This is a genomic window from Paenibacillus sp. FSL R7-0297, assembly GCF_038009025.1.
Lineage (GTDB): Bacteria > Bacillota > Bacilli > Paenibacillales > Paenibacillaceae > Paenibacillus_AQ.
In genome coordinates this window covers 1,152,055-1,209,725 of the sequence record NZ_JBBPAQ010000001.1, presented here as the reverse complement: position 1 = coordinate 1,209,725, position 57,671 = coordinate 1,152,055, and the positions used below count along the sequence as shown (strand labels likewise).

The 57,671-nt window shown below is 45.5% G+C and carries 58 protein-coding genes (2 of these 58 only partly in view); 13 read left to right on the top strand and 45 right to left on the bottom strand.

Features of this window, described 5'->3' with window-relative positions:
* From MKZ24_RS05235 to MKZ24_RS05195, 9 genes are all read right to left on the bottom strand, one after another.
* A protein-coding gene (locus tag MKZ24_RS05235; protein ID WP_340781578.1) for a LytTR family transcriptional regulator DNA-binding domain-containing protein crosses the window boundary here: on the bottom strand, window positions 1-436 show its 5' portion. Its footprint begins 500 nt before the window's first position; 436 of the gene's 936 nt are visible here — the first part of the coding sequence; its start codon is at window positions 434-436; its stop codon lies off the left edge, out of view.
* Between the two features lie 100 nt (window positions 437-536).
* Complete coding sequence (locus tag MKZ24_RS05230; protein WP_042140528.1) at window positions 537-926, bottom strand: hypothetical protein; 390 nt, start codon at window positions 924-926, stop codon at window positions 537-539.
* A gap of 257 nt (window positions 927-1,183) precedes the next feature.
* Window positions 1,184-2,080 carry a DegV family protein gene (locus tag MKZ24_RS05225; RefSeq protein ID WP_042241046.1) on the bottom strand — a complete coding sequence of 299 codons (897 nt, stop codon included), beginning with the start codon at window positions 2,078-2,080 and terminating at the stop codon, window positions 1,184-1,186.
* A 372-nt stretch (window positions 2,081-2,452) separates the two neighbouring features.
* Window positions 2,453-2,875, bottom strand: a complete 423-nt coding sequence (locus tag MKZ24_RS05220) for a VOC family protein (RefSeq protein WP_340781574.1) — start codon at window positions 2,873-2,875, stop codon at window positions 2,453-2,455.
* Between the two features lie 76 nt (window positions 2,876-2,951).
* Entirely contained in the window at window positions 2,952-3,929 is a 978-nt protein-coding gene (locus tag MKZ24_RS05215; protein ID WP_340781572.1) for a sigma-70 family RNA polymerase sigma factor, read from the bottom strand.
* Between the two features lie 52 nt (window positions 3,930-3,981).
* Window positions 3,982-5,094: a sensor histidine kinase gene (locus MKZ24_RS05210; protein ID WP_042243824.1), complete on the bottom strand. Its 1,113-nt coding sequence runs from the start codon at window positions 5,092-5,094 to the stop codon at window positions 3,982-3,984.
* Window positions 5,084-5,767, bottom strand: a complete 684-nt coding sequence (locus tag MKZ24_RS05205) for a response regulator transcription factor (RefSeq protein ID WP_042241053.1) — start codon at window positions 5,765-5,767, stop codon at window positions 5,084-5,086. Before MKZ24_RS05205 ends, MKZ24_RS05210 begins: the two co-directional genes overlap by 11 nt.
* 35 nt (window positions 5,768-5,802) lie before the next feature.
* A complete protein-coding gene (locus MKZ24_RS05200; RefSeq protein WP_231637750.1) occupies window positions 5,803-6,360 on the bottom strand; it encodes a VanZ family protein in 558 nt (185 codons plus the stop codon).
* A gap of 84 nt (window positions 6,361-6,444) precedes the next feature.
* Complete coding sequence (locus MKZ24_RS05195; RefSeq protein ID WP_052416806.1) at window positions 6,445-7,317, bottom strand: hypothetical protein; 873 nt, start codon at window positions 7,315-7,317, stop codon at window positions 6,445-6,447.
* A 241-nt stretch (window positions 7,318-7,558) separates the two neighbouring features.
* Here MKZ24_RS05195 and MKZ24_RS05190 point away from each other — a divergent pair, with 241 nt between their 5' ends.
* Entirely contained in the window at window positions 7,559-8,176 is a 618-nt protein-coding gene (locus tag MKZ24_RS05190) for an NAD(P)-dependent oxidoreductase (protein ID WP_042241056.1), read from the top strand.
* 175 nt (window positions 8,177-8,351) lie between these two features.
* Here MKZ24_RS05190 and MKZ24_RS05185 read toward each other — a convergent pair whose 3' ends face one another.
* From MKZ24_RS05185 to MKZ24_RS05145, 9 genes are all read right to left on the bottom strand, one after another.
* A complete protein-coding gene (locus tag MKZ24_RS05185) occupies window positions 8,352-9,077 on the bottom strand; it encodes a Crp/Fnr family transcriptional regulator (RefSeq protein WP_340781567.1) in 726 nt (241 codons plus the stop codon).
* Window positions 9,049-10,935, bottom strand: a complete 1,887-nt coding sequence (locus tag MKZ24_RS05180; RefSeq protein WP_340781566.1) for a heavy metal translocating P-type ATPase — start codon at window positions 10,933-10,935, stop codon at window positions 9,049-9,051. The genes MKZ24_RS05185 and MKZ24_RS05180 overlap by 29 nt, the downstream gene beginning before the upstream one ends.
* 12 nt (window positions 10,936-10,947) lie before the next feature.
* Complete coding sequence (locus tag MKZ24_RS05175; RefSeq protein ID WP_340781565.1) at window positions 10,948-11,163, bottom strand: heavy-metal-associated domain-containing protein; 216 nt, start codon at window positions 11,161-11,163, stop codon at window positions 10,948-10,950.
* Between the two features lie 157 nt (window positions 11,164-11,320).
* Window positions 11,321-11,686: a GntR family transcriptional regulator gene (locus MKZ24_RS05170; RefSeq protein WP_340781564.1), complete on the bottom strand. Its 366-nt coding sequence runs from the start codon at window positions 11,684-11,686 to the stop codon at window positions 11,321-11,323.
* Window positions 11,683-12,339, bottom strand: a complete 657-nt coding sequence (locus tag MKZ24_RS05165) for an ABC-2 transporter permease (RefSeq protein ID WP_340781563.1) — start codon at window positions 12,337-12,339, stop codon at window positions 11,683-11,685. The genes MKZ24_RS05170 and MKZ24_RS05165 overlap by 4 nt, the downstream gene beginning before the upstream one ends.
* Entirely contained in the window at window positions 12,332-13,186 is an 855-nt protein-coding gene (locus MKZ24_RS05160; protein WP_340781562.1) for an ABC transporter ATP-binding protein, read from the bottom strand. The genes MKZ24_RS05165 and MKZ24_RS05160 overlap by 8 nt, the downstream gene beginning before the upstream one ends.
* Window positions 13,187-13,290: 104 nt before the next feature.
* Entirely contained in the window at window positions 13,291-14,547 is a 1,257-nt protein-coding gene (locus MKZ24_RS05155) for an acyltransferase family protein (protein ID WP_340781561.1), read from the bottom strand.
* A 146-nt stretch (window positions 14,548-14,693) separates the two neighbouring features.
* The gene (gene mqo / locus MKZ24_RS05150; protein WP_340781560.1) at window positions 14,694-16,217 is read right to left on the bottom strand and encodes a malate dehydrogenase (quinone); all 1,524 of its coding nucleotides are present in this window, start codon (window positions 16,215-16,217) and stop codon (window positions 14,694-14,696) included.
* A gap of 186 nt (window positions 16,218-16,403) precedes the next feature.
* A complete protein-coding gene (locus MKZ24_RS05145; protein ID WP_340781559.1) occupies window positions 16,404-17,549 on the bottom strand; it encodes a hypothetical protein in 1,146 nt (381 codons plus the stop codon).
* A 244-nt stretch (window positions 17,550-17,793) separates the two neighbouring features.
* Between MKZ24_RS05145 and MKZ24_RS05140 the strand changes: the two genes are divergently transcribed.
* Entirely contained in the window at window positions 17,794-18,138 is a 345-nt protein-coding gene (locus MKZ24_RS05140; RefSeq protein ID WP_042241079.1) for an AbrB/MazE/SpoVT family DNA-binding domain-containing protein, read from the top strand.
* Window positions 18,135-19,844: an ABC1 kinase family protein gene (locus MKZ24_RS05135; protein ID WP_052416808.1), complete on the top strand. Its 1,710-nt coding sequence runs from the start codon at window positions 18,135-18,137 to the stop codon at window positions 19,842-19,844. The genes MKZ24_RS05140 and MKZ24_RS05135 overlap by 4 nt, the downstream gene beginning before the upstream one ends.
* A 39-nt stretch (window positions 19,845-19,883) precedes the next feature.
* On the opposite strand, the gene MKZ24_RS05130 is transcribed toward MKZ24_RS05135, so the two are convergent.
* From MKZ24_RS05130 to MKZ24_RS05120, 3 genes are all read right to left on the bottom strand, one after another.
* A complete protein-coding gene (locus MKZ24_RS05130) occupies window positions 19,884-20,558 on the bottom strand; it encodes an ABC transporter ATP-binding protein (protein ID WP_042241082.1) in 675 nt (224 codons plus the stop codon).
* Complete coding sequence (locus MKZ24_RS05125) at window positions 20,558-21,679, bottom strand: ABC transporter permease (RefSeq protein ID WP_042241083.1); 1,122 nt, start codon at window positions 21,677-21,679, stop codon at window positions 20,558-20,560. Before MKZ24_RS05125 ends, MKZ24_RS05130 begins: the two co-directional genes overlap by 1 nt.
* Before the next feature lie 122 nt (window positions 21,680-21,801).
* Entirely contained in the window at window positions 21,802-22,368 is a 567-nt protein-coding gene (locus tag MKZ24_RS05120; protein WP_340781556.1) for a TetR/AcrR family transcriptional regulator, read from the bottom strand.
* A gap of 402 nt (window positions 22,369-22,770) precedes the next feature.
* Here MKZ24_RS05120 and MKZ24_RS05115 point away from each other — a divergent pair, with 402 nt between their 5' ends.
* A complete protein-coding gene (locus tag MKZ24_RS05115) occupies window positions 22,771-23,139 on the top strand; it encodes a VOC family protein (protein WP_340781554.1) in 369 nt (122 codons plus the stop codon).
* 76 nt (window positions 23,140-23,215) lie between these two features.
* Here MKZ24_RS05115 and MKZ24_RS05110 read toward each other — a convergent pair whose 3' ends face one another.
* A complete protein-coding gene (locus MKZ24_RS05110; protein ID WP_042241092.1) occupies window positions 23,216-23,722 on the bottom strand; it encodes an SRPBCC family protein in 507 nt (168 codons plus the stop codon).
* 201 nt (window positions 23,723-23,923) lie between these two features.
* On the opposite strand from MKZ24_RS05110, the gene MKZ24_RS05105 reads away from it, so the two are divergent.
* Entirely contained in the window at window positions 23,924-24,394 is a 471-nt protein-coding gene (locus MKZ24_RS05105; protein ID WP_042241095.1) for a pyridoxamine 5'-phosphate oxidase family protein, read from the top strand.
* 30 nt (window positions 24,395-24,424) lie between these two features.
* Here the strand turns inward: MKZ24_RS05105 and MKZ24_RS05100 are convergent, their stop codons facing one another.
* The 6 genes from MKZ24_RS05100 to MKZ24_RS05075 all read right to left on the bottom strand — a co-directional run bounded on the left by MKZ24_RS05100 (window position 24,425) and on the right by MKZ24_RS05075 (window position 30,850).
* Complete coding sequence (locus MKZ24_RS05100; protein WP_340781552.1) at window positions 24,425-25,093, bottom strand: cyanophycinase; 669 nt, start codon at window positions 25,091-25,093, stop codon at window positions 24,425-24,427.
* A 39-nt stretch (window positions 25,094-25,132) separates the two neighbouring features.
* Window positions 25,133-26,026, bottom strand: coding sequence for a DUF2785 domain-containing protein (locus tag MKZ24_RS05095; protein WP_340781551.1), 894 nt, complete (start codon window positions 26,024-26,026; stop codon window positions 25,133-25,135).
* A gap of 94 nt (window positions 26,027-26,120) precedes the next feature.
* Window positions 26,121-27,017 (bottom strand): helix-turn-helix transcriptional regulator, encoded by an 897-nt coding sequence (locus MKZ24_RS05090; RefSeq protein WP_340790057.1) that lies wholly within the window; start codon window positions 27,015-27,017, stop codon window positions 26,121-26,123.
* A gap of 877 nt (window positions 27,018-27,894) precedes the next feature.
* On the bottom strand, window positions 27,895-28,521 hold the full coding sequence (locus MKZ24_RS05085; protein ID WP_340781550.1) for a DUF2306 domain-containing protein: 627 nt from the start codon (window positions 28,519-28,521) through the stop codon (window positions 27,895-27,897).
* A gap of 225 nt (window positions 28,522-28,746) precedes the next feature.
* Window positions 28,747-29,706 (bottom strand): SDR family oxidoreductase, encoded by a 960-nt coding sequence (locus MKZ24_RS05080; RefSeq protein ID WP_340781549.1) that lies wholly within the window; start codon window positions 29,704-29,706, stop codon window positions 28,747-28,749.
* A 181-nt stretch (window positions 29,707-29,887) separates the two neighbouring features.
* Window positions 29,888-30,850, bottom strand: coding sequence for an AraC family transcriptional regulator (locus MKZ24_RS05075; RefSeq protein ID WP_042243839.1), 963 nt, complete (start codon window positions 30,848-30,850; stop codon window positions 29,888-29,890).
* Between the two features lie 171 nt (window positions 30,851-31,021).
* Here MKZ24_RS05075 and MKZ24_RS05070 point away from each other — a divergent pair, with 171 nt between their 5' ends.
* The 3 genes from MKZ24_RS05070 (at window position 31,022) to MKZ24_RS05060 (ending at window position 32,368) form a co-directional block, all read left to right on the top strand.
* Complete coding sequence (locus MKZ24_RS05070) at window positions 31,022-31,225, top strand: hypothetical protein (protein WP_340781548.1); 204 nt, start codon at window positions 31,022-31,024, stop codon at window positions 31,223-31,225.
* 370 nt (window positions 31,226-31,595) lie between these two features.
* On the top strand, window positions 31,596-32,024 hold the full coding sequence (locus tag MKZ24_RS05065; RefSeq protein WP_340790055.1) for a MarR family winged helix-turn-helix transcriptional regulator: 429 nt from the start codon (window positions 31,596-31,598) through the stop codon (window positions 32,022-32,024).
* Window positions 32,025-32,044: 20 nt separating this feature from the next.
* A complete protein-coding gene (locus MKZ24_RS05060) occupies window positions 32,045-32,368 on the top strand; it encodes a putative quinol monooxygenase (protein WP_042241108.1) in 324 nt (107 codons plus the stop codon).
* Window positions 32,369-32,418: 50 nt separating this feature from the next.
* On the opposite strand, the gene MKZ24_RS05055 is transcribed toward MKZ24_RS05060, so the two are convergent.
* Window positions 32,419-32,823 (bottom strand): VOC family protein, encoded by a 405-nt coding sequence (locus MKZ24_RS05055; protein ID WP_042241112.1) that lies wholly within the window; start codon window positions 32,821-32,823, stop codon window positions 32,419-32,421.
* Between the two features lie 179 nt (window positions 32,824-33,002).
* Here MKZ24_RS05055 and MKZ24_RS05050 point away from each other — a divergent pair, with 179 nt between their 5' ends.
* Entirely contained in the window at window positions 33,003-33,248 is a 246-nt protein-coding gene (locus MKZ24_RS05050) for an ATP-binding protein (RefSeq protein ID WP_042241115.1), read from the top strand.
* A 574-nt stretch (window positions 33,249-33,822) separates the two neighbouring features.
* On the opposite strand, the gene MKZ24_RS05045 is transcribed toward MKZ24_RS05050, so the two are convergent.
* Complete coding sequence (locus MKZ24_RS05045; RefSeq protein WP_042234001.1) at window positions 33,823-35,118, bottom strand: IS110 family transposase; 1,296 nt, start codon at window positions 35,116-35,118, stop codon at window positions 33,823-33,825.
* 146 nt (window positions 35,119-35,264) lie between these two features.
* A complete protein-coding gene (locus tag MKZ24_RS05040; protein WP_042241118.1) occupies window positions 35,265-36,209 on the bottom strand; it encodes an MBL fold metallo-hydrolase in 945 nt (314 codons plus the stop codon).
* A gap of 169 nt (window positions 36,210-36,378) precedes the next feature.
* Here MKZ24_RS05040 and MKZ24_RS05035 point away from each other — a divergent pair, with 169 nt between their 5' ends.
* A complete protein-coding gene (locus tag MKZ24_RS05035) occupies window positions 36,379-36,792 on the top strand; it encodes a MerR family transcriptional regulator (RefSeq protein ID WP_042241120.1) in 414 nt (137 codons plus the stop codon).
* Window positions 36,793-36,889: 97 nt separating this feature from the next.
* On the opposite strand, the gene MKZ24_RS05030 is transcribed toward MKZ24_RS05035, so the two are convergent.
* A complete protein-coding gene (locus MKZ24_RS05030; protein WP_042241123.1) occupies window positions 36,890-37,129 on the bottom strand; it encodes an SDR family NAD(P)-dependent oxidoreductase in 240 nt (79 codons plus the stop codon).
* Between the two features lie 19 nt (window positions 37,130-37,148).
* The gene (locus tag MKZ24_RS05025) at window positions 37,149-38,117 is read right to left on the bottom strand and encodes an NAD(P)H-binding protein (protein ID WP_042241126.1); all 969 of its coding nucleotides are present in this window, start codon (window positions 38,115-38,117) and stop codon (window positions 37,149-37,151) included.
* Between the two features lie 89 nt (window positions 38,118-38,206).
* On the opposite strand from MKZ24_RS05025, the gene MKZ24_RS05020 reads away from it, so the two are divergent.
* Window positions 38,207-38,611 (top strand): MerR family transcriptional regulator, encoded by a 405-nt coding sequence (locus MKZ24_RS05020; RefSeq protein WP_042241128.1) that lies wholly within the window; start codon window positions 38,207-38,209, stop codon window positions 38,609-38,611.
* Window positions 38,612-38,846: 235 nt separating this feature from the next.
* On the opposite strand, the gene MKZ24_RS05015 is transcribed toward MKZ24_RS05020, so the two are convergent.
* The 8 genes from MKZ24_RS05015 to MKZ24_RS04980 all read right to left on the bottom strand — a co-directional run bounded on the left by MKZ24_RS05015 (window position 38,847) and on the right by MKZ24_RS04980 (window position 48,610).
* A complete protein-coding gene (locus MKZ24_RS05015; RefSeq protein ID WP_340781537.1) occupies window positions 38,847-39,764 on the bottom strand; it encodes an NAD(P)-dependent alcohol dehydrogenase in 918 nt (305 codons plus the stop codon).
* A 32-nt stretch (window positions 39,765-39,796) separates the two neighbouring features.
* Window positions 39,797-40,015, bottom strand: a complete 219-nt coding sequence (locus tag MKZ24_RS05010) for a helix-turn-helix transcriptional regulator (RefSeq protein WP_042241132.1) — start codon at window positions 40,013-40,015, stop codon at window positions 39,797-39,799.
* Window position 40,016: 1 nt separating this feature from the next.
* Window positions 40,017-40,463 carry a hypothetical protein gene (locus MKZ24_RS05005; RefSeq protein WP_042241133.1) on the bottom strand — a complete coding sequence of 149 codons (447 nt, stop codon included), beginning with the start codon at window positions 40,461-40,463 and terminating at the stop codon, window positions 40,017-40,019.
* A gap of 383 nt (window positions 40,464-40,846) precedes the next feature.
* On the bottom strand, window positions 40,847-43,090 hold the full coding sequence (locus MKZ24_RS05000; RefSeq protein WP_340781534.1) for a U32 family peptidase: 2,244 nt from the start codon (window positions 43,088-43,090) through the stop codon (window positions 40,847-40,849).
* Between the two features lie 440 nt (window positions 43,091-43,530).
* Window positions 43,531-44,637, bottom strand: coding sequence for a Ger(x)C family spore germination protein (locus MKZ24_RS04995; RefSeq protein ID WP_042241140.1), 1,107 nt, complete (start codon window positions 44,635-44,637; stop codon window positions 43,531-43,533).
* Between the two features lie 2 nt (window positions 44,638-44,639).
* Window positions 44,640-45,755 (bottom strand): GerAB/ArcD/ProY family transporter, encoded by a 1,116-nt coding sequence (locus tag MKZ24_RS04990; protein ID WP_042241143.1) that lies wholly within the window; start codon window positions 45,753-45,755, stop codon window positions 44,640-44,642.
* Window positions 45,752-47,209 (bottom strand): spore germination protein, encoded by a 1,458-nt coding sequence (locus MKZ24_RS04985; RefSeq protein WP_340781532.1) that lies wholly within the window; start codon window positions 47,207-47,209, stop codon window positions 45,752-45,754. The genes MKZ24_RS04990 and MKZ24_RS04985 overlap by 4 nt, the downstream gene beginning before the upstream one ends.
* Before the next feature lie 498 nt (window positions 47,210-47,707).
* Complete coding sequence (locus MKZ24_RS04980) at window positions 47,708-48,610, bottom strand: LysR family transcriptional regulator (protein ID WP_340781531.1); 903 nt, start codon at window positions 48,608-48,610, stop codon at window positions 47,708-47,710.
* A gap of 141 nt (window positions 48,611-48,751) precedes the next feature.
* On the opposite strand from MKZ24_RS04980, the gene pyk reads away from it, so the two are divergent.
* A complete protein-coding gene (pyk, locus tag MKZ24_RS04975) occupies window positions 48,752-50,182 on the top strand; it encodes a pyruvate kinase (RefSeq protein ID WP_340781530.1) in 1,431 nt (476 codons plus the stop codon).
* Between the two features lie 212 nt (window positions 50,183-50,394).
* On the opposite strand, the gene MKZ24_RS04970 is transcribed toward pyk, so the two are convergent.
* The 4 genes from MKZ24_RS04970 to MKZ24_RS04955 form a co-directional block, all read right to left on the bottom strand.
* Entirely contained in the window at window positions 50,395-53,034 is a 2,640-nt protein-coding gene (locus MKZ24_RS04970) for a P-loop ATPase, Sll1717 family (RefSeq protein WP_340781529.1), read from the bottom strand.
* An 11-nt stretch (window positions 53,035-53,045) separates the two neighbouring features.
* Window positions 53,046-53,501 carry a hypothetical protein gene (locus tag MKZ24_RS04965; protein WP_340781527.1) on the bottom strand — a complete coding sequence of 152 codons (456 nt, stop codon included), beginning with the start codon at window positions 53,499-53,501 and terminating at the stop codon, window positions 53,046-53,048.
* Window positions 53,502-53,596: 95 nt separating this feature from the next.
* The gene (rlmH, locus tag MKZ24_RS04960) at window positions 53,597-54,076 is read right to left on the bottom strand and encodes a 23S rRNA (pseudouridine(1915)-N(3))-methyltransferase RlmH (RefSeq protein WP_340781526.1); all 480 of its coding nucleotides are present in this window, start codon (window positions 54,074-54,076) and stop codon (window positions 53,597-53,599) included.
* A 200-nt stretch (window positions 54,077-54,276) separates the two neighbouring features.
* Window positions 54,277-56,880, bottom strand: a complete 2,604-nt coding sequence (locus MKZ24_RS04955; protein WP_340781524.1) for an S-layer homology domain-containing protein — start codon at window positions 56,878-56,880, stop codon at window positions 54,277-54,279.
* A 207-nt stretch (window positions 56,881-57,087) separates the two neighbouring features.
* On the opposite strand from MKZ24_RS04955, the gene MKZ24_RS04950 reads away from it, so the two are divergent.
* Window positions 57,088-57,671, top strand: the beginning of a protein-coding gene (locus tag MKZ24_RS04950) for an AraC family transcriptional regulator (protein ID WP_340781523.1). 1,762 nt of this gene lie beyond the right edge of the window; the window shows 584 of its 2,346 coding nt (coding positions 1-584); its start codon is at window positions 57,088-57,090; the stop codon falls past the right edge of the window.

Here is a 57,671-nt window from a genome sequence, read left to right as displayed (position 1 = left end):
AGTCATCCAGAATCCGTTTGAATTGACGGCGGTCCTGTTCTTCCAGGTAAAAGTAGGGCTCCTCCAGGACAAGTGCAGGCTGATACGCAAAAAAGACACGCAGCAAGGTTACATACACCCTCTTGGACGGGCTGAGATCCTTGATTTTTACCTTCCGTTCTTCTTTTAATGCAAAATACTCCATGAGCGAAGCGGCATGCTCCTTCCTCTCCGACACATCAATTAAAAATGTGATTAGCTCCTCTACCGTTAAGCGCATGTACTCGCCCTGCTGCACCCGAAATAAATAAAACCCGGCATGCTCCGCTAATTGATTCATTACAAGCTGCTTCCGCTTCAAGTCCGTTATAATGCCAACCGGCTGGCCCGGTGTCATATTGAATTCGATCTCCGGCAGGTATAATTCCCCGCCTTCATACATGGGTTGAAATTGCATACCATCCTCCTGGTCATTACTGCTATAGATATATATGCCAATTATATAAGTACCGCAACAAAGAGAACAGCCCTTATGCTGTTCTCTTCCGCTGTCTGCCTCAGAAGCAGGTGAACGAGCTGACCCGGTTCAGATCAATGCCGAAGTATGTCCAGAAGAAACCGGTCCACCGGAACCCTGCAATTGAACTGCGCCCGACGAATATCGGGAAGAACCAGAATTGCTCGCCATTGTTCAGCCAAATGTATGTGTTGCGGAACAGGCAGCGTCTAATTCCTCCAGGGTCGATGGCGAATGTGGTAACCGGCATTTGCGGCACGAATTGCGGCGGAGGGGACGTCGGCGCCTGAACGCCTCCCGGTCCGCCTCCCGGAGGTCCCGGAGTCCCCGGAAATCCGCCGGGACCTCCACCTGGAAACCCAGGTCCTCCAGGTCCTCCCGGAATCCCCGGAAATCCGCCCCCGGTTCCCGGTGTTGGAAAAAATCCCATATGTGATCGCTCCTTTCAAGTGAGTAGGCATAATCATCATATGCATTCGCGGAGAGGGCGCTTGGGCGGATGCCCATTGTACATGCGCCTGACGTAAATTCAGACTTCACAAAGAATAACCCCACACAGTGGGGCTTAAGCTTCGATGATAATACAGGTGCTTTGCGGGGACCCCAAAATATATAAATTCTTATCTATCAAAAAGGAGCCGCACCCTCACCGGGTGCAGCTCTTTATCCGTCATTCAGTCTCCCTGCTTAACTCGTAGCCCCGAGCACAGGCTCCAGCACTTTATCCTGAACAGTAATACTGTTGATGGCTGAATGTTTGATCCATGAAAGTGCCAGTGTTCCTTCGCCCATATGAACGCCTACCACCGGAACAAAAGTCATGATTTCTGTATGCACTGAAGGCGACATTTCTTTGATGGCCGACTCCAGGCTCAGCGCCTCCTCCATATTGTTGGCATGCATAATGCAGATATCTTGGATCAGACGGATATCCTGGTGGAGTGTCTCCAGCAATTTCTGCTTCGTCTTCTTGAAGGTGCGAATTTTGTCCACGACAATAATTTTGCCTTCATCGAACTTCAGCAGCAGATGAATCCGCATCAGCTGGCCAAGCACGAGCTGAGAGCCGGAGAGCCGCCCGCTGCGGTGCAACTGGCTCAGACTCGCAGGGATTAGGTAAAAAGACATCTCTTCAATGATATTTTCAATTCTGCTCCTGATCTCCAGCGCAGAGTACCCTGCCTGCTGCCAGTGAACGCCGCGCATAATCATCTCACGGATCGGGTAAGCGCCCACTCTTGAATCAATGCCAATTACGGCAACTCCAGCGATCTCTGCCGCCTGCATCGAAGTATGGAACGTACCGCTAAGCTCAGAGGAACAATGTATTGCTATAATTTCGTCATACTCTTCCTTTAGGCGCTCGTATAATTCCACGAACTCACCGATCGGCGGCTGGGAGCTGCTAACCTTGCCATTCTGGCGCATTTTATCATAGAACTGATCAGCGCTGATTTCGATATTTTCTTTATAGCATTCATTATTGACAATTAGACGTAGTGGAACAATATAAACATGGTTATTCATGGCAAATTCAGAATCAATTGTGCTGGTGCTGTCGGTTACCCAGGCGATGGATTTCATAGTCACTACTCTCTTTCGTGAGGGATTGATTACGATCAGGAATCAGCAGCTTCAACTATCTGCATATTCGTAAATTATACAGGAAGCCAAGCACCCGCATAGCAATTAAGCGATAATCGCAGCACCTTTTTTCAACTTAATTCGACATAAATTCACATTATACATGATAGATATACCTATTAAAGAACAGACCGGGTATGGTATGTAGAGACGCCAAAAAAGGATATCAAGCAGAAACGGCTTCGCCGTCCTTATCAAGGACGGTACCGTTCCAGCGAGAAATAGAAGGATAATTTTTAGCGTGAAACATATAAATTCTTATATTTAAAAAAAGAGCTGCACCCTCATCCGGCGCAACTCTTTACCCGTAATTTAATCTTCAAGCTCCGTATATATTTGAAAGGTCACGCCGAATTTATCCGTTACATCACCAAACCCGGGGCTGAAGGGTTCTTCTTTAAACGGCATATTGACCTGGCCCTCCTGCCGCAAGGCTTCATAGATCCGCTTGGATTCTTCTACATCATTCGTTGTAATGCAGATAGTAACCCGTTTCCCGTTTCCAGCAGGCGAACCGCCTGGAGCATCGGATAACATAAGCTCCGTACCTCCAACCTTTAGCTTGGCATGTGCTACAAGACTCCTCAGATCGTCCGTGAATGTGCCCGGCAAGTCCGGCATGTCACCGTAAGTCATCATAGAGAGGATTTGTGCGCCGATGGCTTGTTCATAGAACGGAATGGCTTCCTTTACCCGGCCCTCCAAAGTAATGTAAGGGGTAAGTTTTACCGTCATAAGATTGTTCCTCCTTGAGTTTGGATTGAATCCGCATTTGTGATTCATTAGTATAGACGATCCGGCCGCCGCAAACTCATCGGTCTATGGAACAATTCTGCCTCGCGTCCAAATCTGCCGGCAATCCAAATCGCACAAATAACTCAGGATCAATGAAATGATGGATATGAGCGATCTTCCCCAGTTCCAGCTCTGGAATATGAATGCTCCACGGAACCAGCCGTCCATCCGGTCCGGAGGGTACATACTGGGCAAAAGCGGGGCTATCCCCGTTAGCCCGAACCGGTAGCAATCTGGAGCCCAAACAATGGCTGCGTGTAATAGTGTAGAAAGACGACAGATTAGAGCTGCCACGAACCCACATCGTAAATGGCGGCATCGACAAGCTGCCGTTCTCGCGGAATAAGGCCAACAATGCATCAATATCATACTGTTCGAAGGCTTCCATATAACTAGCAAGCACTTGTTGATCTGCCTGGGCATCTCCCCCTTGTAACTCCTCGGACCGGAGATTGGACCGGGCGATACCCGACCGGGCCCGTTGCACAGCACTGTTGACGGCTGCCGTGGTCATTCCCATCGCATGTGCTGCCTCGTTAGCCGACCACCGGAAGACATCAAGCAGGATCAGTACAGCGCGTTGCCGGGGCGGCAGTATCTGCAGGATCGCAATAAAAGATAACCGGACGGTTTCCCTGCTGACCACGATGTTGGCCGGGTCGGTAGCGTTATCGGGGGCCGGCCATATCCAGGAATCCCGGGGCAAGCTGTCACTGGGCTCCTTAATAATAGCCGCGGGTTCAGAGAGATCCATCGGAAGTGCCCGCCGCTTGGCATTCCTCAGCCTGTCCAAACAAATATTAGTGGCAATCCGGTACACCCAAGACTTACGGGAAGAATCCTGCCGGATCTTGTCCCAGCTCTGCCAGGCCCGGAGCAGGGTATCCTGCACTGCATCTTCCGCTTCAAAGATGGACCCCATCATCCGGTAACAATATCCGGTTAGTTCAGAACGCAGCTCCTCAAGCATATCTATTCCATGCTTTTGGCTCATATTACGTTTCCTCCTCTTGAAGATGCCTTCTCCATGACAGTAATTCAGAGTTTTATATTTTTTTCAATAAAGTAACGACAAAAGACGTCTTCCCCAGCGAGCTTTTGGCTTCAATCTCCCCGCCATGTAATGTAACGATACTTTTGGCAATTGCAAGTCCTAGGCCTGATCCGCCCGTGTATTCGGAACGTGACTTTTCTACTCTATAGAATCTCTCAAAAATATAGGGGAGATCCACACTGGGTATTGCTTTGCCGTAATTATTCACTTCAACTTGAACGGATTGGCTCGAATCTCTTACTATAAGGTCAATGTATCTTCCTTCTTTTCCATACCGTATGGCGTTTTGAATGAGATTTTCAAACACCCTGGCTATTTTATTGCCATCGCCTATGATGACAGGGTGATCAGCCGTTATAAATGTCCTCATGTGCATGTCCGCTTCCTGCATTTGAATCCTATGTTGTACAACTAATTGATTAATCATTTCTTCAATATTAATGGATTGATCATTTACAAGAGTTTCTTTATTTTGGACATAGGTATATTCAAACAGATCATTTAATACATGATGCAGGCGTTCAACCTTGGCATACACAATCTGTATATAAGCACGAAGCTCCACTTCGTCCCTGTATTCATCCTCATTGATAAGATTCAAGTATCCGATGATAGAGGTTAGAGGGGATCTAAGGTCATGGGCAACATTTGTCACCAAATCATTTTTGATCTGTTCTGATCTCCGCTCTTCCTCAATGGCCTTCCGGGCTTGAATTACAACATTATTAATATGGGTAGCAAGTTTATCTAACCCGTTCTCTGCCCGCTCTTCTATTTTATGATCAAAATTACCGTTCGCAATAAGCTCAACCTCACGTATCATACGGTTAAACTCAGTTGAAATATAGCGTCTCTTTTCCATCTTATAGAACAGGAACAGATAGAAACAGACAAACAACCCAAACATCAAAGGTACAAGTACACCCCTGAGAGAAGAAACGGCATTGAATATAAAAGCTACCGCACCTGACTGTTTCTGATAACTATAAAGTGAAGAATATAGAATAGCCGCTGTCAGCGTTGATGCTATTAGCGACAGCAGAACATAGAGAATGGCTCTCCAAACCGGGATTGTTTTCATTATAAAAAACGTATTATTTTTCAATTTTATAGCCAACTCCCCAGACCGTTTGAATCACCGTTTCTCCTGTTGCCGCAGCAATTTTATCTCTCAGGTTACTAATATGAACCATAACGGTTTTGTTCGATCCGGCCCCCGTTTCATTCCATACCTTTTCAAAAATTTCTTCTGATCCGAATACTCTTCCGCGATTCTTGGCCAGCAAATATAAAATATCAAATTCAATAGAGGTCAGCCTTATTTCCTGCCCCTGCGCATGAACCGTGTGACTTTGTTTATCAATGGTTAAGGAGTGAATATAGATACAATCCGGATCTTTCGCCGCCGGGTGATAATTAGCTCTGCGCAGCAGCGCCTTTACTCTCGCTGTTAATTCCAATGGATTAAAGGGCTTGATCATATAGTCATCCGCACCCGTCATCAAACCCATAATTTTATCCATATCCTCTGCCTTTGCACTTAACATCAAGACTGGAGTTTCCTGCTCTTTGCGAATTTCCCGGCATACTTCAAGTCCATTCATTTTGGGCATCATAATATCTAAGATCACGAGGTCAATAGAGTGGCGCTCCATGAATTGAAGGGCCTCAATTCCATCCTGCGCTGTATGAATATGATAGCCTTCATTGCGCAGATATACCCCGATTAACCCTGCAATCTCATGATCATCGTCTACAATAAGTATCTCGGTAGTCATATATTCTCCCCTCAAAACATGTCCGTTGTCTCCTGTTATAATCTTATCCTATTCAATAAGTTATTCCCATGGCTTCTCTGTAATAGTCTGATTATAACTATATACCCCACAAGTGCTCCAACAGTGTTGGCAATAAGATCATTGATATCTGTGCTCCTGCCATTACCCAAAGTAATTCTGATCACCATCTGAAGTATCTCAATAGATAAACTGAATAAGAAGCCGTAGTACGCTACGCTTTTTAAAGACTCAATCTTTTTATGGAGCAGTGGCAGATATACACCAAAGGGCATGAACATTATCACATTTAATACAAAGGTTTTGATATCTATTGTTAATAGCGGAATGAAATTAATCGTTTTGTACCAAGAAGTGTGATTGGCATATATGCCGATATTCACATCGATGGGGAAGAATACCAGGTCGATGACACAAAGTAAGTAAATACTAAATGTTATTAATATTAAATATTGGCCTGCATGAAGCGGCCTTTTTTTCCATAGTGCACTTACTGTCAGGTACAGCAGGAATAATACGAATAGGGGCACCAGAAAATATGTTGAATGGATTGTATACATAATAGATTGTTCCACATCTAATTCCTCCTCTAAGTTATTATCAAAGTTGGACAAGAACAATGGGACTGATGACAGCCCCATTGTATCCAGCCCGCATGCTTAGTTAGTAACCGGAGTGATCTGGCCATCGACTGATATACTAATGATCATCGCTGCATCCAGGAAGACCCTTTTGCCCTCTTTGTCCAGGTTATAATGCCATTCGAATCCCCGCTTTGAAGAGCTTGTGGAGCCTAAAGAAAGCTCGGTTTCCTTGCCGTCTGATGTTGTTATGCTAACTCTAGGGCTGTACTGTGGTAATTCATCACTATGCCCATCTGTACGTACCCCTTCAATACCAATGCCAATCGTTGAGATATGAACCGATTCAAGAGACATCTCTTCTTGTTGCTGTGACAGGGTGTGATCAATTCCGATATTGAAAGAGGTACCGCTCTCTTGTGCTGTAAAAGTATTATGGAATGGTCCTTCAGCAATAACTGCTTCTGTAGCGGTATTCACTACTGCATCCGCCTTAATCGTAACTTTCTTTCCTTTCAGACTGCTTGGTGTATCGACATCAAACATGGCGATGATCTTTTTACCATCCTCTGTCACACGTTGCTCTACCATGTAACTTGCATCCTTTGCCCACTTGAGTTCAAGTGCAGCCATAGCTGCATCCTGTGAGAAAACTGTACCGTCTTCCTTCTCAAAAGAAACGATAATAACCGCACTATTTCCACCAATAATGCTTTCTTCTACCGTTGTTTTAATCCCAGCCATTACTCTAGACTCGTTAATTAAAGTCGTAGATTGTCCCGGAATCCCGGCATTTCCATTGAAAAATTCTTTGAAAGCATCCTTATCGGATGAAGCCAGCGCTGAGGTCCCCATCGCCATTAATGATACAGTTGCTGCTATCGCTGTACCGGCTACCCACTTCTTCCTTGTATTCTTCGCCCTCTGACTACTCTTCTGATTGTTGTTCATTGTAAGTCCCTCCAATATGTTTTGTTGTGTTCCTGGTGAATGTACCTAGTATAATCAGCAGTTTCTAAGATCCTTTAAAGAACATTTAAAGATTTACTAAATTTTCTCGGGAACACCGGTATCCAAAATCGCTTTGGTATATATTCAGTGATATGATAATCAAATATATGGGTTCACTTCTGAGATCGTAATTTCCCCATGATTTGTTGTTGACCAAATATAAAATGAATGGAGTAGTATTATGAAAATTATTATTTTTGGAGCAACTGGCGGGGTAGGTCAATGCGTCGTGAAGCAAGCGTTAGAAAAAAACTTTGAGGTTACTGCATTTGTACGTACACCTTCAAAGTTACAAATACACCATGAGCATCTACATATTATCCAGGGAGATTGCTTCAATAAAGAGGCGGTTGCCCAAGCCATTGCAGGACATGAGGCAGTTGTATCCTGCTTAGGCTCTAGTCTAGGCATGAAAAAATCTACGGAGCTGCAGCAGATGACCAAAAATATAGTAGATGGGATGAGGGAGCATTCAATTACCCGCATCGTCTATACAGCTTCTGCAGGGATTCACAAAGAAGTTCCGGGGATTAGCGGGAAACTGGTCATGACCATGCTAAAGAATCCTCTTCTGGATCATCAAGGCGCTGTGGATTATATTGTGGCAAATAAACTTAACTATACAATCGCCAGGCCTATGGGATTAACGAATAAAGCTTTGACAGGAAACTATAAGGAAGCTTCAACAGGCGTACCGGAAAAGGCAAGAACGATTTCCCGTGCAGACGTAGCGGATTTTATCGTGAAGGTATTAGGGGATTCTACATACGACCGTACATCCATTGGTATATCTGATTAAGCGTAAGATTTCCGTCCATACCCGGCATCATAAGGTCAATGACACAAACGGACGATAACATTCCGCAGCCAGGAACCTTTCCCTTATTCGGGATACCGTTCACCTTGCACTATATAACGGTAAAATATAGAGGCACCCATAAATGGGTGCCTCATGTCTGAAACAGTGATCCAAGTTATAGGATCAGGTTAAGACTAGCCTGATCCACTATGATAATCTTTCGTTGACCTACAAGCTTAATCCATCCCTGTTCCTGGAACAAGGCAAGCTTGCGGCTTAGGCTCTCCTGCGTTGTCCCGATCATCACTGCTAGGTCTTTTTTACTTACGGGCAGTATTAACACGTTATTCTCCAGGCGGTCATTCTGCTGATCGTGCAGCATTTCCAGTAAAACCTTTGCGAGTCGTTGCTCAACATCATATAGGGTAAGCTGCTCCAGTTTATCTTCTGCCATTTCAATACGTTCTGTATACTTCTCAAGGAACTTAATCGCGATTTGGGGCGTTCTCAACATTAAATCACTGATAACTTTACCCTGAATCAGACAAATCTCTGTGGGTTCCAATGCTTCAGCGGTACTAGTTAATATGGTATGACTGAACAAAGACAATTCCCCTGTGAAATCCCCCGGGCTAAGAATGCGCACAATCTGCTCCTTACCTGCTGCAGAGAAGCGGGATATTTTCACACTGCCCCGGTGGACTATCCATAAATTCGCTGAGGAATGCCCGGGAGAGAAAATAACCTCACCCTTTGTATACTGTTTGCTGATAGAGGCGTCCATCACCTCAGCCTTCTCTTCAGGCGATAAGATCTCCAGAATAGGCACATTGTTGATACATAATGCCGGGGCCTGACCCGGAACATACGGCTTACTCACTGGATGATGATTGCAGTTCAATACGGCTCCCCCTATTCTTGGTAGTGTATCGAGTTAAACGCATCGCATTAAGAATGACTAACAACACACTCAATTCATGCACAAGCATACCCGAAGCCATGAATACATTGCTGGTTAACACACCGATTAACAGCGTCACGACGGTGGCTACAGCGAAGTAAATATTTTGCCGGATATTATTCATTGAAGCACGACTAAGGCCCAGCGCGTATGGAAGGTTCATTAGGCGATCTGACATAAGTACCATATCGGCAGTCTCCATCGCGGCATCGGTTCCTGAACCGCCCATAGCAATCCCTACATCGGCAACGGCCAGAGCAGGAGCATCATTCACACCATCACCAACCATAGCCACAATATATTCTTTTTGCAGATCCTGTACTATTCTAACCTTATCCTCAGGCAACAGCTCCGCATAATACTGATCTATTCCAAGTTCACCCGAGACAGCAGCAGCCGAGCGTTCATTATCACCGGTTAACATAACCACCTTGTGAACACCCGACCGTTTCAGTTGATGAATAAGTGCATAGGCATCCGTCCGTAAGACATCTGCAATAGAGATTACTCCTAATACCCGTTCATCATCAGCGGCAAAGACGACCGTCTGTGCTCTATTCTCCTCTTGAGCTACGTAGTCGGCTATTTCCTGATCATATTGAATGCTGTAGTCTGCCAATAACCTGCGATTTCCAATATATAGATTCGACCCTTCAACTGTAGCAGCTATCCCTTTGCCAGGCAACGCCTTGAACTGTTCTGCAGGAATAATCCTGGAAGCGGATCTCGACGCAGCTTCTGCAACAATAGCTCTAGCCAAATGATGCTCAGAGGCATATTCTGCACGGGCTATCCTCTGCAGGAGCTCATTCTCATTCAGGTGTATGGCGTTGATTCGCGTAACCTGTGGTTTACCGGCAGTGAGTGTGCCCGTTTTATCAAAGGCAACCACTTGAACGAATCCCGCCTTTTCTAACGTCTCGCCACCTTTAAACAGGATGCCGTTCCTCGCACCTTTACCAATTCCGGCTACGATGGAGACCGGAGCAGAAATGACCATGGCACCCGGACAAGCAATAACTAACAAAGTCAGTGTTAATTCAACATTTCCAGTACTGATATACACGATAATTGCCAATATAAAAATAGCAGGAGTGTAGTACCTGGCGAATCTCTCAATAAATTTCTGCGTGGGCGCTTTCGATTCCTGTGCTTCCTCAACCATACTTAGAATCCGGGCAAAGGTTGTGTCATCACCGACCTTCTCAGCAATAATCTCTAAATACCCATGCTCAATGACCGTTCCGCTGAACACTATTGCCCCTTTTTCTCTACTGACCGGAACAGATTCTCCTGTAATTGCTGCTTGATTGATCGTAGCTTTTCCCTTGAGAACTGTACCATCTGCCGGAATCTTCTCACCGGGACGGACCAGGACAATCTCTCCTTGGATCACCTCATCAGGAGATACCTGAACCTCTATCCCGTCGCGCATTACTGAAGCCATCGCAGGTGCCAAATCCATCAAGGCTTTCAATGAAGAACGGGTCTTCTCCATAATTCTCGCTTCAAGATAGGAACCGAAGATGAATAGGAAGGTAACGGCTGCCGCCTCCCAGTATTCCCGGATCATGATGGCGCCTATGACGGCGATCGTAACGAGTGCCTCAATCCCCAATATACGATAACGTAAAGCTTGAAAGGCATTCTTCATAATGGGATAGCCCGCAAGGAGCGCAGCTGTAATCATAAGAATATCAGAGGACAACTCCAGCACATTCCCTAATTTCATTACAAAAGATATAGTGATAAGCAGCCCGGTAATGCCTATAATTCTCTCCTTATTTTGTCTGGACATATGCACGGCCCCTTATTTAAAGCTTAGAATGGGAAATCCAAGATTAGTGATAACTTTACTCACACCCGCAGAATTGATAATAGTCTCATTGTGGCTCACCTTCACCTTGCTTGAAGTGAATAGAACCTTTACCCCGGATACGCCGTCTTTATGGGTTAAGGCTGTTTCGATTTTCTTAATGCAGCCGGGACAAGTAAGCTGCTCTAATTGAAAAGTTGTTGTTGTCATTGCAAAGCCCTCCTTAAAAAGTGAGTTGTCTTCTTGCTAATCACAGTATAGCTGGAATCTTGTTTTGTTAAATTGATCTGGATCAGATTTGAAATCATATCACAAGAAACAACGCCGCCAAGAGCTTAACCTTGGCAGCGTTATTTCTTGTGATATGTCAATAAATCTTCTTCAGCAGCCCCATCACCTCATCCAGGGTGAGGCCAAAGGACTTGTAGTAGGAGGTGTCGTTCTCCATTTGCTTCAGGACCATCTCGTTGCGTATCCGCAGCATCTCACCCCGCGAGAATTCGGCTACAAAGCATCCTTTACCTGTTACCGTGTTGATCAGACCGCTCCGCTCAAGCTCCTCCCAAGCCTTCTTAACGGTGATGACACTAACATGCAGCTCCAGGGCTGCCTGCCGGATGGGCGGCAGACAATAGCCGCTTTCCAGCTCGCCTTTTAGAATTTGTGCGCTAATCTGTTCGTATAACTGCTGATAAATCGGTTTCTCTGATGTATTTGAAATCGTTACATTCATAATATCTCCACTTTCAGGAATCTCTTTACGGCAATCTTATAGGCAATCAGGGTGAATGCTATGAAAATGACGACACCAGCGATCAGAATGGAAAGCTGCAGTGCCGTATTATCCATCCCTGATCCATAGAAAATGTCGTTAACCCAAGAACTTTGGATTCCGGCCCATTGGGCTACTCCGGCAAAAAGGATAGCGCCTGTAGTAGATGCGGTCGTTGCCGCTCCATACTTATACGCCGTCTTGTAATACATGGATATAAATAGGATGTTGAAGATCGCCAGCATGATGAAACATAAGCCCCAAAAACCCATATGCGGCGGATAGAAAATGTAAGTCAGATGAGGATACAAGCGGAACGTAAATATGCTGAAAATCATCGCGATGACAAGATGCATAAGCTCAAGAATAACAACAACGGTTATCCGGGATTTCACGATGTCTGTTTTGGTCACGGGCATCATCGTGCTGAACATCAGATCATTCTGACTCTTGAACCCGCCAAACACGTTCGGTACCGTTAAGAAGCAGAAATACAGCGGGACGATAAAGTAGACCCAACCGGGGATAAGCATTAAGCCGCCTAAAATAAAGGGTAATGCGAAGAACCAGGGGTTTACGCCTAACTTCAAATCCTTCATCACCAAATTATACATATACATTCTCCTTTTTCGCAAAGTAGATCATGATTTCATCAAGACTCGGCGTGGTTGCCCTCAGGCTGGAGGATGGATCAATGTCTTTGGTATGAATCAATCCGGTAAAGCCGAACGAGTTAATTTTGTAGGAAATCAACTGCTCCTTCACTTCGCTTAATTGGGCTTCGCTGCCGCTGAGCAAACGGTAAGACTCCTTTAATTCGTTTTTCTCGGAGCTGGCAACAATTTGCCCTTGTTCAATGAAGGTTATATAATCCGCACACCGTTCTAAGTCCGAGGTAATATGGGTAGAGAAAAGAATGCTGATCTCGCCGCCGATGATGAGCTCCTGAAAGATATCGAGCAGATCGTCTCTGGAGACCGGATCGAGTCCGCTGGTCGGCTCATCCAGGATGAGCAGCTTTGCGCCATGCGATAAAGCAAGGGCCAAGCTGTACTTTACCTTCATTCCCCGGGACAGCTCCGCTATTTTTTTGTTCTCATCCAGCTTGAACCGCTTGAGATAATTGTAGTACGTTTCATCATTCCAATTCTTATAGAACTTCTTGGTAATATCGGTCAGCGTCTTGATCTTGCTGCGTGTATAGAAATCGATATCACCGAATGCGCATCCGATTTCCTGCTTCAATTCGATCTCGTGATCAGCGATATTCTTGCCAAGAATGTATATCTCGCCGCTATCGACATGAACCATGTTCAAGACCGATTTGATCGTGGTCGTTTTACCGGCGCCATTGGCCCCGATGAACCCCATAATGTAGCCCTTCTCCAATTGAAAAGATACATCCTTGATCTGAAATTGAGGATATCTTTTATTTAAATTGCGAATATCTAGTGCCAGCATACCGTACCTCCTCAATAAATTGTGTATTCCGTGTATACACAATGTATCACGAGGCTTCGATAAAAGTCAACCGGTACACAGCACAGATCTGCCTGAGAGCCAGCTTATGCAGCTGTAACCGATGGTGTATCCTTCTGCTTGCGCCGGAAGAACGGCTTGCCTTTCGACCAGTTGATGAACGGGCGCTCTATGACATAATAGGAGATCACCGCCGCCGCATAAGAGATTGTGATAACAGTTACACTGATACCAAGCCAGCGCCACACGTCCCTAATCCCGGAATAGTGATAATCGGCTATGCCATACTTCTCGATTAGCGTGATGAACAAGTAATGCCAAATATACAGCCCGAACGAAATCTGCGCGGTAAACCGGAAAAAGCGGTTATCCAGTACACGACCTATGATCACGCTGAACGGTGCTGACAGCAGCACGATTCCGAACAAAATGGCATAAACCGGAAAGTAATAGGGCTGGTGCTGGAGGCTGAAGTCAAATTCACCCTGGTGGCGCATACGCCAGATTAGTAAACCGGCAAGACCCAGAGCGGCTGCTCCGGCTGCATCGAACACCCCAAGCTGGCGTAGCCTCTCCGCCTTAGCACCAAGCTGCATGAACGCGGTCGTAATACCAGCGGCCAGGATACCAATAGTGAAGTGGCCGAAGAACCCAACCGGATTGTAATTCGGCATCCAGTATTTCGCACCGCCAATCTGGCCATAATCCCAGCCCCGGCCCTGCCCGCTTGGCGTAAACCACTGATGGACGAGGGAGTTCACGGCAAGCACCAACCCAAACGCGGCCACCCAGAACAAGATCGCTTTGCCGAACGAACGCCGCTTGCCGAGCACAAACAATGCAGCCATAAACACAGGCATAAGCAAGTAGCTAAACACCTCGAAGCTGATCGACCAGAACGGCCCATTCAAGTCAGACGGGAAAAAGGTTGTATAGTGGAAGCCTGATGTAAACGTGAACCCCGTTAGGATTCGCCGCCATAGGAACTCTGTAGGAATCTCCAGCCTCCATACGAGCAACAGACAAACCAGGAATGATACATAGAAGCCGGGTATAATTCTTGCAGCGCGGCGTACAGCATACGTTCGGATAGACGGATACGGCTTATTTTCCAGGTAAGCGCTCCAAAAGGGGAACGACAGCAAAAATCCGCTTAACAGAAAAAACAAACTAACCCCGCTGTTCCCAAGCAAGAGAACCGACTGCACTTCTTGAAGCCAGGGCTTTTGTGCGGGCATCGCCAGCTTTTGTGACAGATGATGCAGGATGACGGACAGGCAGGCGATCGCACGAATGCCATCCGCTCCTGCTAACCGGGTACGGCCTAACTGAATCTTGGACATCAGCTACATTCCCTCTTTCCCTCAATAACTTGATTCCAGGCACTAACATATTTCCATAAATAATAGAAAAACCCTTCAACGCTTCGAGGGAATAATTCCGCGCACAAAAAAAGAACCTTCCGCACCGGGAAAGTTCTCACCTGCTCCTACGAATGCTTTACCTTAATCTGCTGCACAGGCTCCCCTGGTCCATGAGTCAGACCTAGCGACTCTGCTGCTAAAGTATTGATTTTGTTCAAGAGCTCTGTGTTGCCCTGCAGAGACAGGCCGTAGGAAGGGATCATTCGTTTGATCTTCGGCTCCCAATCCTCAATATGCTGCGGGAAGCATTTGCTGATGACCTCCAGCATGACAGAAACGGCGGTAGAGGCTCCAGGAGAAGCGCCCAGCAATGCGGCTATCGAGCCATCGGCACTGCTGATCACCTCCGTACCGAATTGAAGCGTACCTTTGCCGGCAGCCGTATCTTTAATAATCTGCACACGCTGGCCTGCCACCACCAGATCCCAATCCCCGCTTTTGGCGTTCGGGACAAATTCCCGCAAGGCTTCCATCCGCTGCTCTTTCGACAGCATGACTTGCCCGATCAAATATTTGGTTAATTGCATATTCTTGGCGCCTGCCGCCAGCATCGTGACGAGATTGCCCGGCTTAACGGAGGTGACCAGATCAAACATCGAGCCGTACTTCAGAAACTTGGGCGAGAAGCCGGCAAACGGTCCGAAGAACAACGATTCTTGCTTGTCGATCACCCTTGTATCCAGATGCGGAACAGACATTGGAGGCGCGCCAACCGCTGCTTTGCCGTATACCTTGGCATGATGCTGTGCCACAATCTCCGGCTTCCGGCACACCATAAACAATCCGCTTACCGGGAATCCGCCAATCCCTCTGCCCTCCGGGACACCGGATTTCTGCAGCAGATGCAGGCTTCCTCCCCCGCCCCCGATGAAGACGAATTTCGCCGTATGCCGCTCAGCAGCGCCGTTGCCGGCATTCCGCACCTTAAGCTCCCAGGAGCCATCCTTCGTGCGCTTAAGGTCCTCAACCTGATGGTTGAACCGGATATCGACGTTGTTGCTCTGCAAGTGGCCGAACAGGATGCGTGTCAGCGCGCCGAAGTTAACATCCGTTCCCGACTCCATCCGGGTAGCCGCCACCGGCTGGCCTAGTGTCCGGTTCTTCATCATAAGCGGAATCCATTTCATCAGCTGCACCGGATCAGCGGAGAATTCCATGCCTTGAAACAGCGGATGACTTGAAAGCGCTTCAAATCTTTTTTGTAAAAAGGTTACGTCTGTCTGTCCTTCTACAAAGCTCATATGTGGTACGGGTACGATAAATTCCTGCGGATCTTGTATGCGTCTGCTGTTCACCAGATAAGACCAGAATTGCTTCGAGAACTGAAACTCCTCATTCACCTTGATAGCCTTGCTGATGTCGATAGATCCATCCGGCTGCTCCGTGGTGTAGTTAAGCTCGCACAATGAAGAATGCCCCGTTCCCGCATTGTTCCATTCATTCGAGCTCTCCTCCCCGGCACCTGCACGCCGCTCAAACACAGTGATTCTCCAATCAGGCACTAATTCCTTAAGCAGTGCACCCAGTGTTGCACTCATGATTCCGGCACCAATTAAAATCACATCTGTTTTGGTCTGTTGGTTGCTCATATTCTACCGTCCTTCTACCCTACGATTTGCAGGAAGGATGCAGGCACTCCTGCTCTGGCACGCATAACTTGGCCACACACCTGCTTGGGATCAATTCTGATCTTAGTGTATCACTATTGAATATAAATTTTAAGATTTATCTAATATTTTATGAAAACAATGTTTATGGAAAAGCTTCCTAACCGCTCAGTCTGCAATGAATTGCTGTGTGGAATGCATGCCCTCCCAGATACTTCCGTTAGACAGATGATATTCTCTCTCCACTGAACCGTCTGTTCTGGTGTAGCTGATCACAAAGACCTGACCTGTCTCAATCAGCATCGGGTATTGATCGTAAGGAAGGACATTTTCCTCCAGTGGCAGGTCTTTGACATCTTCATACGCATCCTCCAACCGCCAAAACTCCCGATAGGCGTAATCCTTGAACCCGCTCAAGTCCTCCTTTCCAAAATACGATGCCGCATACTTCTTGCCCTGTAAGGTAATATCATCTACTCTCGAAGGTTCAATATCTTTAGCAATCCAGCTTAGGTCCTCTGAATGAAGGTTGCCGCCATAGTGCTTCTGTAGCTGATTGGCCATACAAGGGACGGATTGGGTACTATAGTCCATTCCATCAAGCCTGGTATGTGCTGAGCCGTAAATGCCCATGACGCTCTCACTGCCGAGCTGTTCAAATTCGCGGATAAAGTTTTCAGTCAGCATGTTTTCCCGATATACCCCGTCATCCTTGCTGTAAAATAACTGCCCTTGCTGAATCGCTTCTTTTGTTAAAGTATAGTTCTCCGATCCTGTCAGATCGTTTGCCTCAAGATAAGATAAGAACCGGCTGCCGGTCGAATCATACTGATGCCCGATATCTGTGCCGTGGAAAACCGTCTCAGGACAATCGCTTTTTATTTTTTGATAAAATGCCTTGGTATATGGACTGTGAACTGCTGTTCCCTCCCAATCCTTATAGACCTCCTCCAGAAGTTCGTCATTGTCCGACTGCATCCATAGGTTCAAATATTCGGCGGTAAAATAGGACAGCTCGACGAACAAGTGTCTCATACCCTCATTATGATAATGTTCAGACCACAATTCATATTCCTTGTCCATAATCTTGTCATTGCCATGTGCTTCACCGTACAGATAGATGCTGCCGGAGGCTTGCGTCACCACAGGCGTTTCCTGGGTCGGCTGCGCAGACATGCTCGCTGTCTCACCTACGGAAGAATTGCTGCAGGCTGTAAGGCTACTGGCCACCATTGCAACGATCAGGACAAGCAGTAAAGAGCGTACCTGCATTATAGTCGTTTTGGCTAAGCAGGTGATTTTGTTACCGTTCATAAGTAAGATCAACCTTTCATGTTTAAGAATTCATAAATACCAATTTCAAATCATTACCATTAATCATAAAATAAGAGAGACACTAGTGCTGCAGTAAAACGCACAGCCAGTGTCCACAACTTGCCGAAAAAATCATTTTCAGACAAATAACGGATTGTAGACTTTAGCAAACAGAACTCCATAATGATATGATTAGTATGAAATATCATACTGGTGTAGATTGCTTATCAAAGGAGAGATTAAGATGCAGCAAAAAAAAGAAAATAGTCACGGATTCGGTCACGGCAAAGTGCTGGGAACAACCTCAATGGGTGAGCGGGGACAAATTGTGATTCCTAGAGAAGCAAGGGAAGAGCTTGAACTTAAGCCAGGTGAGAAATTCATCGTTTTCGGGAACAAACGCAAGGGAGCCGTCATTCTGGTCAAAGCCGAAATGTTCAATAAATTCGCCGATTTCTTCATGAGCGCTTCGAAAAAGTTTGAAAGCATGGCCCAGGCGATCTTCGATAAAAACACTACTATTCCTGAAGATGAAGATGATGAACCTGAGGTCGATGAAAAAGAACCTGTGGCAGCTGAAAAAGAATGAGCGAATTCTTTAAATTGATGAAGGATCTCCGGTTCAGAAGAACCATGCAGATGATTTTTAAGTTCGCCTGGGATTTCTGGTGGCTGGGCAAACAAAAGTATTTTATACCGGGACGGCGCTTAGAAGCGAAAACAAAAGCCTTATATCGAAAACAGGCAGCTTATTTTACAAAGACCGCCATGGATATGGGTGGATTAATTATCAAGCTTGGGCAGCATGTGAGTGCTCAGGTGGACATTTTGCCGAAGGAAATCATCGATGAATTGTCCAAGCTGCAGGATTCCGTAGAATTCGTAGATTATTCCGAGATTAAGCACAAGGTAGAGAGCGAACTCGGAGTATCCATAAGCGAGATTTTTGCTGAGTTTAGTACAACTCCTATCGCAGCGGCTTCCTTAGGACAGGTACACCGGGCGACCTTACGAACAGGTGAAGAGGTCGCAGTGAAGGTTATGCGTCCCGGGGTCGAGGACATTATCGCCATTGATTGGAAATCCATACAGGTTGCTATTTCGTTATTGAAACGCTGGACGAAGATTGCAGACTTCATGGACCTGGATGCGGTGTATGATGAGTTTCACGATACCGTTATGGACGAGCTCGATTATGAGCAAGAAGGGCGAAATGCAGAAGAATTCCAGCTGCAGTTTATCCATCGGGAGGATGTCGTTGTTCCAGGCATTCATTGGTCTTATACCACTTCGAAAGTTCTAACCATGGAGTTTTTGGAGGGTGTAAAAATCAATGATTTTGCCCAGCTGGATGCCTGGGGTGTGGACCGGACCCAATTAGCGACATCGCTGATAGAAATTTTCGTGGAACAGATTCTATTAGAAGGCTTCTTTCACGCAGACCCGCACCCGGGCAATGTTCTCGTGCAGCCTGACGGCACCATCGCTTTAATCGATTTTGGAATGGTCGGACGGATTGCCGAGGATATGAAGACGCAAATGGTAGCCCTGCTAATGGCGGTGTATTTAAAAGATGCTCACGGCGCAATCAATGCCCTTACCCGTTTGAGATTTTTAAGACGGAATGTAGATTTAGAGGTATTCGCAAGGAATCTCACGTTATTATTTGAACAAATCAACGGGGATACGTTTGACCTTAGTTTTGTGACGTCAGGTGACAATGCTGAAGAGCTACGTGACTTCCTCTATTCTCAGCCCTTTCAGTTACCGGCAAATACAACATTTTTGGGAAAAGCCATAGGCACGGTATATGGACTTTGTACCGGACTGGACCCCGAGCTTGATTTGATTGGGACCGTTAAGCCTTATGTCGAAGAGGTTGTGCGCAGGGATCTGCGGGGAAATGTCTTTTCCAACATTGTGGGTGAAGGCAAGAGCATTCTCAAAGGAATCCTTCCTACGACCAAGAAGTTCATATCTGCCGTAGATAAAATGGATAGCGGAAATTTACGGGTAAAGCTATCAAGCTCCTTTGAGCAAAAACTGATCGATACGCAAAATAAAAATACACAGCGGATTATTGCAACCATCATTGGGGCGGTATCCCTTCTGACTGCGGCAAACCTGTGGAATGAAGTGAGTCATCTTGTTTCTTATGGGTTGGGGATTTTGGGGCTCTTCATTATGCTTAGCCAACTCAGAACGAGAGGACGACGCCGTGATGTAAGACATGCCAAGCAGATGAACGCCATGCGTGAACGTAGCAGATTGGAAAAGCCGAAGTCTAAGCACTAGCACAACGCACAAGCCAATGGCTTGTGCGTTTGCTTTGCTTCATAATGACAACTTCCCATCTTCCATCCGGTAGACCTTGTCGCAATATTCAAGCATACGCTCATCATGAGTAACCATAATCGCTGCTTTCTGGCCTGAATTCACTTCTTGTGCAATCAGGCTGACCACTTCATGTGCACGTGTGGTATCCAGACTTGCTGTCGGCTCATCCGCCAGGATGATGCTGGGATTATTGATTAGAGCACGGGCAATCGCTGTCCGCTGCTTCTCCCCGCCTGATAGCTCTTCCGGGAAGCTATTTAATTTCGAGCCCAGACCCAGCTCTTCCAGCAGCTTAGTGGCGAACTCCTTGTCCTCTCTTTTAACCTTTCCCGACATCTTTTTGATGATCAGCAATTGGTCAAGAACATTCAGATAAGGAACCAAATTGGATGATTGCATAATGAATCCGATTTCTTGCAGTCTTATATTCGCCAGTTCTTGCGCCGTAAGCTTAGAAATAGAATGTCCATTCAGCTTAACCTCTCCTTCTGAAGCTTGGAGCAGTGCTCCAGCGATAGACAAAAAGGTGCTTTTACCAGAGCCCGACGGTCCAACAACAGCAACAAATTCCCCCGGCTCCACGGAAATGGACACATGACCCAGTGCCGCGATCCGGTTGCTTCCTTCGGCATAATACTTGGTAACTTCACTCATCTGTAATCCCTTAGTCATTATTCAACCCTCCCGAGCGCCTTGAGCGGATCAATCTTGGTAATCTTTCGAACCGACACCAGCGAACTTAACATAGCGATAATTAGCAAGATAACAGAATACGAGACGACAAGACCCGGTTCCAGCTTAAATGGCATACCCTTCGGCATCATGGCTGCTGTTCCATAAGTCAGTAAGACTCCAACTACAATACTAGTCAGCGATAGCACAAACACTTGCGATACAATGGTTTTGCTCAAGAATCTGTTACTGGCACCTATAGCTTTCATAATGCCGAACTGGTTAGTCTTCTGCATCGTCATTACATAAAAGAATACCCCGAGCACGAATGCAGCGATTGCGAGCAGGAATGCCAGCATCATTAAGATCGTACCGTTCTCTTCCTTGTACCCTGGCATTCCTTGAACTGCAGCCGCCCGGGTAACCGTGTCCGTATCCGCCAGCTTGCTATTCATTACTTCCGGAGCGATATCCTTGCCTTGTAACATAATCGCATTAACGGGCCCTGCAACTCCCTTATCCGAACCCGGAGCCGCGAAGGCAATTTTCCGCCATTCCGCCATTGGAGTGAATACAGATGCAACGTGATTATAGGTCTGGTTCTCGGCAAAGCCTATAATCGTCAATGATTCCATCGTGCCATCTAATTGAAAAGTGTCACCAATGTTATAGCCCTCATCCTTCATGGTCGAGTTCACTACAACACCGGTAGGGTTCATAGAAGATAGGCCTTCCCCTTCCACGACAGCCGGCTCCAAGAAGCTTCCCGGGTTAATTCCTATAATTGCGATATCCAGCTTATCTTCACTCTTGGTGCTTGGTTCCTTCAACGCTGTTGCCATCGTACTTCCCATAGGTGCGGCAGCACTCACATTGGGCAGTAGCTCCACCTCCGCCAGTAATTGATCAGACAGTAGTGACTTGCTCATGGAGGACTGCGATCCTTCTTCAAAAATGACATAATCCGCCTTCATCGTCTTAAAGGTTGACGCAGCTAAACTAGATAGACCATTCCCTAAACCGGATAAGATAAATACCAGCCAGGCTAGTAATACAAAAATAATGATGATCATCAAAAATCTCATTTTGCTGTGCATCAATTCTTTCATAGCCAGAAACATTTCTTTTCCAACTCCTTAACTATATTTTTGACACATGTGTCAATTTAAACCCGCCATCACACTCACAACATTTATTAAACAATATAAATGACACTTGTGTCAAATTAGATCCAAGACTGAGGTTAGCTCTTGGCTCCTCCGGTCCACATCTGAAACAACAGCTTTCCCCAAGCGGGTACAGGGATATTCAGCATATTAGGTGTATCAATTAAGTTAAAGAATACACCAATAAGTACAGGAAGTGGGATATCCTTCCGCAGGTCATTATTCTGTTGTGCGCGTTCAAATAAGCGTGATAATTGAATTTTCAGGGTCATATGTGCTTCCTCAATAAATTCAAGATCTCTAGCAGCTGCAGATGAATTAGCAGTATTAATTTTACTGGCATTTCCTAAAAGCTGATGTAGTGCAGACTCTTCTACATAAACAAGAAGCAGCTGCTCGAGGGCGTCCATAGGATCAGCCTCATCAATGGCTAATGCATTTTCTAATACCGTTGCCATTACGCGCTTCATACAAGCAGCCACAATCTCTTCTTTATTAGAGTAATATTGATAAATCGTGCTTCGGGCTCCTGACAGATGCTGTGAGAGCAGCTTGAGGTGAAAACCGTCATACCCATGCTCTAGCACTAATTTTTTTGTCATATCCAGCAGCTCTGTCTCCGTGAAAGACTGTTTTCTTCCCATTGAATCTCTTCCTGTCCTATCTCTAATTTTATATATTATCAGTTTAGCATATGTTTATAAGCATTTCCCAAAAAACAAGATCACTGCTCTCCACCATACGCTTCGCCTCTGGAACTTCTCGAAAAGGCTTCTCACGACTAACAATCCATCGTAAGAAGCCATAACTTAGGAATCAGTCAGCGTTAAGCATTGTTCAATTGCCTTGCGCTTGCCGGGCTTCTCGTTGCCTACGGACATTTAAAAGTTGCCGGTATCCCCTTTGAGGAATAAAATTAAGATTGCAGAAGGAGCATGGAGGAACGATGGTAATCCGGCAAGCTGTGAGCGTATGAACGAAAATTCGCCAAATCGCTCAATGCCTATCAGCGTTTGGGCTGACATGATTAAGGGAGGATGTGCAGCGTGATTGATGTGGGTCTATTTGTAGGAAATATGGAAAAGATGGTCACCTTCTACCGCGATGTTTTGAACTTTGAAACTGATTGGGACGGCGGTCTGTATGCGACTTTTAAGAAGGACACGGATCAGCTGTTTATGTTTGACCGCAAGCATTTTGCCGAGTCCATAGGCGAAACCTATGTTCCACCGATCGGCATCAACCTGACCATGGAAATGTACATGCGTTTTTCCACTGCTGAGGTGGATCAGGAATATGAGCGGCTGAAAGCGCTAAATGTGAGAATTCTTGAAGAATTATCTACCAAACCATGGGGTCAGCTGAACTTCTTCATTGCAGACCCAGAGGGAAACATTATTGAAATTGGTGATTAGTCCCCTTCACCAAATACCAACCTTCCTATACTCCTTTATGTTTACATACCTCACGAATCTTGTTCCGGAATCTTGGTTAGGAACGGTCTGCCAAATATTCTTCGAGCTGATCGAAGGTTCCTCCGAATCCCTCTTGCATGGATTCAAACATGCCTTCAAAAAATCTTCTCTCTTCCTCAGTTGCATTGGCCGGTCCGCTGCATAAAGTCATTGTTGTAATACCGTCATTCTCACTAAATGTTACCGTATTGCGTATTTCTAGCGGGATCAAATCACTAAACGGAGCCCGGACAATATTGCCTAATTCATCTGAGAAGCTATTGAGCCAGACAATCTTTTCGAATGCCTGGATTTCCTGGTATACAAATTTACCCCACATTTGTACACCATCAGGAGATTGCATATTGTAATGGAACAAACCGCCCGGACGGAAATCTAATTGTGCGACATGTATTTCAAACCCTTTCGGCCCCCACCATCGCTTCAGATGCTCGGCCTCGGACCAAGCTTTGAATACGAGTTCACGCGGATAATTGAATACACGTGTTATGACTAACTCCATGCCTTGCGATTCCACTGCCATTTCGATTCCTCCATTTCTCATATTGTACCACTGACTAGAGTATAGACCGATTGGAATATTCCCGTCAAGGAATATTCCGAGGACTCTCTTCATGATATTCCACGATTTAATATTTGTATCGTATTATTCTTCACATGCTCTTAGACATCACAATGATAAGCTTAATAATGTATGCCTTATAATACTTTAGGAGGTAATATATTGAGCAAGTACGATGAAGCCATGAAGCTGCTGGAAGAACAAGTGGGTAACAAGGACGGCCTAATCTCTCTGTCCACGATCGCACTGGAACCGGGGACCCATGGGAAAAGCCGTCCTGCCGCCCGCATTGTGGACGCCTATTATGAGGACGGCGCATTTTATACCGTTACTTACGCCACCTCAGGTAAGATGCAGCAGATCGCCCAAAACCCCGAAGTCTCCATTTGTATCATCGTCGAAAACTTTACGGCCGATGGGATCGGTGAAAACCTGGGGTGGGTGTGTGACGAGAAAAACGCCGAAATGATGACAAAGCTTCGCACAATATTCGCTGATTGGTATAACGACGCCAATAACGACGAAGACCCTAACACATGCCTGCTGCGCATTCGCCTGACAAAGGGCCTGTGGAATGATGCCCATAAAGGGATCAGAAATGAGATTGATTTTGTCAATAAGACGGTAAATTAAGTAGTCTATATCATTTAATAACCGACAATGTTAGAGCGTCTCAACCAATTTCTGAATCTTGGAGCGGGAAATTAAATATATAGGACCCATTGTTTCGATTTTGCCGTCCTTTACCCGTATGGCGCTCTCTTGTTCTGCCGCATAGACATCAATCTCTTCAGATAAGGGGAACAGGTAGCCTTGAACAAACGTGGCGTAGCCCCGTTTAGAATGAGATTCATAGGCAAATTGATCAAAGCCCATACCCTCATAAATAGTACCTGTTTCAACTTCATGGTCCGTGTCATTCAAGCTTAACCATTGAGCAGACATGTTTAGCGCACCGGCGCTGGCCCCCAGTATAATAGCATTGCTGTTCTTAATTACATCCGATAATCCATAATCCGCCAAGAAATCCTTCTGCAAACCAGGATACCCGCCGCATAAAAAAATGACGGAAGCGTTCTGAATGAATCGCCGGGCATCTTCCTTCTGCATGCGGTAATCAATGAAATGATATTCATCATAAATAATATTAGCCTGATTCAGCCATGTCCATTCAGAGAGTTCATCAAAGTTAATTGGCTCATCTGTATAACCAGACGGATCAGCGCTAATCATGACAAGCGATTGTCTGTCTTGTATATCCTCCTGCAAACAATGGACCAGCTTCTCTGGAAAAAATTCATTAAACCAACTGAAATAGTAGTGGGTACTCAAACTTAATTACCTCCATATGTATTATTTCTAGCGCACTTCTTAATTAGCCTCATTAAAACGGTTTAATTTAGCTTCAGCCGTCAGCATGGCGCCGTTAAGAATAAGATTATTTCCGTCATTCCGGACCCTTGTTCTGAAATACAGGCTGCGCACGAAATTTTTCCCGTTTACTCTGGCGATTCTCTGCGCGCGCGTATCCGGCCATTCTGTACACCTCGACAAGCTATGAATCCAGTCGGCAATCTCCTGCTGCGGAAGCAGTGCTTCGCTAATCATCGTGTCCACAATGCTGGCCATGCGCTCGTCTTCCTCCTCGTCAAAAATCCGGACACCGTTATGCAGCATCCCTTTAACCGCCTCCAGCACCTCGTGCTGCAACACATTATCGCTTTCCCGACAGTGGATCAGCTCCTCCAGGGCATCTGCCCCATGAGCCGCAGCATGAGCCCAGCCTTCGACTGCCAGATAACCGCGCAGGTCCTTCTCCTCCTGGTAGTAGCGAAGCAGCGAATGCTTTAGATGCTGGAACTCATCCGGAGTCAAGAATGGATTGTTCCTGTCCCGCTGCACAATAAGAGCGACAGGCAGAACCGAGAACGCCCTGGTAAGTACACTTTGGTCACCCTCGCGTCCAATCCGATAGAACAAATGCCGGTCATCCATTAGAACAGCCAAAAGTTTCCGCATTTCCTCACAGGAGAACTTATTATCGCGCTTCAGCCATATGTAAAAAATCGAATAGATATGCTCACGTAGCTCAGGCTCCGGATCGCCAATATGCCGCAGCATCAGACAGGTAAAGTCTTGTAACCTTTCTCCCTCACGCAGGATATAACGTTCTTCCTCCAATCTTTGCAGCTTCCGTATCAGTTCTGTTCGTGTGTCCTCCGTACCCCATTCATTGAAATCATCGTGCTTAGTGCTGGCTTTCATTTAGTCGGTTCACTCCTAGCCTAGTTATAGCGGGCGGTATGTATTCTTTCCGCCGATATCCCCACTATAGAACACAATGACTGACACCAGGGCGTCAGTCATTGTAGGATAGAAGCATATTTTGCATATATTGCTGCAGCTCCGCCCGTAATTCACGAGGCTCCAGCAGCTCGCACTCCTTGCCGAAGCTTAGAATGAATTTCAGCAGGCCCTCCTCATGAGGAAATGTATCCCTAACGAGATAGAAACCATCTTCACCGCGGCTAATTTTCTCTTTCTGAAAATACTCAGTAAGCTGCGCGCCAATTCGCGAAGTGAATCTGAGCACAACCTGTATGTCCCGCTGCGAATAGCTGTACTCAATGACCTCGGCAATTCGGTCATCGGGCAGCTCTCTTCGGGCAAAAGGCGGCCCCTGCTTCAGTTGCTTGATCCGCACGAGCTTGAATCTGCGGTAGTCCTCTCTGACCCGGCAAAAACCTATCACGTACCAATGGCCGTGGCGAAAATCAATCCAGCTTGGCTCTACCGTTCGCTCCAGGTATTCCATATCCCTGTTGATATAGTCGAACACCAGCAGCCTGTTATCTGTGATGGCCTTGCTTATGATCCCAATGTATTCTTTAATTTCCTGCTCCATGCTGAAATGGGACATATCCAGAGTCAGTTTGTGCTTACCTTGCTCCTGCTTATAGGTATGCTCAACCTTTAGCATGATGTCATTAAAAGCTTCGTTCCGGCCAAACAAGCCGTGTAAATTCTTCATTACAGCTACAAACGTATGAGCTTCATCCTGGTTTAAAAAGAGGCTGGTTATATTATAGCTGTCCATAATATAGTATCCTCCGCCCTTGCCGCTGGACGATGCAACCGGTATGCCGGCTTCTCCTATTTTTTCGATATCCCGGTAGATCGTCCGCAAGGATACCTCGAAATGCTCGGCAAGCTCCTTGCCCGTTACCGTACCTTTACCGGAGATGATCAGCAGCATCGAGAGCAATCGATTGACTCGCATGATTGTGTGTGACGTCGGGTAACGTCTCCTCCTCTGTGTGAAGTAAGTGAATCATATATTCTCTTGCTTTAATGCATCAATAATATTCTCCTTTTTTACTTTAGCTTTGGAATAAACAACCGCAGAGCTGACAATGACAATTACACACACAATGACAGACAGAATGCTCATCCAGGGCAGGGTGAACCCATAGCTGAATTGACGCGATCGTCTTATCATCTTCAACTAATAATATTTGCATCTGAAGTTCATCCTTAGGATTGATTTTAGAACATTTAATGAATTCCACGACTATAAAGAGTCGTTGTACAATCATTATGAGAAATGACAGGGAACGTTCCGTGCTCATCTTTTAACTCATAGCTCTTCGTTTTGCAAATTCTGCATTGATTCATTTTTTTCATCGGACAATATTTTGTAAACATCAAAGGGGCCCTGCCATATACAATCATCTCCTGTGAAGGATAGCCATCATTTTCTTCAACATAGGCATTCCTTAAATCGGCGTCCAGTTTGTCGATAAGGTGTATCTATCAAAGACGGGTATGAGGAGACCTTTGCCGTCAATCATCTCGGTCATTTTCTGCTTGTCAATTTACTGGTCGGTCAAATGACGGACCACGGGAGAATGAATTGAATCTCAACGGTGCTGGGTATCCTCCGTCTGAGCACTCCTCTCCCTTTCCTTTCGTCCAGTCGAGACGATTTTCCTTCCTTCCGTACTCGCTTTTCATCGTAAAACCTGCGTCATTGGGGGCGCGGCACGAACAACATTCCACCGTACGCAAAATAAAACCGCACCATAGATGCGCGGTTTTACGGATCGTTTTTGGCATGGCATGGCAGTTGTGAATCATTGCCGCTGCCGCAACCTCATTCTGAAAATCACGGCTTCTATGACGAGCAGATTAGGAATCCAACAAACCCAAGCGACAACCCGAAACCCCGCCTCGAAATCGCCAAACAGAAGAGTCAGCGGTGCTAACCAGATTCGAAGCGTGACAGCTGCAAAAGTAAGCGCATAACTGCGAAGCATCCATGCTTTATGAGCTTGGATGTCTTTGACCATAATTTTTCTCGTTGCAGTAAGCGTCGTCGCAACCCACAATACATCGAGCGACATGAACCCAAGCCCGGCAATCCAACCTCCTGTGGCAAAAAGGGATAAATACACACTCACGATCCCACTAACTGTAATCGAAAGAACATATCCATACCCCAATAGGCGATGCCAACGTTTCCTATCATTCGTTGGCTTCATAAATAGTTGAAAGGGTCCTATGATCAAGGCAAATATTGCGGTAAAAATATGGATGTATAGTACATATATCCATGGTTTGAGTTCAAAATTCGGCTTTTGCAATTTGAAAGAGACAAGTCCTGCATCACTAGCTTTAAGCACGCCATACTGAACAATTGCGTATGCGGCAATCGAAAATGCGAGAATGAGAACGAGTGCCCGGATCATCTTATTTCCCATATGCATTATCCTCCTCCGTTGATGCACCGTGAAGCTGTTGTCCCTTTAAACCCTATAGTGGCTATAGGGTCAATACCGATCTTCTCGATTGAGGCACCAGCTAGGAGTCGAAAGGGAAGCACAAATTCAACGCTTGCCGTGGTCAAGTTTCATGGCGTACTTTTCCAGCATGCGCTCCTTGTTCTCCCATACCCCTTCCACGAAACATCCATTTTCGGTTTACAGTTAGAAATAATACCCCTTCCGAATTTCATCTAAAAGGGTAGGATGTACTGGATTCCATCCCAAACGCTCCTGCGTCAACGCACTGGACACCGGATTATCCGTTTTCGTGAAGGGTGCAAGCCATCCGAAATGTTTACCTGCTTCTTCAACCCCAATGCCTTGGACCGGCAGGTTCAGATGGAGGCCCAGAGCCGTGGCGATCTCTTGAAACGGAATGCCCTCTTCGCTCACCGCATGAAACCGGGACCCTGCCGGAGCTTGTTCTAAGGCGAGTCTAAAAAGGCGCGCCGCATCCAGTAGATGCACGGATGGCCAACGGTTGGTTCCGGAGCCTGTATAGGCGGAGAAACCCTTCTTGCGAGCGATGTTCACCAGATTTGGGAACAAGCCCGTCTTATCGCCTTCACCATATACGATCGGTGGGAGGCGTACAATCGAGGAACGTATCCCCCGATTCGCCAAGTCTAGGGTGGTATGTTCAGAAATGATGCGTAATCCACCTGGGGATTGAGGATCCCCAGCGCTGTCCTCCGTTCCGAGACGGCCGGGAGTAAGCGTCATCGTAGGCATCGCGATGACAAGCGCCCGGTCACCGCCGGGTAAGGGGGTGCCAAGTGTCTCGATGACTCGCCTGTCGGTCTCAATTGCAGCCTTCATAAATCGCATCACCACATGACGAGGATTCCCGCCTAATAAAACCCTAAGCCGAGTTGGGAGGCCCGCATGCGAGAACTTGTGGAAGAAGGCCAAATGAATGACCCCGTCTACTGCAGCAGCCACTTTGCGCAAGCCTGCTAAATCCTCAATCGAACCGATTTGAACCTGGGCACCCAATACCGTAAGCCGTTTGCCGGCTTTTTCAGAACGGGCAAGACCAACCACTTGATGACCGGCATCCAGCAGTTCGCGAACGACCGCCCCTCCGATGAAGCCTGTCGCCCCTGTAACCAATACACGCATATTCAGAAAGCCCCTTTCCTATCGGTAGGATGTTTACTCTTAGTATAGGGGATTGACCACTGCGGTCTTTGCCTTTTCCGTCGGAGTTTTTGCCTGATTCAACAGATTCCGCTGCCTAAAAAGGGAAAATCCGCTAGGCTCTATGCCCGCGGAAATTTGAAAAGCCGTTTACGTGTGCGTTTCACTTCAACTGTTGCTGGTCCTGACGCCACCTTGTGATATCTCTAGTTGGAGGGCACCCAAAAAATCGGCTGTAATCGCGGCTAAATTGGGAATCGCTCAAATAGCCCACAAGCCGGCTCGCCGTAGTTGCGTCAATGGAGCTGGATAACATTAGACGCCTCGCCTCTTGCAGACGCAGCACCTTTTGATATTGCAGAGGGCTCATCGCAGTAGCCGATCTGAAATACTCGCGAAACGACGATTCGCTCATATGGACCAACTCCGCCAAATCCGCTACTTTCCACGGCTGGGAAAAGTTATTTTGGAGCCAATCAATCGCTTTTGCAACCTGCTGCATGCCCGATTCCGCCAGAACAGTCTCAGCAACATAAACACCGATTGGGCTACGGAGGAGGCGGATATAAATCTCGTCTTTCACCAATGGAGCCAGCATTTGAGCATCATCGGGAGAGGACAGGCATGCCATCAATCTTGCAGCGGCGTTCATCATGGCCAAATCAGCTTCGATGACGTAGCACGCACTGCGATTGCGAACCTCCGGCAAACCATTCGGAAATACCATCGGCAGCAACGAAGCAATCCTTTGCGGATCGAGATATAAACCTATCCCCAAGAACGGTACTTGGGGGCTGGCCTGCATGATTTTCATCGCAACAGGCAAGGCAACGGGGGCAATATACATTCGCGAAGCACTATACTCATAAGCATCCTTGCCTACGGTAATTCGCTTTTTCCCTTGCGCAGCAATGCAGATTGCCGGCGAGAATATGGTGTGAACATCATCCGCCGCTTCTACTTGCGAATATCGGTTCACATACAGACCATGGATCGGTGAAGCATAGGTCCCATCCTGCGAAGTATACGTGTAAATCAAACTTGCCAACCGGGCTGCTTCACCATTTAGCGCTGACTTGGCATCATCTAATACAGATACATCCTCATATTTATGGTAATTGTCCATGTTCACAAGCAACTTCTTCCCCCTCAAATGTAACGGGATGATAGGCATGTTCATGATACCACAGGCGCATCCAAATCGTAATGAGCTGATTGCCCCACTCGGCAGAGGAGGGGAATTCTGTGACTATACTGTTCAAACATATGGCATCGCCTCAAAGCCGAAATAGATGAAATGCAATTGTATTCGAATGGACAAGTGTTTATTCATGAGAAAGCGCTGAATGGGGTATACCACGATCATGAGCATAACTACCGGCATACGATGAAAGAAATGAAAGAACAACTAATCGAGCAAGCGAGAAAAGCAATGACGATTAAGGGAAAGTTATCCGTCTCCATATTTGATGATTTGGAGCTTGCTTTCGTTGAGTTATGACGAAAGGAATAAACAGCCTATTTCGCTTGAACTGCCTGACTGTTCACGGTCTGCCTTACCTCTGTTGATTGTGCCCCGGATATCGCGAATTTTCTATCAATGACAAAGAAAGGTGCTCCTGTTATATTCGCTTTACCACTACTTGTGATAAGGTACCCCGATACGTGAATGTCCGTAAGACCACCAAGCTTAAACCTTGAAGCACGAAAGACGGCGATTTTCATATCGAACAATCTTGACATTTGTAAAAGATAGTATTACTCTGATGATAGTTAAACGTTTAACTGTTAATCATTTAACTATATTATGCACACCATCCGAAAGAAATTGAAAGGAGGGATACAAAATACAGAACGAGCCGATGCTGTTGATGATTAAGGAGTTCTCAAACGTTGTTCATGAACTCAACAGTAAAATCATAAAATTCGTTGACGAGCAGCTAAATACAACAGGTTTGGTTCGAACACATTTTGGCATTCTGCATGAGTTGGCGGACGGAAAAGAACGCTCCATGAGTGATTTAAGTAAAATTCTGCATGTTACAAAACCAAACATAACCGTTTTAATCGATAAGCTTGTAAAGCTTGACTATGTTGAGCGGGTAAACAGCAGCAATGACAGAAGAGTGTCTTTGATTCGCCTTACAGATGCTGGGCAAAGGCTTATTAACAAAACAGCTGAAACGCTAATTAATTCCTCCTCTGAAATTTTAAAAACTCTTGATAACGAGGATCGGGAGCTAATAGAACAAACGACTCAAGCAATGAAAAAACTGTTAACCAAGTTCAATAACACATAATTGTTAGGAGTGACTATGCGATGAATACAATAAACCCATATCCCGAAAGTGTAACGATATTCATTGAAATCCATGCAAAAGCTGGCGAAGAGGAGTTTACAAAGCAGACCTTCACGACTACCATTGAAACTTCAAATAAACCGGGTCTCATTAGCTATGAAATTTTCGAAGACAGCAATGCACCCGGAACTTTTTACTCAACTCAGGAGTGGGAAAGCGTAGAAGCCTTTCATGCTCATATGCGCGAAGCGAAATCAGCGGGAATAGCAGAAGCTACTTCTATGTTACGGGAAATGCCAAGGACCAGTATCCTCAAACGCATAGGGAAATCTGAGAATCTGTGATAACAAAAAGACGCGAATGGATGTAGAATCCAGCTCTGAATGATCTGGTATCAATGCCTGCTACTGAACCGTCTAATCGCTTCCTCAGTCACCGGCTCGAAGAGGTTTACAAGGTTGCCGTCGGGATCACGGAACAGCATAGAACGGTTCCCCCACGGCATCGTCGTCGGTTCTTTTACCCAATCATAGACAATTGGCTTCAAGCGTGCGTACTCGGCTTCGACATCGTTGACGCGGAACTCGATGATGACAGTGTGATTACTCGCTGCCACTACGGAACCAGCACCAAATAGCTGCGCCGTTTGGGAGTGACCGATTGCCAGGGTACATGCTGGCATAACGAGTTCGGCAAAAACAGGCGCGGGGTACACCGCCGAAACACCCAGGACTTTTTCATAGAACTCGGCGAGACGATTCACATCGTCAGTAATGATGCGTACAGAAGCAAAATTCACAAAATACCACCCTTCCTATACTCCTTTATGTTTACATACCCTATAATAAAACAACGCTACTGACAGCGTTATGTCAGTAGCGTTCTGAAATTATTCGGGCTTCCCCAATCCAATCCCTCTGCAGGATGGGCTGTTTACAGCTTCCTTAATTCATCCAGTATATCCTCGGGGGACAGGCGTTGCATGAAATCCGGGTTGACGTATGCGGAGCGGATTATGCACGACTCGTCGATATCGTACAAAATATTGTAAAAGGCAGCCACCAGACCATTCGTATCGCTCAGCAGTCAGCGCGCAGGAGCGGCGGAGCCGGTCTAGGTCTGTCAATCGTCCGGCATCTGCTTACATGTCCCCAAGGGACCGTTGAGCTGGAGACCAGCTCCGAATCGGGAAGTGTATTTAAGGTCACATTGATTCAGGGCTAAGAAGATCGTCTTCATGTTATATAGATGTAGAACAAGAAGCCCGTCCCAACCGGGCAGGCTTCTATATGATAAGTTCTGCGATCTGACCGACTGTCACTGTGCACCCTACTCTCTATTTCAATCTGCTTCGCCATTCTCATTCACGCTCCAGAAGCGCTTCACATACTCCATACTTATTCCTCCCACTATAAATTAATATTTTCTCTTGTTTGCTCACTCGTTCTTAGGTTTTCAGCCATGGACAGGTTGAGAGTTGGAGAAGTCATGTAAGGATGACATTATTTTCTTGCAGAGCCGGTGGCGGGAATAGAGGTTGGGGGGATTGTCCCCAGCCCATGGATCGTTCCTGTGATCGCACTTTGGATATCCACACCTGTCTCTTGACGGCTTACCCTCCCATGTCACGCGGGGTCTTTGCCCTTACATTCCTTCGTTCTGCCTCTCAAGAGGTGGACGCCGTTTCTTGCTCCTTTACAGGGTCGTTGCCCTTATGGAATTAGTTCCTGCGGCTGCTCCGTGCTTCTTTTGTCTTTGGTGAAACCTACTTCAATGAGCAAAATGAGTTTGGTTTTTCTTAGGCTGCCATCTGTAGCTGGGCCTGACGGACCGGCCCTAACACGCTGTTTGCATCGTATGGAATGTGCTTCGTCCCGAGCGTATGAAGCACGCGAATAAGTTTCCCGCACAACGCCACAAGGGATTGCTTTTTCTTCAGTGGATTCTGACTTCGTGTCGTAAAATACTGGTGCAGTGCCTTGAATTCGGCGTTCTTTGCTACCATGGGCATGACCGCCCGGAACAGCAGGGCCCTCAGCTTTGCACGTCCACGTTTGGTAATACTGGACTTGCCCTTTTTCTTTCCCGAACTATTCTCTTTGAGATTCAGTCCGGCCAGCCGAATAATCTGCTGTCCATGCTCGTAACCACTCAGATCGCCCACTTCCGCCAGGAATCCCGCTAACGTCACTACAGCCACACCGGGCACGGTAAGCATCTCTTTCGTGCCTGGAATTTGCCCTAGTAGACGTTCTACTTCGGACAGAATCTCTTCAAGCTGTCTGGCGAACATGTCATACTGCTCCAGAAGTGTTTTAATCTCGATCTTTGCTGCAGGAAGACCTTCGGTCAGACCGATAGAGCCTCTCGCCGTTTCGACCAGCAATTGGGCTCGCTTCGTTCCCACCGCTCGTTTCACGTCTTTCTTCCACCGCTGAGCGATGGCTTCTGCACCGAGTCCTACGATCTCACCTGGCGTCGGAAACTCGTCTAGAGTAATAAGCGAGGCTTTTCCTTCCCAGTCTTTAAACACCTCAGTGTATTCCGGGAAAAAGCGATCCTGCCAGTTCTGCACCCGCCTTTGCACCTGCCCGAGGTTCACCATGATCTTCTCCCGAAGATTCATGAGAATTCGCAGATCTGCGTAGATACGCGTTGGCAATTTAGGTTCGCTGTATTTCCCATTCCGCACTAAATCGGCAATGACTTTAGCGTCTTTATAGTCGTTTTTCGTGGGTGAGTTATCTTCCAGTTCTTTGCTTTTGTGTACATGATGCGGATTGACAATGACCAAAGGAATGCCGTGCTGTCCCAAATACTCGGCCAGGTTAAACCAATAGTGTCCGGTAGGCTCAATGCCAAAGAGGACGTCGCTCTTGGCATGCTCCCGCTGAAGCTCCTTCATCCACTGAACCAGTTGCTCCAGTCCGGTACGGGTATTTGAGAACACACAATCCTTTCCGAGTTCAATCCCCCGGTAGTCGATAGCGCGAGCCACATGGGTTTCTTTCGCAATGTCTGCGCCTACGACAAGGGTCTTGTCGGAAATTCGTGTAATCCGTTGATTCTGCTTCTTCGATTGTTTATACTTCATGTTGAGTGCCTCCTGTGCTGCAATTGTTCTTTGGCGGAACGTTTCCCAGTATACAGTTGGCGCTTTTTTCATTCAAACCTCAAATTAATTCATTACAGGAATGGCTCTTTTCTATATTTATGTTGCAAACAGTGTTGCTCGTTGTCTCATCTGTTGTTTTGAACAAGCATACTGTTAAAGAGCCAGCGAAAGTTCCAGTCGAAATACTGGGGCAGATGCCAATCCTCATAGCCTTTTAATACCCCTTGTTCCAGCCAGTAAGACTCTGATTTCCCGCTTTTTACAGCTCCAGAAACATAGGTGATCGTTTTCTCCAAAAAGCGTATGACATCCGTGATTCGATCTGAATTGGATACATCTCCATGTCCCGGAACGACAGTATTGACCTTGAGGTCTTTTTGAATGCGTTTAAGGATGCGTACCCAAGCGTATGGATTACCGTATGGCAACACCGGAATGGTCTTAGTCGATATTAAATCACCAGCGATCAAAGTTTGCTCTTCTGGAACGTACACAACAGCATCACTTAAAGAATGCCCGCCTCCGTAAGATAATACTTCGATGGTTCGCTTTGTTCCTTGAATAACGAGTTTATCGTCAAAAGTTATCGTGGGGATCACCCTGCAAAGGGAAGGGATGGCATCATAAAGGGCTCGCTGTACGGAAAGATCATAGTCGATTTCAGTTAGCATGTGGGGATCTCTTTGCTGTGAACGTACATGATTTAGGCTGGTTATTAACTTTAGAATGTTTTGCTGCATAAGATCAATATTCACTTCGCCCATATCAGATAGCAAGTCTCTTGTCCAAACGGTAGATATCAATTCGCTATTCATAAATTCCTGATTGCCGTTGACATGATCTCCATGAAAATGTGTATTCACTACATATTTAACCGGTCTGTTTGTTAATTGTTCAGCAGTATGGCGTAACAAAGCACCAGAATGCGGGAGGTTGGTTGTATCCACTACAACGGTTAAATCCCCAAGATCAATAATTGCTGCATTCCCCAGAGAACCGCTGCCTGGAACCGAAATGGCCCCCCAGATCCCTTCTGCTGCTTGTTGAATCGTGAAATATTCGTTGTTCATTGTTGCACCCCTTTAACAATTAGTAAAGTTAACTTACAAGTTAGAGTCAACTGGAAGTCAAGAGGTTTTCAGGAGGGGTTAGGGGCAATTGTACACATTGGCTTTGAGTGAACTGAAAGCTGTATAATATCTTTCAATACCAGCATACAAAAGGAGGGACAGAAATCGGATGCTTACGATAAGTCAAGTGTCAGAACAAACGGGATTAACTCCTTATACGATTCGTTATTATGAAAAAATCGGGGTGCTACATGAACCCAAGCGTAGTAATGGAGGGGCACGTGTCTACAAAGAAAGTGAGGTTTCCTACATTCAATGTCTAAATAAACTTAAAAAAGTGGGCTTATCACTTGAGGAGATTACGGAATTTACTCGTGAGGGCTGTGTAATGGATAAAATTCAGCAAGGGGAGAATCCTTCTAATTATAATCCTACCTTAAAAAAGCGGATTGAAATCCTTGAGAAGCATCTGATGGGACTGGAATCCAGGCGGCAAGAAATTGATTACATGATTTCTCTCGCCGCAGAGAAACTTACCCTATACCAAGAACTCACGAAAGAAGACATAGTAAATACTAGATAATAGGCGGCGTAAATCCTACGTGAACACTGCAGGGTGCCTGATGTGGAAAATCAGACACCCCACATGCAATTGATCATATTTCCGTTTGATCACATCATTAACTTCCCAGATCAATGACTATAGGGAAAGGTCCGCCGCCCCCCAATCTCCCCCTGCTGTTGCCTGTAGCTTCCGAAATATCCTTTAATGCAGCTTTTCCACTCTCCGCACCTCTGCTGATAATCACGACCTTGGCCCCAAGTCTGGCTGGTCCGGGTGCGATTGCTTTACCTACTCCAGACGATCCTCCTGAAATTAAAAACACTCTGCATTTAATATCCGTATGTGTTTCGTTCATTTGAGGATTCTCTAATTTATTACGTTTGATTATATTTCGCCGCAAATTCTGCTGCGTATTCTTTCAATTTTGTTGTTCCTAAAGTTGGGCGGTTCTTGTAATAATCTTCATACACGTAACCTGTCCGGGCCGCCACTCCCATCTCCATAAACCCTTTTGCCATTTGCTCGTTCATCCCACTTTTCAGCATGGTATTGACGAGCATTTTATCGGATATTTTCCCATGCTTCAAATAGGGTTTACCAATAGCTTCACCTAATATTTTAGCAATCTCATTACAGGTAAGCTCCTCACTTGCTATGTAGCGAAAGGTTCTGCCTTCAAAGGGTTTAGCCATTTCCTCAGCAATGACAGCAGCAATATCATTAGCCGAGACCAACAGGTATTTGATTTCACCACCATAGTTGGCCAGAATCACTCCTCTTTTGCCAGTCAGTAAACCTCCGATCCCATAATGCTGCAAAGACAATAATCCACCTAAAAACCCTTCGCTTGTTGATTTTATTACATCAATATTAGCCAATAAATTACTGTAAAAGCCAGCTGGCCGCATAAATTTGATTGCCACATCATTAGGTAGTTGTTTCAAAATACTCTCGGCAATGTTGTGAATTATTAAAAAACCCGTACCTTTGTCCGTGTGAGCTCCGATACTGCTCAGATGCACGACTTTTCTTACCCCTGATTGCTCAACCGCTTTTTTATAAGCAGCTACTATTTCATTCACTTCACTGTAGATATCATAATTTACATCAGTCACATTAGCGGGAGGTTCCATCAGGTAGACGATGTCTGCTCCCGTGAAGGTCTCGCGAAGAAAGACATCGTCCGAAACTGACCCAATGGCCGCCTTTGCCCCAAGTGCTTCAATCTCCTTCTGCCTCTCATGTTTACTGCTTATAACGGTAACAGAGTGGCCGTTCTCAACTAGCTTCTCAGTGAGCGGTTTACCAATATGTCCCAAAGAACCTGTCACGATAATCTTCATCTTATCCCTCCTTAATTTCTGACACTTGAACAATTAAAGCATAAACTTTAGAGTTGACTATAGGTCAAGTCTTATTGAGGAGAGGTTCCATGCGAATAAAGGATCTATCTGAAAAGTCAGGGTTATCCGTCTACACCATTCGTTATTATGAAAAAGAAGGTTTATTGGATAGCCAGCATTTTCAAAGAGCTGAAAACAACTATCGTAACTACAATGAGAAAGCAATCGAACGTCTGAAGCTCATTAAGAAGTTTCAAAGTGTAGAATGTTCATTGGCTGAACTGAGCGATTACTTTCAAGAACAGGATACACATTCGCCGGACTATCTGAAAGGCATTGAGTGGATTCGGCTAAAACTCTATGAAATCGAACGGAAGAAGGAGGAATACGATCAGATCATTGAAAAACTTAACTGGATGCTGGAATACAAACTGGCATTGGTAAATGACCCTCAAAAGGCAAATGCTTTGACCACCCATTATCCCTTTGACTAATCAAAACACGGTCCCCCCTGAAAGCTGAAGAGGCAAGTTAAACAGCCGTCCCGACGGGACGGCTGTTTCTTCAATATCTCTGTAGATAAGCTTTTCCTCAATATCTATCTCTAAACCGCTTAATCGCCTGAATATCCCGATAAACGGTCTGTTTTATTCATTGCTGCCCCCTCGAAACAGTATGCTGGGCAACAGAATCTTGCCCCTACTTATGATAAGCGTCACCGCGCTGTCACTAACGGCAAGTTTCACGTACAGTAATGACGACATTCCCCTTCTTATGTTTTTGTTCGACATAACGATGGGCATCAGGAATTTGTTCCAGCGAATAGGATCTATCGATAACTGGCTTAATGTTACCGGCTTCAAGTTGCTCTTGCAGGAAGATGAGATCTTCAACTCGAGGCTTTTGTGACATATGGACACTCACATATTTCCCGTTCGTATGCAGTGCTTTTTTGAATGTCGATTTTTTGATTTTCGATACCGTTTTCCCAACGGCATCAAAGATTAAATCATAGCTTTCTTCAAGCGCCATGAAATCCTGTTTCGTATAATCTATGACCCGGTCGGCTCCTATAGATCTTACCACCTCAAGATTAGCAGTACTGCATACCCCTGTTACATCTGCCCCGTAATATTTGGCAAGCTGCACCGCATAAGTCCCCACACTTCCAGAGGCTCCATAAATAAGAACCTTCATTCCGCTCGCGATATTCCCCTTCCTTAGAAAGTTCAACGCGGTTATCCCCCCGATGGGAACAGCAGCAGCCTCCTCATAGCTCACATTGACCGGCTTCATGACCACCAACCCATCTTCAGGCAGACATTTGTACTCGGCATAGGCACCGAAGCCAAGACCACAAGACGCAAATATTTGATCACCGATCTTAAATCGTGTTACATCTTTGCCTGCGGCTTCAATTTCCCCGGCTAACTCAAACCCTAATATCGTTACCTTTTTGGGCCTTAAGAGACCATTGTACAATCTTGCAAGGAATGGGTCGGCCTTTCGCATACGCCAGTCCCCCGCTGTTACCGTTGCCGCATATATTTTGACCAGTACTTCATTATCCTTCGGTGTAGGTTTCTCTAGCTCCTTCAGATGAAGCACATCAGGCGATCCGTATTTGGCATATACCATTGCTCTCATCCTTTACCCCCTATCTATTTCCCCCATGGCTCCTATGAGTTTTCCCCGTAAAAGAATACCTCTTCAAGCGGCAAGTTAAAGGCGTGAGCAATACGAAAGGCCAACTCCAGTGAAGGAGAGTAATTTCCTTTTTCAAGAGCTACGATCGTTTGTCTGGTTACACCTACCTTGTCGGCCAGCTGCTGCTGGGTCATTTCATTAAGATTGAATCGTAATTTTCTGATGTAATTGCCAACAGGAACTTTACCCATCTTAGACTCCTCTCCTGTAGTAATACAGTCTCGATATTGAACCTGTTACGTCTGAAAGAAATCCAGCGACGATTAGGACGATGAACATCACCTTCAAAGGCTGGTCTATAACCAATGAGCCCATAGCCAGAAGGAAGCCACTGACAAACATAGCAAATGAATTTCGGAAGGCCAACAAGTCGATGCGCTTATCCAGTTCGTCCGCGAATGTAGGTTCCTTTTCACCCGTCGTCATACGGAAGATGATGTTAAAAATAATGCTGATCACGATATGTGCTGCAATGGAAACTAAGGTCAATACAAGAATGAAGGATCCCCAGTAATGGAAGGTTACGTTTGAATCCAACACTTCATTGGGATACTGTGGGTATCTGTACAGCAAATACACTGTAAAAATGAGTATGGTGCTGATTAGCGATACGATGCTCTTCTTTTCTTGATAAGTCATGTATGACACCGCCTTTAGTAAAGTATACTAAACACAATGTATACCAAACTATACACGAAGTCAACTCTGTTATACAAATTTAAATAAAAAAAGACTAAACCAAAAGAATGCCTCTAAAAAAGATTTTCCTTACTTCTGCCATGTTCACTGCGATAGTTGAAGCGGCAAGTTTTAGAGCCGCCCAGTACTGGGCGGCTCTTTCTTGTTCTTTTATGTTAAGCTGAACGATTAGCAAGAAAGACAGCGATATACTGGTCAGCAATACGAGGAATACCCCAATCGCAGAATCTGCCGTCCGGGCATTTATGTACGCCATAATCTAGCCGCTGCCGCTGTTGGTTTCGCTCCCGCCATCCTATCGCCAGAACCATCCCTTTGGCTGCCTACACAATCTCTTTATTAAAATGTCCTCTTGTGTCTGTTTCCTGATTAAAGACAGCATTATTCATTGAGCCATTTAATTTACCTGACGCCATATGAATGACGTTCACAACCTGCTCTTTGGATTCAACGGTGAAGTTTAATCGGAGCGCCTCGATTCCTTTGAGGTTGGGTAGCTCATCCAGAAGATTAAGCGTCTTCCCATTCAGGATCGTCGTTGTACAATCATTATGGGAAAGGATAGGGAACGTTCCGTGCTCATCCTTTAACTCATAGCTCTTCGTTCTGCAAATTTTGCATTGATTCATTTTTTTCATCGGACAATATTTGGTAAACATCAAAGGCACCCTGCCATATACAACCATTTCCAGTGCAGGATAGCCGTCATTTTCTTCAACATAAGCATTCACTAAATTTTCAATTTGGCTCTTATTCAATTCGTAAGATAAAGTGACTCGTTTTGCCCCTAATTTATATAATTCATAGCAACTAGTAGCATTAACAACATTTAGAGAATAGTCCGTAACAAACGGATTCGTTCCTCTGTAGTGATAAATTCCACCATATCCTCCGATGAGTAGCTGCCCTTCTTTTGCCTTATAATCATTCTGATTTCTTCTAACCACGTTTTTAAAATAGATTTCCTTAATTCCACAGCTCACGCAAGCCTCGTACTGCTCCCTAGTCGTTACAGAGGCCGTAAGGTAGGGTTCCTCAGGGGCAAAGCTTATTTTTTTCTTTGCTTCCAAAGCCTTGGTTCTTATCTTTTGGCTGTTAAGCTTTAAGTCATATAAGCCCAGTACAATATCTCTTCTTGCTGCATTCAACAGTTTAGCTGGAATAAATGCATTGCATTCCTCATACTCGACATGATTAAGTTCGAATATCGTATCATTTAATCTTGAGAATTGCTTGATGACCTGGTCTTTCGTTGTTGGATTATTAATGGCTTCGCCTAGTATTTCCTCGCTTTCATATGAATAAGTAAAGCCTAAGCCCTCCGCATCTATGACAAGCTTTGAATCTGGAGATGCATATACTCTAATATCAAGGTCAAACCGCTTAAATTCTTTTTCCAGTGATGCTTCTAATTCTTTGTTATAGAAATAATCCTTCGTTTTATATACTAAATCTCCCGTAGACACCTTTTCTTTGATTTTGATATAGCAGACATCGTCTGCTTTGTTGATTAATTCGCCCTCTTTATCGTACAGTTTGGCAACAGCCAGATTAACATCTTCATTGTTGTGACTTATTCTGATTGTATCGTTTTGATTTAAAGGACGTGTAAGTGTTATTTCATACATGTCTTTAACAATCTTGCTGATTGTTCCAATTTCATAACCAAAGTGATTAGGTCTTAAAATGTTTGTAATATTTCTCTTATCTTCGTGAAACAAATATCCTTTAGTAAATGTTCTATTGAATGTTTTTTTTAGATTTTCTTTATCTTCTTCGGTTATTTTATGATCTAAGGCCATGCGATATTTGGATACCACATTAGCAACATACGTAGGCACTTTCATTCGGCCTTCGATTTTTAAAGAATCGATTTCTTTTAAATCCTCGATATAGTCGATTGTGTTTAAGTCCTTGGTAGATAGAATATGGTTTTTCCCTAAAGATGTACCTGTTGTCTTATCCATGAGTTCATACTCCTTACGGCATGAACCCACACATCTTCCGCGATTTGCGCTTCGATTGCCCATTAATCCTGACATTAGACAGTTCCCCGAATAAGATACACATAAAGCACCGTGAACGAAAATTTCTAAAGGGATCTCAGCTTTTCTTTTGATCTCTTTTACTTTTTCTATCTCAACCTCACGGGACAGAACAACTCTCTTAGCACCAAGTTCTTTAAATAATAAAGTTCCGTCTACATCGTCTATTCCCATTTGAGTTGAACAATGTGCTTCCATATCCAGAAAGTTTTTAACGATATAATCGAAAGCAGCCAGGTCCTGGACGATAATGCCATCCACACCGATTTCATTTAATTCGCGTACTTGCTCTTTCATCTCTTCAACTTCGTTATCAAAAACGATGGTATTCATGGCAACATAGATTTTAACGTCCCTCAGGTGCGCATATGTAACAGCCTCTTTTAACGATTCTAAATCAAAATTAGAGGAGTATGCACGTGCACCAAATTTTTGCATTCCTAAGTATATTGCATCACAACCATTAGATATTGCAGCTTTTAAAGCTTCCATACTTCCTGCTGGAGCTAATAATTCAGTCATTTTTTCCTCCTTATGGCCCATAAATCAAAAAAATTTGTAGTTACTTGTGATACGTTCTCCGTAACATGGAGCTGCATCACCATAGCTATCCTTGAGTTTATCCCGATGGAGCAGTATGATGCTGTGACCCAGCGCATGGAGGATGTGACGCGGGCTAACTATGATTACCTTCTTCCAATAGTAATCGGATTACGGGATGTACTGCCGAAAAGAAGTAGTACATGCGTTTCCCGGAAATTATTTTTTGAATAACAAAAAGAAAGACAGCTCAAAACTCGAATGGCGAGTCGTGTATTGTCTTTTTTCGTTCCCCGATAGGGTATCTGGGATCCTGATCGTTCATCTGTTTTACAGTGTAATGATTTGATATCCCTCACCGATTAGCGTCGATATACTGGCATGCCCATCTTATCATGCGCTCTTAAGCGGCTCGGAACGATTTACTTGTTTTGAAACACATCAACCACTCCATTAATCAAAGGATGTACTTTGATGTCGTAGTCAACATTAATTTTCATATTTTCCCAATGTTTCAACCATTGCTCATCCGTTATTTCTTTAGAAAACGGCTTAAGCGAATGGGTTCCGACCTCTAAGGGATCCACTTTCCAACGTTGCATTCGTTTTAATAAATCTGACGTTTGTTCCTCAAGGTAGACCTCAATTTCATGAATTAATTGTTCCAATTGTTCCTCACTTTGAATATTCAATTCTCCCTGGTATTCCTCAATTCTTCCTTTCAATCCCACATGTAAGGACAAGGATGAATAGTCGCTCGATAGTTTCATGCGAACATTGGATCGAATACGTCCTAAACTGATAGATAACTTTGGAATGGCCAAGACTTTTAGGAAATGATTGTTATCCAGAAGTTGAAAAATATTATCGTCCACGTCTTGAATGACCATTACTTCTTTATCATTTTGGAAGATGCCTGTTCCTACGTAATTGAAATTGTCCTTATCCGAATGAAAAACCGGCAGGACCGGATCTTTAAAAGGAGAATATACCTTCTTCATGAATTTATGAATATTGACGATGCTCATTTCACCTTGATTATGCTCCTCGTAATGCTTTAACATCCGATAAAGGAAATAATCCTGGTTGTCTTGCACCGTCAATTGATTTTTTATGTATTCATCAAAATCGCCTCTGACAATCAACAAATAGACACGCATTGAAATATCGGGATCAACCAGTATGGTATTGATCAGCTTTTCAATGCCTCCTTTTTTTGCCAGCTCCTCATTAATTAATAACATTCGCAGCTGCCCCTGCTTTAATTCCCGATAATAAATTAAATTAAACTTCTGGTCTCCCTGCTTTAACAGATCGACTTCCTTGGAGAGCAGACGTTTTTTTTCTTGGATGAGCGGTGGTACTAAAGTGCTGATTCTCAACTTTCCTTCCGTCCCCTTGTCAACCGACCAGAAAACTACCGGAGCAATCTCTTCGATCTTATTGTTCTCGACATATGGGGAAGAACAGCCGGCCATCCACATAAGGCTTACAACCGCCAATAAACCATAGTGCTTGTATGGTACCATCCCTACATACTCTCCTTTCGTCTAACTGCAATGAAAAGGATCGCAGGAATAAGTAAATAAATGCATGAGCCGGTCCAGATTTGAAGGTTCAGTAACATCTTTTGACCCGGAACCGTTTGCCATAACCATTGATCCATTAAGATGATGCTTATCAAAATGACGAACCAGCTCGACAATAAACCAATCCGAGTTGTGCGTTCTTTCATTTTTCTCATAAAGATTCTTCCGGCTCCATAAAAACACAACAGAAGAATTGAAATGTCAAACACATAATTAAACATATGGAAAGAGATAAGGATGTAATCGATTCGTTCTAAACCGCTCGTTTGAATGTAGCTTCCCATATATCCTATCGGAAAATCGATCTTGCGTAAGTAGTGTGATCCGTAAAACAATACCGAAGCAACGAACAATAATACATATTCCATGATCGACATCATATTTCCAATAACCAGGTATTTCGATATTTTTTTATTGGAGCTTAACCATGGAACCATAAAAACCAAATATACCGGACCGGAAAATGCCGACCAAATAAACAACAAACCTTGCCATGATTGTCCTGACCATTCGGTGGGTATGAGAGGATACAAATCGCGGTAATTGGCATCCGGTTGGAAGAAAAAAGGAATAAACAGGACTGAGATCCAAGCCCCGCAAAGAAAGGCGATGACGACAAAACGCAATGTATTCTCCATTCCATGTGAAGCCACATATAAGCTGATCAAAAGAATAAATAGGATCAGCCACCTTGTATCCATAGATGGAAAAATAAAATTATGAAGCATTTCAATGTATCCCAGTGTGATGATTGAAATTTTTAACAATATTATTAAAAATCCAAGTATTGCGAAAACTTGAACCGGCCGTTTCCCGAAAAGCTGTAAAAATCCTTGATAGCCTTTCGCTGCATAACTTGAAGTAAACCATTTGGACATCATCATCAAATTAAGCTGGGACAGTAGCCCCATCACGACAATTCCCCAAACCATATACGAATGAACCAAATAAACCGGCATGATTAAAATAAAATAATGCATTTGCATGCGATTCACTAAGAGAAGGAAATAGATACCGCCAAGGGTGGAAGTTCGATTATATAAGGATAAACTCTTCACTTCTTCATCTCCTGTCGCCATTTCCGTAGTGGTTTTAGATATTTCGGACGAGTTTTCATCCAAATTAAAGGGCCGCGGATAAAGAGGTCATTCCAATCCTTTCCATAAAAAGGAGCAATCGGTGCTAAATAAGGTTGACCTAATGATGTTAATGCATGGAGATGTGCAAGAATCCCGATTAGCCCGATCACGATTCCCGGCAACCCAAGAAACGATGCAAGGATAAGAAGAAGAATTTGCATCAGCACCATGGATTTTGTAACTTGATAATTGGGAACTAAAAAGAAAGCAATAGCGGATATACCCATCAACACTATCAATACTTTACTTGCAAAGCCTGCTTCTACAGCAGCTTGTCCAATGACGATACCACCGATAACCCCTAAAGTTTGACTGGTTTTGGTCGGCATTCGCAAACTTGCTTCTTTGATGATTTCCAGCGTTACGATCATGAAAAATCCTTCCGCAAACGGAGTAAAGGGCAACTTGCCTCTCGATTCCAATAATACGTAAAGAAGCGGTAGCGGAACCATTTGGTAATGAAATGTCGTTAACGCAACATAAAAAGGAATCATCGTCAAAGAAACAATAAAACTTCCGTACCGGATTAAACGTAAGAAACTGGCTACCGGCCAACGAAGGAAGTAGTCTTCCGGAGATTGGAGTAGATGGAAAAAAGTAATGGGAGCAATTAAAGCAAACGGTGAATTGGAAACCAATAGCGTCAGCTTTCCCTCACCTAAGGCGTAGGCACAGGCATCCGGCCGATCCGTTTGTAGAAACTGCGGAAAGACCGTATGGTTATGATCTTCAATAAAAGCTGCAAGCTGAGAGGAGTCTAAAAATTGATCGAAATCCACACTTTCAATTTTCTTTATTGCAAGGGAAACAAATTCTGGATTAGTTAATCCGTCTATGTACAGTAACACAACTTTCGTTTTACTCAGTGAACCGATAGTAAAGCTTTCCGTTTTTAATGTAGTTATAGGCAAACGTCTGCGCAACATTGTAATGTTTTTATCGATTTGTTCACTGAAGCTGTCTTTCGCTCCATATATAACCGTTTCCGTTTGGGAAGGTTCAACTGCCCGACCAAGAGGGTTTTCCAGTTGGACGCCTAACCACTGATCGTTGACTGAATCGTTTAGAAGAATAAATCCTTGCATTATTTTTTGCTCAGCATCTTCGATCGATAGAACTTCCGAAACTTTGGCATTGGTTATGCATGAAGAAAGCGAATTGCCGGCAGAACGATGAAGTGGCTGAATAATCGTCTCGTTTAAACGCTCTGGATCGATTAACGTTTTTATGTATAAAAGATGGACTGAGGCACTGGGACCCATTCTGTGCTCAACAATTTCGGCATCATCCATATGGTTTAATTTCTGTTTTAATTCATCAAGCCATGTGGACATTTGATGATTTTTCATTTGAGGGTCGTATTTTTCAACCATAGTCTTCTCCTTCATAAAAGGAATCAAAATCCTGCGGTTTTATCTTTCCCTGTAATGGAAAAATTATACGACCGGCCATTTGTATTTCAAACCGCATAACGTTGGACACTTTACCCTCTCAAAAGTTAGACTAAAGAGAGGACAAAAAACGGCTATCAAACAACGATTCCATTGTACACTATCGTCATCTGATGCCAAATAGGAGTAAGTCCCGTCCAGCTCTATGCCCTCAAATCACAGCATATCGCCTCTGTAGCAGGATTTTTCAGAGAAAGTTACTTAGTGTAAACCCTCGCCATGCTATTCTTTTTCCACGCCTTTTAGGCAGTTACCCACCATAAAACTTGCTGCTACTTATGATACGGTTCACCGCGCTGTCTTTAGCGGCAAGTTTAGCCTATTATAATGCCATTCTCCTTTTGTAAGAAGAAAAGTGCTAGTTCGTTCAAAATATCCGCATGAACCATAATTAGGGAGTGACTTGCCACATCGTAACAGTTAATTTCCTGCCCATCCTTTCGACTGCTCCCGGACCAGTGAGAGGAAGGCTGCCGCTGCCGGCGACAACGTCCCCTGCTTCCGGGTACAGACGGCAATCGGATTCAGCAGAGAAGCGCCATTGACCATCACACGGTCCACATCCCCGCGCTCCACATTGTCCCTTACGGCCAGGGAGGAGATAAAGATGGCTCCGTAGCCCGCCATGACGGCCCGAACCATCTCATTCACCCCATTAAATTGCAGACCGACCTTGGGAGGATTCACGTTCAAAGCCCGGCACAAGGAGAAGAGGCGCTCCCGTGTAGAGCTTCCCTCTTCACGCAGAATGAAAGGAACCTTCATCATTTCCGCTAATGTAATTTTCTTCCCGGCGTATGGATGGTTTTTGGGTACAATGAACCAGAGCTCGTCCTCCATAAGCTCCTCCCATTCGATGCCCGGCTGCTCCTCCCAGCCGCCTCCGTAGACGGCCACCTCCGCATTGTACTGCAGTAGCCTCTCCATTGCTTCCCGGGAGTTGGCCGTGGTCAGGACCACCTCCACGGAAGGATGCTCCTGCTTGTAGAGAGCCAGCCATTCCGGCAGCAGCAGATTGGCTGGCAGATAGGTGGCGACGATCCGCAGGATACCGCTGAACCCGGCCTTGTATTCCCGGACCGCTTCATCCAGCTCACGCTCAAGCGCAAACAGTCGTTTGGCATGGCTGGCCAGCATCTGACCTGCATCGGTCAATAGAATGCCACGCCCCTTGGAGGCTAACAGTTGAATGCCAAGCTCCTTCTCCAGGTTGCGTACCTGGGCCGTAACCGCAGGCTGGCTGATCCGTAGTTCCTCTGCGGCACGGGTGACTCCGCCTTTTTCAGCGATGGTGTGGAATATTTTAAGGGCGTGAAGATTCATAAGATGACCTTCCTTCTACATCAAAATTGATGAAAAACGAAAATATATATATTTTTCTGATGGATCGTTATACTTTATTGTATGAGTTAGGGAAATTTTTCACAAGAGTTCAATATTAATTATTAGGGAGAGAAAAAAGCCATGCGCAAAACTAAAATCGTCTGCACCATCGGTCCCTCCAGCGAAAGCCCCGAAATACTCCGGAACCTGATCCAAGCCGGTATGAACGTCGCCCGCCTGAACTTCGCCCACGGAGAGCTGTACGAGCACGCGGAGCGCATCCGGCGCATCCGGGAAGCAGCCAAAGAGCTGAACCAATACGTTGCCGTCCTGATCGACATCAAAGGTCCGGAAATCCGCATCGGCAAAATGGCCTCGGACTACGCGGAGCTGGTATCGGGTGAAGCCGTGGTTCTGACCACCGAGGAAGTGCTCGGCACCAAGGACCGCATTCAAGTCACCTACAAGCAGCTGCCCCAAGATGTGAAGGCCGGTAGCATCATCCTGATCGATGACGGTCTGGTCCGTCTGGAGGTCGTACATGCCGAAGGCACCGAGATCACCTGCCTCATCAAGAATGGCGGCAAGCTGAAGCAGCGCAAGGGCGTCAACGTTCCCGGCGTCAAAACCAGCCTTCCCGGCGTAACCGAGAAGGACATCCGGCACATCGAATTCGGCATTGAGCAGAACATCGACATCATCGCCCAATCCTTCGTCCGCAAAGCCGAAGACATTCTCGAAATCAAACGTATCCTCAGCGAGCACAAGGCCGGCCATATCCAAGTCATCGCCAAGATCGAAAATGACGAGGGCGTGGAGAACCTGAACGCCATCCTGGAGGTAGCCGACGGCCTGATGGTTGCCCGAGGCGATCTGGGCGTAGACCTGCCGGTGGAGGACGTGCCGCTGGTTCAGAAAGACATGATCAGGAAGTGTAACCTGGCCGGCAAACCGGTTATTACCGCCACCCACATGCTGGAGTCTATGCAAATGAACCCGCGTCCGACCCGTGCGGAAGCGGGTGACGTCGCCAATGCCATCTTCGACGGCACCGATTCCGTCATGCTGTCCGGCGAATCCGCCGCAGGCAAGTACCCGCTGGAGTCCGTCGAGACTATGGCACGTATCGCCGCCCGCGCAGAGTCCGTACTGGGAAGCTACGGCCGCTGCAGCTGCAAGAGTGACGAAGCTGCCAACGACGTAACCAGAGCCATCGGTGAAGCCGTTGCCCGCGCTGCCCTCATGCTCTCCGCCAAGGCCATTCTCGCCCTGACCGAAAGCGGCTTTACCGCCCGGATGATCGCCAGGCACAAGCCGGATGCACCGGTCATCGCCGTATCCACCAAGGAGAGCGTGCTATACGCCCTGTCCTTGACCTGGGGTGTAACCCCGCTGCTCCGCAGCGAGTCCGCTTCCAGCACTGATGCAGCCGTAGCAGCCGCCGTTGAACTGGCCAAGTCGGCCGGTTACGTACAAGATGGCGACCTGGTGGTTATCACCGCCGGAGTCCCTGCGGGCTGCGCCGGAACCACCAACCTGCTACGGGTTCACCGAGTAGGCGAAGCGCTCTAAAACCACAAACATCCGTAGCAGGAGTCAATCGCACCTGCTACGGATGTTTGTGGTTTACTCTACGTCCCTATGGGTTGCCGGTAGATCCTCTACCGTTTGAAACTCAAAAAACTTGCCCCTACTTATGATACGGTTCACCTTACATGCTATAACGGCTAAATAATTTTAAGACCACAGACTTAAAACTATCTGTGGCCTTAATTGTTCAATTTCTATATTTTACTTGTTCGTTTAATCTTAAAGCCATCAATATAAATATATGCAAACTTAAATGTTTCTACTCCCTTTTCGCTAATTACACCTATTTTTTTCAATGTCTCAATTAACTCTTTAGGATTCCAATGTGTATTTTTATAAACATTCTCAAAGTCAGTTAAACTAAAGGTATCACTAAAACGTTCAAACAAATCAAACGCATCCTTTAATTTATCATATTCTTGTCTCAGAGCATCACATCGCTCAGAAGATGCATCCTTCAAACCCTCATTAAGTGAGGAGGTACGTAAGAGTCTGTCTCTGGGCGGTTGAATATGAGTAGAATGTTGATATTTTAATTCTTGTTCTTGAGCACCTTTCAATAGCATGAATAAGCTTCGTGGGAAAGTATTTCCATCCGCATCAGTTAACCGCTCGTAGATCCAATTAACAACATACTGCGATTTTCCACTATGTCTCCTGATACCCCAAAGTAACTGAAGTGTCTCTTTTAGTGACTCAACATCCATAAAATCAATATCTTGATGGATTGGTTTATATTTTCCGACAATCCGTTTAAACGATTCAGAGTTTAAAGAAATCTTAAGTGCTAGTTTGAGAAAATCTTGCTGATTCCATTCTAATCTGATTGTTTTACCTTTAAAGTGACTCTTATTAGTGAATCCTAGTCCATCCCATATGTCTTGACGAATAAATATTTTGAATTTGATATTTCTAATGTGTCTTCCTTCAAAAATTTGAACTAATTTGAATAGACCTTCTACCGCGGCAACACCATACTTCTTTTTCTCTAGGTCTTCGTCTAATTTATCATAATGTATCCATAGTTTATCTTCTTTTTTCTGTAGGCTCTCATCAATGTCACTGAATAAATCCTGAACAATTTGAGATAGCATAACATCAGTTGAGATTTTTGAAATAATTTCAGTGTATTCTAACTTCCAACCAAACACATCCTTTTTTGCTGGTTGTATTATTTCCTTTAATTGTTTATACTTTGGGTTTTTATAACTTCCAATAAGCCCGTTTTTTTGTAATACAACCAACAGGTATGATTTCCATATACTTTCCCAAGAGCATTTTCCGGACTGCACTAGATTACTCCAAATGTCGAATTCATCAATGGGTCTAGCTGAATAATCGCCGTGTCCAGATAATGAAATAACTTTTTCGAGATTCACCCTTGATATCGATTTAACAGTATCTAAATGTTTAAGCATCATAGAATACATTTTGGTTTTTCCTGTACCTTTTTTTCCGGTAACAATTGAAACATCTTCATCCAAAAACTTATCAACGTAAGTTGTCTTTTGAAATAAAGTAGGATCATTTTCCGTTTCACTAAAGCCTAAATTTTCATAAGGCAAAGAACCTACCAAACTCCACCTGTCTTCACCTGATAATACATTTATTAGCTCATTGTCCTCTATTTCTTCATCAACTTCATTAGCTATTTGAGAAAAAATATGATATACACTTGATACAGGATAATAATCTGCAACTGCTAATTCTGAACTATAATATACTTTTATTGGTTCATAATTTGTTACTTGGTCACCAGTAATTTCGTCATAGACTGGCTCGCCATATACATCTTCCTTAACAGAATCCCACAGTTCTTCTACTCTTTTCTTGCCTATTTTATCATCATGTATTCGAGAAAAAACAACACTATAATTCTTATAGCCTACCTCCCTCATTGCTTTTAAAATGACCTTCAAACCATTCATATTTTCCGCATTGGGATAGGCAAAAAATAGCACTTTATTTGAAAGCTTCAAGATTGATAAAGCTCCCCAACCATTAATCCCGGTTCTGGAATCGATTAAGATTATATCAGGCTTCAAATGATTATTTAGTTCCTGAACAAATGTACTCCAGTGGTCTTCTGTCGATGTAATAATACTACTGGCTCTAAAATTATCTACTTTGCCTAAGTAGTCCACATCTAACTTACCCGCAGGGACTACAAATAATCTACCAGAGACTTCATTTAAAGTCACTTCTGAAAATATATCAGTAATCTTAATCCTTTTTTCTATTTCCTCTACTTTTGTGACCCTTTCATATAAATAATCAATAATCCCATACCTAGGATTTTGAAATTGCTTTGGATTAAATACATTTAACATTCCCGGAGCCTCTAAATCCATATCGACAATAACTACTTTTTTTCCTCTTGATGCAAGTATATAAGCAGCATGAGTTAAGGCCACTGTTCTACCCACACCGCCTTTATAAGAGTAAAAACTCACTATCTTAGGACCATGTGTATTAACTCTATTTGTTTCATTTTCATCAATGTTAATTTTCTTCTCATTTTTTGAACTACTCGAGAGTTCCTTCCATGTTGAAGGTTTACTTTCCATTTCTTTATGTATTGGCTTAAGTATCCCTTGTTCTTTAGACTCTTGAATCGTGTACAATTCAAAAAAGCCTTCTTCATAGGGAAGTGTAATCTTAATTTTATTTAAAACATTATTATATCTTTGATCAAAATCAATATTCTTAAATTTATCACTTATTATGGTAATGCTCAAAAGATTAAGATTGTTTACATTTATATCTACCCATTCTTCACTTTCACTCGATACAAAATATTCAACTAATTCATTATATGCTTTAGAAATATCCATTTGAGTTCACCTCACATACTCTTTAAATTTTTAACCAACCATTTTCTAATTGCTATGTAAGCATCATACCAGTCATCGAACTCCTTATCTGTAATAACACCTGAAAAGTATCGTAAATCAATATAATCAGTACCGTTTGGCCTTTGCAGTCTATCTATAAGTTTTTTTATAGTAATGTCTATTTTATTGTATAAGGGATCTACCAATTTCAGACCATTTACCAAACTATGGGAAGGGTTTTTTATTATATTAGTGGCTGTCAATAAATTTCTAGTTCCTATCCAATTCCAAATGCCATCCCTCTCTTTAATATTATAATGTTTAACAACTATGAACTTAATTAAACATTCTATAATAATCCCACCCAGGTGCATCGCTACTATTTTTCTATCGTTATTGTTCATAAGAGCCATATCACGTGATCTCTCGTGGTATGCTTTATCAAATTTCTCTATAGCTATTGGCATTTTTATGATCCCACCGTTTATATTTAGAATAGTACTTTTATTCTCCTTATTTTATGATTATCCTTCTTAATGTGAAGAATAATAAAATTTAGCCGTCATTTATGATACGGTTCCCCCCGATTGATCTTCACCGCGCGGTAAATCTGCTCCACCAGCACCAGCCGCATAAGCTGGTGGGGCAGCGTCATGCGGCCGAAGCTCATGCGCTGCTGGGCGCGGCGCATCACCTCATCGGAGAGCCCGTGGCTGCCTCCGATGACGAAGACGACATGGCTCGTCCCGTAGGTACCGAGCCGGTCAATCTCGGCGGCAAGCTCCTCCGAGCTCCAGAGCTTGCCGTCAATCGCGAGCGCAATGACATGCGCCTCGCTCTTGATCTGCGCGAGGATACGCTCGCCCTCACGCACCTTCACCTGAACCACCTCTGCATCGCTGAGGTTGTCAGGTGCCTTCTCATCCGCCACCTCAATCATCTGAAACTTGAGGTAGGGCGTCAGCCGCTTGGCATATTCTGCGATGCCGCTGACCAAATACTTTTCCTTCAATTTGCCTACGCCAATCAGTTGAATTAACATATATCCTCCATCTATCTGCTTCCGCTTCATTTAGGATTTTGCTCTCTATCCCCTGTATTTTATCATATGCCTCTCCATAACATTCAAATTTCACTTTGCTCCCGTTCAATGCTATAGCTTGATGAACGTCAAGGAGGACCATCCTTAACGGATGGCCCTCTGATGCGGCAGCTTGTGCATTATGCTTCTTACACAGCTACCTACAACCCCTCTATCAATGCCTTAATCGAGCTGTCGCTCTCCAGCGCGCGGATAACCAGGGTCACAGCTTCGGCGCGGGTTGCAACGCTGCGTGGAGCGAACGCCGTAGTAGATATTCCGTTCACCAGATTAGCCGCAGCGGCCTGGCGAATGGCGTCAGCCGCCCAGTAGCTGCGGCTGACATCCGTGAAGCTTACCGGTGTGCCGGTCTGAAGCGCACCCAGATCCAGCACCCGGCCAATAATCGTTACCATCTCGGCACGGGTGATAGTCGCACCCGGTTTGAAGCTGCCGTCGGCATAGCCGGTTACGATTCCTTTATCCGCCAAGGCACCGATATAACCCGCCGCCCAATGGGAGGTGGCATCACGGAAGGTAGCCGCAGCCGGCTGAGTGCCCAGCCCGAAGGAGCGGGCGATCATCGCCGTGAATTCGGCTCTTGTCACTGGTGCATCCGGCCGGAAGGAGCCGTCCGCATAGCCGCTGATGATCTGCAGCTTCACGGCTGTAGCAATGGTGCTGCTGCCCCAGTGGCCTGCGGTGTCCTTGAAGCTGATGCTCTGATTCTTCGTAGCCGCAATGGCTTCAGTTACGGTCTTGTATACTGTCTCGCGGCTGACAATTCCGGACTGGAACGGATTGACTCCGCTCTGTGGCTGTTTCTCCGGTTCAGTAGGAGTAGTGCTGCCGTTGCCTGGTGTTGTACCGGTGGTCCCTGGTACCGTTCCGGTATTTCCAGCCGGAGTCCCCGGCGTTCCGCCCGGATTGCCGCCGCCAGTTCCACCACCGGAACTCGGGTTCCCGCCGCTTGTCGTATCTGTAATACTAAGCGCAATCTGATTGCTCAGGTAGACGACTTGAGCGGTATATTTGCTCAGCAGTCCTTCAACCTGCACAGAAGTAAACTGCCCGCTGCGTTGGCTCTCACCATGCGTAATGAGCGGAATCAGGCCGCTGCCTGGAACGTAGCTGTTCATCAAGTTTACCTTCAGCTTCCCGTCCGCCTTCACCGCGCCCTTAACCTCAAGGACATCGTTTGCTCCGGTAAGGTTCAATACAAGTGTCCCTTCGGAGGCCTGGGTGAAGCTGCCGCCGATTACCATTGCACCGTAGACATTCTCTACTACAGAACCGCGGGTATTCATCACATTGCCGCTGCCGAAGGCTGTAGCCGAATCTCCTTCAAGAATCCCTGCATTCACCTCTGTACCGCCGGAATAAGTGTTACTCCCCGCCAGCTTAAGCGTGCCTGTACCCTCCTTGGTCAGTCCGCCCGTCCCGGAGATATCATTCCGCCAGCGGTCTGCCGCATGGAAGCCTCCTTCAGCAGCGTCCATGGTTACCGTTACATGCTCAGCGAATGCACCGTACCCGTCAGCCGCCGCGAACAGGTTCAGCCGACCCCAGCCTTCCGGATCATCCAGCACCGGATATCCAGATGGGAGAGCCGTTGTTACGAGAACTGCTCTACGCTGATCTGCACTCAGGTAAGGCAGTCGGGTCTCCAGCAAGACTTCCGCTCCCTTGGGGGCAACGGCAGGCTCAGTCGTGGAGTGAATCTGCGGGAAGCCGTAGGTCAGCCGCTGCGTATACTGGGCCTTATTCTTCGCATAATCCGTGAACCGGTCTTCTGCTGTACCTGTCTGTGTAAGCAGCACTTCATGGGCCTGAGTGTAAGCCGCCTGCTTCAGCGCCGCATTATCCGGGTCCGTCAGAGCTCCCGCGGCAAAGGCCATTGCTGTTACTCGTCCCCCCATTACATCCAAGGGAGAGTGCATCCCGGCCACAATCCGGTTGTTCCCCATCTCCGAGGCCCGGGTCATCAGCTCCTGGAATCGCTCCGGCACCGCGTAAGCGAGTGACAAGGCGGCCAGATAGGAAGCATTGGTATGACCGCTCGGGAAGCCGCCGTCCTTGGCAGGGGTATTGCTCATCGCTGGCACCAGTGTTGGCACGATGATGGAAGTATCCTTCCAGCGGAACGGACGCTTGTAGCTGTAGAAATTCTTGGCCTGGCTCGTTGAAGCATAATTGCCGCGGATGATCCCGATCAGGTCAACCATTTTGCCCAATTTGGAATCGGAATCGCCGCCCTTGTTGCTATCATTGCCGTCATTGTATTTCACGGACGTGGCATCATCCGGGATGCTGGTAATGGTGGTGTAAGTCCCTGACATAGCGCGGTAGACCTCAGACAACGAACCAAGACCGTCAACCGCTCCATAGGTCTGGCCTCTCCGGTCATCGTAATAAGCCGCCTGCTCCTCTGCCGGAGTTCGGGTCTTTGCCAGATCAGCTACATATTGAATGTTGTAATCCAGCACACTGCTGTTCTTCATCTTCCCGTTATCCCAGGAGGTGCCTGGTGTCCAGAGGTCCAGGAAGCCGGAGAGTACACCGATCGAGGGGTTGGAATACACCGCCATATTCACAGGTGTGTTATTCTTATAGGTATCTACGAAATGCCCCCATGCCGGAGCAGCCGGCAGCCCGGTTGTTGAATTACCGGTGGCCGCCTCTGCAGGATGTACCACGATCGAATTCGTGAGGAGTACCAGACCTGCCGTAACAGACAACAGCTTTCTTTTCGACTTCAAGTTCAATGTGTCAGCCCCTATCTTATTATATTGATTGCCTGAATCGGACTCAATATAGCACTAGCCTCCGCCGCCGCTCAATAAGACAATTTCGCAATTCTATGATTTTGGGAACAATTCGACCATTTCCGGCCATTTAACATTGATTTAACATGAATCCCGAACAGACCTGTTAGGGGCTAGTGTATAATCCGCCTGGGAGGGGAATACATCTTGCGAAAATGGAACTCTGCCTTTGCCGCCTTAGCCGCTTCATACATCTCTGTTGTGCTAATCATTGTCTTCTTGCTCTGCTCTGCCTTCTATCTTTATTTCTCGAACCATTATAAGGAAGAGCTCCAGAGCCGCAACCAGCTTATCCTTGAGAATACAGCCAGAACCATAGAAACCTCCGTACTTGAGCGGGTTCAGCAGATCTATCTGGAGATCTCACTGAACCAGCAGGCAGCGCTCGGTCTGTTACCCGATGCTTCTCTTCCATCGAACCTCAGCAAAGTGAGCAGTCTCCAGGATATGCTGAGCGCGCAAGTGGCGAGTAATTCGGACTTGATCCAAGCTGTACATCTGTATGCCCCACGGGAGCACATCCTGCTCTCCTCGCTATACGGGCTGAAATTCAATGCTGATCAAGGAGCCGGGTCTGCCTACTGGAGTGATTGGGTAAATGGAATGAAGCGTAATCCCCGTAACAACCTGTGGACAGAGGCCCGCTTCGTCCCGGAAGATATTGTGTCCAGCATTCCCGGCGGCAGCGGGAGCCCGTTGATTACCTATGCGCATAGCTATCCTTTTCGTTC

Coding starts and splice junctions, on each gene's coding strand:
- MKZ24_RS05230 (WP_042140528.1), bottom strand. CDS start 926: ATGGGATTTTTTCCAACACCGGGAACCGGGGGCGGATTTCCGGGGATT.
- MKZ24_RS05225 (WP_042241046.1), bottom strand. CDS start 2,080: ATGAAATCCATCGCCTGGGTAACCGACAGCACCAGCACAATTGATTCT.
- MKZ24_RS05220 (WP_340781574.1), bottom strand. CDS start 2,875: ATGACGGTAAAACTTACCCCTTACATTACTTTGGAGGGCCGGGTAAAG.
- MKZ24_RS05215 (WP_340781572.1), bottom strand. CDS start 3,929: ATGAGCCAAAAGCATGGAATAGATATGCTTGAGGAGCTGCGTTCTGAA.
- MKZ24_RS05205 (WP_042241053.1), bottom strand. CDS start 5,767: ATGACTACCGAGATACTTATTGTAGACGATGATCATGAGATTGCAGGG.
- MKZ24_RS05195 (WP_052416806.1), bottom strand. CDS start 7,317: ATGAACAACAATCAGAAGAGTAGTCAGAGGGCGAAGAATACAAGGAAG.
- MKZ24_RS05190 (WP_042241056.1), top strand. CDS start 7,559: ATGAAAATTATTATTTTTGGAGCAACTGGCGGGGTAGGTCAATGCGTC.
- MKZ24_RS05180 (WP_340781566.1), bottom strand. CDS start 10,935: ATGTCCAGACAAAATAAGGAGAGAATTATAGGCATTACCGGGCTGCTT.
- MKZ24_RS05175 (WP_340781565.1), bottom strand. CDS start 11,163: ATGACAACAACAACTTTTCAATTAGAGCAGCTTACTTGTCCCGGCTGC.
- MKZ24_RS05170 (WP_340781564.1), bottom strand. CDS start 11,686: ATGAATGTAACGATTTCAAATACATCAGAGAAACCGATTTATCAGCAG.
- MKZ24_RS05165 (WP_340781563.1), bottom strand. CDS start 12,339: ATGTATAATTTGGTGATGAAGGATTTGAAGTTAGGCGTAAACCCCTGG.
- MKZ24_RS05160 (WP_340781562.1), bottom strand. CDS start 13,186: ATGCTGGCACTAGATATTCGCAATTTAAATAAAAGATATCCTCAATTT.
- MKZ24_RS05155 (WP_340781561.1), bottom strand. CDS start 14,547: ATGTCCAAGATTCAGTTAGGCCGTACCCGGTTAGCAGGAGCGGATGGC.
- mqo (WP_340781560.1), bottom strand. CDS start 16,217: ATGAGCAACCAACAGACCAAAACAGATGTGATTTTAATTGGTGCCGGA.
- MKZ24_RS05145 (WP_340781559.1), bottom strand. CDS start 17,549: ATGAACGGTAACAAAATCACCTGCTTAGCCAAAACGACTATAATGCAG.
- MKZ24_RS05140 (WP_042241079.1), top strand. CDS start 17,794: ATGCAGCAAAAAAAAGAAAATAGTCACGGATTCGGTCACGGCAAAGTG.
- MKZ24_RS05135 (WP_052416808.1), top strand. CDS start 18,135: ATGAGCGAATTCTTTAAATTGATGAAGGATCTCCGGTTCAGAAGAACC.
- MKZ24_RS05130 (WP_042241082.1), bottom strand. CDS start 20,558: ATGACTAAGGGATTACAGATGAGTGAAGTTACCAAGTATTATGCCGAA.
- MKZ24_RS05125 (WP_042241083.1), bottom strand. CDS start 21,679: ATGTTTCTGGCTATGAAAGAATTGATGCACAGCAAAATGAGATTTTTG.
- MKZ24_RS05120 (WP_340781556.1), bottom strand. CDS start 22,368: ATGGGAAGAAAACAGTCTTTCACGGAGACAGAGCTGCTGGATATGACA.
- MKZ24_RS05110 (WP_042241092.1), bottom strand. CDS start 23,722: ATGGCAGTGGAATCGCAAGGCATGGAGTTAGTCATAACACGTGTATTC.
- MKZ24_RS05095 (WP_340781551.1), bottom strand. CDS start 26,026: ATGAAAGCCAGCACTAAGCACGATGATTTCAATGAATGGGGTACGGAG.
- MKZ24_RS05090 (WP_340790057.1), bottom strand. CDS start 27,017: ATGCTGCTGATCATCTCCGGTAAAGGTACGGTAACGGGCAAGGAGCTT.
- MKZ24_RS05085 (WP_340781550.1), bottom strand. CDS start 28,521: ATGGGAAATAAGATGATCCGGGCACTCGTTCTCATTCTCGCATTTTCG.
- MKZ24_RS05080 (WP_340781549.1), bottom strand. CDS start 29,706: ATGCGTGTATTGGTTACAGGGGCGACAGGCTTCATCGGAGGGGCGGTC.
- MKZ24_RS05075 (WP_042243839.1), bottom strand. CDS start 30,850: ATGGACAATTACCATAAATATGAGGATGTATCTGTATTAGATGATGCC.
- MKZ24_RS05070 (WP_340781548.1), top strand. CDS start 31,022: ATGCAATTGTATTCGAATGGACAAGTGTTTATTCATGAGAAAGCGCTG.
- MKZ24_RS05065 (WP_340790055.1), top strand. CDS start 31,596: ATGATTAAGGAGTTCTCAAACGTTGTTCATGAACTCAACAGTAAAATC.
- MKZ24_RS05060 (WP_042241108.1), top strand. CDS start 32,045: ATGAATACAATAAACCCATATCCCGAAAGTGTAACGATATTCATTGAA.
- MKZ24_RS05045 (WP_042234001.1), bottom strand. CDS start 35,118: ATGAAGTATAAACAATCGAAGAAGCAGAATCAACGGATTACACGAATT.
- MKZ24_RS05040 (WP_042241118.1), bottom strand. CDS start 36,209: ATGAACAACGAATATTTCACGATTCAACAAGCAGCAGAAGGGATCTGG.
- MKZ24_RS05035 (WP_042241120.1), top strand. CDS start 36,379: ATGCTTACGATAAGTCAAGTGTCAGAACAAACGGGATTAACTCCTTAT.
- MKZ24_RS05030 (WP_042241123.1), bottom strand. CDS start 37,129: ATGAACGAAACACATACGGATATTAAATGCAGAGTGTTTTTAATTTCA.
- MKZ24_RS05025 (WP_042241126.1), bottom strand. CDS start 38,117: ATGAAGATTATCGTGACAGGTTCTTTGGGACATATTGGTAAACCGCTC.
- MKZ24_RS05020 (WP_042241128.1), top strand. CDS start 38,207: ATGCGAATAAAGGATCTATCTGAAAAGTCAGGGTTATCCGTCTACACC.
- MKZ24_RS05015 (WP_340781537.1), bottom strand. CDS start 39,764: ATGAGAGCAATGGTATATGCCAAATACGGATCGCCTGATGTGCTTCAT.
- MKZ24_RS05010 (WP_042241132.1), bottom strand. CDS start 40,015: ATGGGTAAAGTTCCTGTTGGCAATTACATCAGAAAATTACGATTCAAT.
- MKZ24_RS05005 (WP_042241133.1), bottom strand. CDS start 40,463: ATGACTTATCAAGAAAAGAAGAGCATCGTATCGCTAATCAGCACCATA.
- MKZ24_RS05000 (WP_340781534.1), bottom strand. CDS start 43,090: ATGACTGAATTATTAGCTCCAGCAGGAAGTATGGAAGCTTTAAAAGCT.
- MKZ24_RS04995 (WP_042241140.1), bottom strand. CDS start 44,637: ATGGTACCATACAAGCACTATGGTTTATTGGCGGTTGTAAGCCTTATG.
- MKZ24_RS04985 (WP_340781532.1), bottom strand. CDS start 47,209: ATGGTTGAAAAATACGACCCTCAAATGAAAAATCATCAAATGTCCACA.
- MKZ24_RS04980 (WP_340781531.1), bottom strand. CDS start 48,610: ATGAATCTTCACGCCCTTAAAATATTCCACACCATCGCTGAAAAAGGC.
- pyk (WP_340781530.1), top strand. CDS start 48,752: ATGCGCAAAACTAAAATCGTCTGCACCATCGGTCCCTCCAGCGAAAGC.
- MKZ24_RS04970 (WP_340781529.1), bottom strand. CDS start 53,034: ATGGATATTTCTAAAGCATATAATGAATTAGTTGAATATTTTGTATCG.
- MKZ24_RS04965 (WP_340781527.1), bottom strand. CDS start 53,501: ATGCCAATAGCTATAGAGAAATTTGATAAAGCATACCACGAGAGATCA.
- rlmH (WP_340781526.1), bottom strand. CDS start 54,076: ATGTTAATTCAACTGATTGGCGTAGGCAAATTGAAGGAAAAGTATTTG.